The sequence below is a fragment of the Pseudomonas sp. B20 genome (assembly GCF_020515755.1).
GTDB classification, from domain to species: Bacteria; Pseudomonadota; Gammaproteobacteria; order Pseudomonadales; family Pseudomonadaceae; genus Aquipseudomonas; species Aquipseudomonas syringae.
The window spans coordinates 115343-173013 of record NZ_JAHPJG010000004.1 but is presented as its reverse complement, the minus strand read 5'-3'; the positions used below and the strand labels follow the sequence as shown (position 1 = coordinate 173013).

Below are 57671 nucleotides of genomic sequence, written 5' to 3'. Positions count from 1 at the left end.
GGCGAATACGTCCGGTATTTCATTGATCAGCAGGGCCGCGACACCGATTACGCCGATATTCCGGCCATCGCCCAGGGCCAACTGGCCTGGGAGGACGCGGCGCGCGCCGCCGAGCCGCACCTGCTGATACTCGACACGCACCTGTTGAGCAACATGCTCTGGAGCCGCACGCTGTTCGGCGACTGCCCTGCGTGGATCGAACAGCAACTGCTGAGCCGCGCCTATGACCTGCACCTGTTGCTGTCGCCCGAGGGCGTTGACTGGATCAGCGACGGCCAGCGCTGCCAGCCGCAGCTGGGTGAACGCCAGGCCTTTTTCGACGCCAGCCGGGAATGGCTGGACCACCACCGGCAGGCTTACCGGGTAGTGGGCGGTAACTGGGAGCAGCGCCGCGAACAGGCGCTGAGCGCTGTCTCGCAGTTGCTGGGCGACTCAGCGGATCTGGTGCTTGTGTAACAGCCGATAAAACGTCGGTCGCGAAATACCCAGCACTCTGGCCGCCACACTCAGATTGTCACTGTGGCGCGTCAACACATCGCACAACGCCTGGCGCTCGGCCCGGGACTTGTAATCCTCCAGCGTGCCCATGTTGCCGATACTGTCCTCTTCGCCCAGCAGGCCCAGATTTGCCGCTTCTATCTGCCTGCCTTCGGCCAGCACCAGCCCGCGCCGAACGCGACCGGCCAGCTCGCGCACATTGCCCGGCCAATCGTGCTTGCCCAGCGCCACCAGCGCATCCTGACTGAAACTGCGCGCCCGCCTGCCGGTTTCCTGACTGTACACATGGGCGAAATGGTTAGCCAGCAAGGCCAGATCGCCATGGCGCTCGCGCAGCGGCGCTACGCCGACCTGCAGCACATTGAGCTGGTAATACAGATCCTCGCGAAAGCGCTTTTTGCGTACCGCCGTTTCAAGATCCTCGCGAGTGGCGGCCAGCACCCGCACATCCATTGCAATCGGTTCGCCGCCGTCCGCGCGCTCGATCTGCCGGTCTTCGAGAAAGCGCAGCAGGCTCGCCTGGGTATCCAGCGGGAGCTCACCGACCTCGTCGAGCAACAGCGTGCCGCCGTCTGCGGCTTCAAGCAATCCGCCCCTACGCTCCTGAGCATCGTCAAGCCCGCCGTCCTCATGACCGAACAGCACGGTGTGGATCGACTGCCCGTCAGGCGCTGCGCAATCAACCACGATAAAGGGTTTGTCGCGTCGCAAGGACTGAGCATGCAGGCTGCGGGCGATCAGTTCCTTGCCCGTGCCCCGCTCGCCCCTGATCAGTACCGGCGAATCGGTGGGCGCCAGTTTGCTCAGCAGCCTGCGCAATTCACGGACAGGCCGACTGTCGCCGAGCAACTCGGGTTCCGCGCTGAACGGCGATGGCGAGCCCTGCACTGGCGGGCGTCCGGCAATAAACGCTCTATCGAGCGAGGCATACAGCCGACCGGCATCGAAAGGCAGCGTATGAAAGTCGAAAAACCAGCGGCAGACAAAATCGCCGATTTTCTCGCGGCGCAAATCACTGGCTGACAGTACTGCAATCCAGCGCACCGGGCTGTTAACGAACAGCGCCTCGAGCCTGGGCAAGTGTTCAAAATGATCGGACGTCAGGTGAATCAGGCCTACATCACAATCAGAAATGATTGCCGAACCCGATGGGCTTTCCTGCACCGTCCAGCCGGCTTCGATCAGAACAGGGATCAATGGATGACAGTCGTCACCGCCGTCGAGCATTAACAGACGTCGTGTTGGGGCCGATCCATGCATGAAGATTCCTTGGCGCCCGGCGTATGGAGGGATTTTTAAAAGCTTTTTATAAACAGTCTGTTGGCGAGCCCAATCATCACCCTAGCAAATATTTGACGCAGCGTTGTACCGTTTGGGTCTAACGCTCATAACCTGAAGTCATTAACGCGCCGCCTGCCCGACCCTTTTTGCCCGGGACATCCATGCGCGCGCCCGTCGAAAATAATTCGCAACTATTTTCAGTGAACAGTGTGACTCATGACCCCTTGTCGTTCATCAACACAAGTAACCAGCCGGACGGTTAGCCCGCCGCCGTGACTGAATTGATATGGGCACTTGAGGAAACGACCATGAACGCCCCACTGCGCTTCAACGATGCACTTCTGATCGCTGGACACGCTTTTGAACCCTTCCAGTGTGTTGCCTGGGCACCACAGGACGGTAACGGCGAACTGAGCCTGACGGTGATCGACCGCACCAGCAACCGTATCGGTCGCAAGCAGATCCCGAGCAGCACCTACTCCGACAAGCGCCAGCTGGCCAGCGCTCTGGAACAGGCCCGTGCAGAAATCAGCAACGAAGGCTACGACCTTGAGCCGTGGACCATGCCGGCTTGATGGCTGACTGAGCGGGCTCCCCGCTTGGCGTAATGGAAAACCTGTGGGATCGCCGCACTCGCCGCGCCCACAGCAATGTGTTCTCAGTGCCATGCTCTGCGCGCGCCAACCCCGCAGAGCATCGGCGAGAGAGCAGGGCCTGACGGATTCCCTACCCTCAGACCCGCTTCAACTCATCGATGTGCCGGTACTCAGCCCCCAGACTCGATGCCAGTTCCCGCGCCCTTCCCAGGCGGATCGGGCCTTTCTCGATATCGATCAGCAAACTGGCGCAGTCGAACGCAGGCAGTGCCGGTAACGACTTGATCCGACCATCGGTCAGCACCAAAACCCGCTGCTGTTCGGCCGGATAGCGTTTTTGCCGTTGCGCCAGCCATTCAGCCGCCTGTTGCAGCGCTTCCGGCAACGGCGTACCACCACCAGCCCCCAATGCATCCAGCCAGGGTGTCAACGCCGATGAGGCTTTCAGCCCCTGATGTTGCCAGCGTGGCGCAGTGCCGCTGGCGGTCAGCAAGGCCAGCCGAGCCCGGCGTCGATAGGCATCGTCGAACATCTGCGACAGTAGGCCCTTGGCCTGACTCAACGCCTGATGGCGGCGGGTAGACGCCGAGGCATCGACAATCACCAGCAATAACTCGCTGGGCCGGCTGCTACGCGGCTGGCGAACCAGATCCTTGTGGCTCTTCGGCTGACCGCGCAAAAAGGTCGGCAACCATTGCACCGGGCCATCAGCTCCAACACGTACAGCGCCCTGCCTGCCGCTGGCCAGTCGACCGGGACGGGGAATGGCATCCGCCCCCTGTGTGGTGCGGGGACGGATGCCTAGGGCTTTTTTGGCCAGCTCGGCACTTCGCGGCGTGATCCGGTCGTAACTGCCTGGGCAGGCAACTCACCCCAACTGCCCTGCCCGCTTTCAGGCTCGGCCTGTTTGCTGGACGATCCTGGTGGCGGTGGTGGCGCCTCGGAATTTTGCGGCGGCGGTGAGGGCTCGCGACGCCGGTGGCGCAAGGCAAATTCGGCAACCGCTTCGATGTCCTGCTCTTCGATATGCCCGGCACCCCGCCACGCCGCATGCGCGCGCGCAGCCCGCAGCCAGACCAGATCGGCGCGCATGCCGTCGACACCCGCGGCAAAGCAGCGCTCGGTGATCATTGCCAGAGACTGGTCATCCAGTTCGATGCCCGCCAACAACTGACGTGCCTGCTCACAACGCAGCTTCAAAGCATCCTGCTGCGTTTGCCAGTGCTGGCAGAAGCCCTGAGGATCGCTGTCGAAATCCAGACGGCGACGGATGATCTGACTGCGCTCGGCAGGCAGCGTATGGCCGCTCAGGGCCACGTTGAGGCCAAAGCGATCCAGCAACTGCGGGCGCAATTCGCCTTCTTCGGGGTTCATGGTGCCTATCAGTACGAAACGCGCAGCATGACGATGGGAGATACCGTCGCGCTCGACCAGGTTGACGCCGCTGGCCGCGACGTCCAGCAGCAGGTCGACCAGATGGTCGGCAAGCAGGTTGACCTCATCGACATACAGCACGCCACCGTCGGCCTTGGCCAGCACGCCTGGAGAGAAGCGCGCGCGGCCCTCGCTCAGCGCGGCGTCAAGGTCCAGCGTGCCGACCAGACGCTCTTCGGTAGCGCCCAGCGGCAAGGTGACGAACTGACCGCTGGCCAGCACATCGGCCAAACCGCGGGCCAGCGTCGACTTGGCCATGCCTCTTGGTCCTTCGATCAACACGCCGCCGATGCGCGGATCGATGGCAGTCAGGCATAACGCCAGTTTCAGGTCATCGGCACCCACCACAGCGGCCAGTGGAAAATGCGGAGTTTCGCTCATCGTTGAATCAGACACGGTCATCAGTTCTCTTCTATGTCCAGGAGCAGGTCTTCCAGCGCCTGCTGATACTCGCCAGGCTCCTGCCAGAGGCCGCGCTGCTGGGCTTCGAGCATGCGCTCGGTCATGTCGCGCAGCGCATCGGGATTGTGCTGGGCGATGAAATCGCGAGTCGCCGGGTCCAGCAGATAGGCGTCGGCGAGCAGCGCGTACTGGTGATCATCGATCAGCTCGGTGGTTGCATCGAACGCGAACAGGAAATCCACGGTCGCGGCCATTTCGAAAGCACCTTTGTAACCATGGCGCTTGGCCCCTTCGATCCATTTCGGATTCGCTGCGCGCGAGCGTATCACCCGGTTCAGCTCTTCCTTGAGGGTGCGGATCTTAGGCAAATCGGGCTGGCTGTGATCGCCATGGTAACTGGCGGTCTTCTGCCCGCTGAGGGTTTCAGAAGCGGCGAGCATGCCGCCCTGAAACTGGTAGTAGTCATTTGAGTCGAGCAGGTCGTGCTCGCGATTGTCCTGATTCTGTAGCACCGCCTGCACCTGAGAAAGCCGTTGGGCAAAGCGCTGCCGCGCGGGCGTACCTTCATCGGCAGCGCCATAGGCGTAACCGCCCCAATTCAGGTAAACCTCGGCAAGGTCGTCGCGGCTCTGCCACAGTCGGCCATCGATAGCGCCCTGTACGCCAGCGCCATAGGCACCGGGTTTGGCACCGAATATCCGCCAGCCGGCCTGACGCGCCGCCTCGTCTTCATTCAGGCCTTCTGCGATGAAGCCTTGCCGTTCTTCACGGACCCTGGCCGCCAGCGGGTTCATGTCGTCGGGCTCGTCAAGCGCCGCGACGGCCTGCACCGCAGCGTCGAACAGCTTGATGAGGTTGGCGAAGGCATCGCGGAAGAAACCGGAGACCCGCAGTGTCACGTCCACTCGCGGGCGGTCGAGCAGGCTGATCGGCAGAATCTCGAAGTCGTCGACCCGCTGACTGCCCGTCGCCCACACCGGACGCACGCCCATCAGCGCCATGGCCTGGGCGATGTCGTCACCGCCGGTGCGCATGGTCGCCGTGCCCCATACCGACAGGCCCAGCTGGCGCAGGTGATCGCCATGGTCCTGGAGGTGTCGTTCCAGCAGCAGATTGGCGGACTGGAAGCCGATTCGCCAGGCCGTGGTGGTCGGCAGGTTGCGCACGTCCACGGTAAAAAAGTTGCGGCCAGTGGGCAGCACATCCAGGCGCCCCCGGCTCGGCGCGCCGCTGGGGCCTGCCGGCACGAAACGACCACTCAGGGCGTCAAGCATGCCCTGCATTTCGCCGGGGCCGCAGGCATCCAGACGCGGCGCGACGACGTCACGCAGGCTGTCGAGAATCTGGGCCAGATCATCGTGCGCCGGCAAGTCGGTCAACGCTTCGCCCTGCGTGACGCGTTCGATAAGGATGGCGGCGTAAAGCTCCAGCCGCTCGCGAGCATCGCCGGCACTGCGCCAGGGATCGCTGCTCAGGGCCTGCAATGCAGCGGGCCGCGGGCCGGTCCAGGGTTCGGCCAGCTCGCAGTTCAGCGGGTCGAAGTCCAGCTCGAACGCCTTGCTCAGCGCGCGCAACAGACTGGACTGCGCGCCACGCCCGTCACCGCGCGGAATACGCAGCAGGGCCAGCAAGGTGTCGATGCGCAGGCGACCTTGCGGCGATTGACCGAAGATATGCAGGCCATCGCGAATCTGCGATTCCTTCAGGTCACACAGGTAAGTGTCCAGACGTGGCAGCCAGAGCGCCGCGTCGGCATCGCTGTCGAGGTTCTCGCCCAGCGCCAGTTCGCGGTCGATATGGGTTTCACGGACCAGTTCGAGAATGTCACGCTGCAGCTCTCGCGCGCGGCGCGGATCGAGCATTTGCGCTTCGTAGAATTCGTCGGCGAGCAGCTCCAGATTGCGCAACGGGCCGTAGGTCTCCGCGCGGGTCAGCGGCGGCATCAAGTGATCGATGATGACCGCCTGAGTGCGCCGCTTGGCCTGTGCGCCCTCGCCCGGATCGTTGACGATGAACGGATAGATGTTCGGCATGGCGCCCAGCACCGCGTCCGGCCAGCAGGTTCGCGACAGCCCCACGCCCTTGCCGGGCAGCCACTCGAGGTTGCCGTGCTTGCCGACATGCACCACCGCATGCGCGCCGTAGGCTTTGCGCAGCCAGAAGTAGAACGCCAGATAGCCATGGGGTGGAACCAGGTCCGGGTCGTGATACACCGCGCTCGGGTCGACCTGATAACCCCGCGCCGGTTGAATGCCGATGAAGGTGAGGCCAAAGCGCAGTCCGGCGATCATCATCCGGCCGCTGCGAAACATCGGATCGGCGTCCGGCGTGCCCCAACGGGCGTTCACCGCATCGCGATTTTCCTGCGGCAGTTCGTTGAACGCTGCCAGGTATTCCTCCAGCGCCATGCTCTGCTGACACGGGCGCTGGTCGATACTGTCCAGATCATTGGTCACGCCGCCCAGCAGTTGCTGGATCAGTTCGGTGCCAGTGTCCGGCAACGGCGCCAGCGGATAGCCCTCGGCCTGCATGGCGCGCAGGATATTCAGCGCCGCAGCAGGCGTATCGAGCCCCACACCATTGCCGATCCTACCGTCGCGAGTCGGGTAGTTGGCGAGGATCAGCGCCACGCGCTTTTCGCCATTGGGCAGGCGCGCAAGCTCGATCCAGCGCCGCGCCAGTTGCGCGACGAAATCCATCCGGTCCGGCTGGGCGCGGTAGCAGACCACGTCTGACTGGCTGCGCTCACTGCGCCAGGCCAGGTCCTTGAAGCTGATCGGCCGACTGATGATGCGTCCGTCCAGCTCCGGCAAGGCAATGTGCATCGCCAGATCTCGAGCGCCAAGGCCCTGTTCGCTGGCCTGCCAGGCAGGCTCGTTGTCCTGCGCGCAGATGGCCTGAATGACCGGTACGTTGCGCCGGAACGGACGCAGATGCGGCGCCTCCGGACTCGACTGGGCAAAACCGGTGGTATTGAGGATCAGCTCGGTTTCAGCCTCATCCAGCCAGTCCTCCACCTGAGTAAAACAGCCGGGTTCCTTGAGGCTGGCCACGGCAATGGGCAGCGGGTTGATGCCTTGCGCCTGCAAGCGCACACAGAACTCGTCGATGAAACCGGTATTGGCGGCCTGCAGGTGCGAGCGATAGAACAGCAGCGCCACCACTGGCTGCTCGGCAAGCCAGTCTGCCTGCCAATCGGCAAGCTGCGCGCTTGCCAACCGCGGATGGTAGATGGCTGTGCGCGGCAACGGCGCGGGCTCGGCCCAGGAATAATCGCGGTCCAGCCAACGACTGGCCATGCAGTTGTACAACTGCAGCGCGTTCTGCAGGCCGCCCTGACGCAGAAACTGCCAGAGTCGGTCGCGCTCTACGGCAGGCACAGTGCTCAGATCACTCAGCTCTGGATCGGGGCGGTCATCACCCGGCACCAGAATGACCTGAACGCCGCGTGCCGCGAGCTCCATCAGCCGCTCGACGCCGTAGCGCCAGTAGCCAATACCGCCGTGCAAAGAAATCAGAATGACCTTTGCGTGACGCAGCACTTCATCGACGTAAAGGTCGACAGAGGCGTGATTCTGGACCTGCATCGGGTTGGCCAGACGCAGGCTGGGGTAGTCTTCGGGGAGCTGCCGGGCGGCCTCGGCCAGCAGCGCCAGGCTGGAGTCGCCACTGCAGAGAATCACCAGCTCGGCCGGGGTCTGGCCCAGATCGGCAATATTGTCGTCAGGTACGAAACCGCCGGGCTGGGTTCTCAGTAAATGCATGGGTCAGCCGACAATCGCAGCATTGAGTTGAGCTTGCAGGGCTGCGGCATCCAGCTCCTGACCAATCAGCACCAGGTGCGTGGCACGCTCTTCATCGGTACGCCATGCGCGGTCGAAGTGCTTGTCGAAACGAGTGCCGACACCTTGAATCAGCAGGCGCATCGGCTTGCCGGGAATGGCCGCGAAGCCCTTCACACGCAGAATGCCGTGCTGCACCACCAGCTGATTCAGCGCATCGAGCAGGACTTTCTCATCGGCTTGCGGCAGTTTCAGGGAAATCGAATCGAACGCGTCGTGATCGTGGTCATCATGATCGTCATCGTCGTGGTGATCATGGTGGGTCTTGCGAGCGTCGATATGCAGCTCGGACTCGGCACCGACACCCAGCAGCACGCTGATCGGCAGACGACCACTGCTGGCTTCGATCACCTTGACCGCAGGCGGCAGCTCCTCGGCGACTTCGGCACGCACCGTCGCCAGACCTTCGGCGTCGATCATGTCGGCCTTGTTGAGGATCACCAGATCGGCGCTGGCCAGTTGATCGGCAAACAGTTCGTGCAGGGGCGACTCGTGGTCCAGGTTGGGATCGAGTTTGCGCTGCGCATCGACCTGATCAGGGAAGGCAGCAAAGGTGCCGGCCAGTACCGCCGGGCTGTCGACCACCGTGATCACCGCATCGACCGTGCAGGCGTTGCGGATTTCCGGCCACTGAAAAGCCTGGACCAGCGGCTTGGGCAGCGCCAGACCCGAGGTTTCGATCAGGATATGGTCCAGATCACCACGGCGCGCGACCAGTTCGCGCATGACCGGGAAGAACTCTTCCTGCACGGTGCAGCACAGGCAACCGTTGGCCAGTTCGTACACCCGGCCGTTGGCTTCTTCTTCGGTGCAGCCGATCGTGCACTGCTTGAGGATTTCTCCGTCGATGCCCAGCTCGCCGAACTCATTGACGATGACCGCAATGCGCCGCCCTTCGGCGTTGTCGAGCATGTGCCGCAACAGGGTGGTCTTGCCCGAGCCGAGGAAGCCAGTGACGATGGTGACGGGAAGCTTGGCCAGTGTTTTCATCAGGTGCCCTTTGGCAATGCGGCGGGCAAACAGGACGAGAGCCGCATGCATGACACGCAGATCGGATCGCCACCGGATCACCCCGCCCGGTTGTAGTGAGAATTCTCCAGGGCCGCAGCACGTGTGGCCCGTTCGAGGCAGGTCTCCTGGCTCACGGCGGCGTGCAGCAGGCAATGAACAACGTGCCGACACGCATTCATCGCGCCTTCCCGCCGCAGCAGTGGCTGTGCAATGAACATGACCGTTTACAGTTGCGGGGGCAGCTGCGGCATGTACCGCATTCCCGTCTTAGCTCCACTGGGTGATGTTTTACCCGGGGAGAACCTCGAATCAGCAAGGCTACGCAGTGACTGCAGAGAGGTCAATCGTTCAGATTGACGCTGCCCCGCCGCCCATGCTCTCCTGTGCGCCTTGTTTCGGGTGCCCCTCACGGGGTGAAACGGGAAACCGGTGCGCTCGCGTTGTCGAGCAAGTCCGGTGCTGCCCCCGCAACGGTAAGCGAGAGTAGGTCTGATCCACTGTGCTGCTGGCATGGGAAGGTGACCTTGCAGGCTTTGACGCACTGACGTCCTGGCCCCTCGCGAGCCCGGAGACCGGCCCGATATGCTTGCAATGACAAACCCGCGGTGGGCGGGCGCAGTTGAAACCTCCGGCGTCTGCCGGCAGGTTCTTTTGCGCGTGGCCCACTTGCCGATTACCAACAAGAGGGAACGCCATGTCGACCATCAGCAGCCACGCCGCCGCGCCCGGCTCCACACGCACTCAACGCCTGACAGCCGCCATCAGCGCTGCGCTTCTCGGCGCCTGCCTGGTGTATTTCGCCGGTTTCTCGCACATCGCGGCCGTGCACAACGCGGCACACGATACCCGTCACAGCGCTGCCTTTCCTTGCCATTGAGGGCCACACAATGTTCAAGCGAATTGCCTACACCGCAGGTTTCACCGGCCTGCTCGCCGCCCTGTTGCTGACCCTGCTGCAAAGCCTGTGGGTGGTGCCGCTGATCCAGCAGGCCGAGACCTACGAAAACGCACCTGCCGAGCAACTCCATCAGCACGCGGACGGCGCGATGACTGAACACAGCCACGCCCATGAAGAAGCGGCCTGGGAGCCCGAAAACGGCTGGCAGCGTGTGCTGTCCACCACCGGCGGTAACCTGGTGGTCGCGGTGGGCTTCGCCCTGATGCTTGCCGGGCTTTACACCCTGCGGGCGCCGGGTCGCACCGTGCAAGGCGCATGGTGGGGGCTGGCCGGTTTTGCCGTGTTCGTGCTGGCCCCGACCCTTGGGCTGCCACCCGAACTGCCAGGCACAGCCGCCGCCGAGCTGAGTCAGCGGCAACTGTGGTGGCTCGGCGCTGCCGCGTCGACTGCCGCCGGGCTGGCCTTGCTGGTGTTCGGTCAGAACTGGCTGCTCAAAGCACTGGGTGTGGCGATTCTGCTGGTCCCGCATGTGCTTGGCGCGCCACAGCCGCTGGTCCATGAAAGCCTGGCTCCCGAGGCTCTGGAATCGCAGTTCATGATTGCCTCGCTGCTGACCAACGCGCTGTTCTGGGTTGCGCTGGGATTGATCAGCACCTGGCTGTTCCGCAGAAACGACGTGCACACCGACAATGTCGACCTGCATCAGGCCTGATCCAGCGACCCTTCAACCCGGCGCACCTCTGGTTGCCGGGCTGGGCTGTCGGCGCGGCTGCTCGGCTGCGCTGTTGCGCGATCTGCTCGAGCAGAGCCTGCAGGCACTTGAGCTGGACATCGGTCGGGTGACCGCGCTGGCGTCCATCGACCTGAAAGAAACCGAGCCCGGCCTGCTTGAGCTGGCCGGGCAACTGGCTGTGCCACTGGTGTGCTTCAACGCCGCGCAACTGGTGGCGTGGGAACTGCACCTCACGCACCGTTCTGCGCAGGTGTTCCAGAACACGGGCTGTCATGGCGTCGCCGAGGGCTCGGCCCTGGCACTGGCGGCACAACTGGGAGACGGTACGGCCACCCTGCTGATCGAACGGCAGAAAAGCGCGCAGGCCACATTTGCCTTGGCAATCAGCCCTGCGCACGGCGGATAATCTCCCCGCGCTCATTCACCCCGGAGAATTCATTGACTGTCTATTTCATCGGTGCAGGCCCTGGCGATCCGGAGCTGATCACCGTCAAGGGCCAACGCCTGATTCGCAGCTGCCCGGTCATTATCTACGCAGGCTCGCTGGTGCCCCTCGCCGTGCTGGAAGGTCATCAGGCCGTGCAGGTGACCAACAGCGCCGAACTGCATCTGGAGCAGATCATCGAGCTGATCAAGCATGCACACGCACAGGGCCAGGATGTGGCGCGCGTACATTCCGGAGACCCGAGCCTGTATGGCGCTATCGGTGAGCAGATCCGTTACCTGCGCGAACTCGACATTCCGTTCGAAATCATTCCGGGGGTGACCGCGACCGCTGCCTGCGCCGCGTTGCTGGGCGTCGAGCTGACCCTGCCGGACGTTTCGCAGAGCGTGATTCTGACCCGCTATGCCGACAAGACCTCAATGCCCAGCGGCGAGGAACTGGCCAGTCTGGCCAGCCATCGGGCAACCATGGCGATTCATCTGGGGGTGAACAACCTGCAACGGATCGTCGAGAAGCTCATGCCACATTACGGCACCGACTGCCCGATTGCCGTGGTGCACCGCGCCAGCTGGCCGGATCAGGACTGGGCCGTTGGCACGCTGGCGGATATTGAGGAAAAGGTACAAGCCAAGGGCTTTCGCCGTACGGCGTTGATTCTGGTCGGACGCGTGCTTGCCGATGACACTTTCAGCGAGTCCTCGCTGTACCGCGCCGGGCATGCCCACTTGTTCAGGCCAAAGTAGTCAGTACCGCCATGATGTTCGCAGTAACGAGCGGCGACGCATGGCGTGATGAACAGCGTGCCAACGCTGGGCTGGCACGCTGATCGGTATTGCCCTCCTCAGGCAGCCGCCTCATACAGCTTCGGCGCGGCCACTTCGCCGCTTTCCAGGCTCTTGCGCAGAATATCGGCCTGCACGGCAGCCGCTTTCATGGCGCTTTCCTTGATGTAGCCATAGCCACGAATGCGTTCCGGCAGGCGTGCCAGACTCAAGGCGGTATGGCGATTCTGCGTCTGAAGGTGCTGCAGGATCAGTTCGACATCGCTGACATAGCGGTCAATCAGCGCCCTCTCCTGCTGACGTTCAAGACTGCGACCGAACGGATCGAGCGCCGTGCCACGGAGGAATTTGAATTTTGCCAGCACATCGAACGCGCGCAGCATCCACGGGCCAAAACTACGTTTGCGCGGCAGGCCAGTGTGCGGATCGCGCTTGGCCAGCCACGACGGTGCCAAATGAAACTCCAGCCGGTAGTCGCCTTCGAACTGCGCTTGCAACTGGCGGGTGAAATCGCCGTTGCTGTACAGCCGCGCCACTTCGTACTCGTCCTTGTAGGCCAGCAACTTGAAGTAATTGAACGCCACGGCCTCGGTCAGCGTCGGCTGCTGACCGGGAAACGTCCGCGATTCGCTGTCGCGTACGCGCTGTACCAACGCCAGATAGCGCTTGGCGTAGGCCGCGTTCTGGTACTGCTTCAACGCGTCGACATTGCTCTGGATACGCTGATCAAGGTCCATCGGTTGCGGCTCGCTGACCTTGTCTTGTGGGTTGACGAAAGCCTCCACAGCGGCGGGATCATGCGCGGTACGACGCCCCCAGAGAAACGCCTGCTGATTCAGGTTGACCGCTACACCGTTGAGTTCGATGGCCTTCTCGATGGCCGCCGAGGTCAATGGAATCAGGCCCAGCTGGAACGCATAGCCGAGCATGAACAGGTTGCTGGCGATGCTGTCGCCCATCAGTCGGGTGGCCAGTGATGTGGCTTCGACAAAATGGGTCTTCGCCGCGCCGACTGCCTCGATGATGGTCTGCTTCATGGCTTCGGCCGGAAACACGGCATCCGGATTGCGCGTGAACTCGGCGGTCGGTGTTTGCTGGCTGTTGACCACCGCATGGGAAATCTTGCTATCGAGCTTGGCGATCGCGTCCGGGCCGGCAGCCACCAGCAAGTCACAGCCGAGCAGCAGGTGCGCTTCACCGGCGGCGATACGCACGGCAAACAGATCCTCCTGGCGCGCGGCAATGCGGATATGGCTGACCACCGGACCGAATTTCTGTGCCAGACCAGCCTGATCGAGCACGCTGCAGCCCTTGCCTTCCAGATTCGCGGCATAGCCCAGCATCGCGCCGACGGTGGTCACCCCTGTGCCGCCGACACCCGGCAAGAGAATATTGAACGGCCTGTCGAGCGACGGCAGAACCGGTTCCGGCAGACGTGCGAATGCTTCGACCTGCTTGGGCAACGCAGGCTTGCGCAGTTTGCCGCCGTGCACGGTGACGAAGCTCGGGCAGAAACCCTCGACGCAGCTGAAATCCTTGTTGCACGCGCTCTGATCGATTTCGCGCTTGCGCCCCTGCGCCGTTTCCTTGGGCAGCACAGACAGGCACCCGGATTTGACCCCGCAATCGCCGCAGCCCTCGCACACCGCCGGGTTGATCAACGCGCGCTTTTCCAGATCGGGCATGGTGCCGCGTTTGCGACGGCGGCGCTTTTCAGTGGCGCAGGTCTGGTCGTAGATGATGACCGACACGCCTTTGAACTCGCGCAACTCGCGCTGCACGCTGTCCAGATCACGCCGATGATGAAAGGTGGTAATCGGCGCGAAGTCCTCACGACTCGGGTACTTGTCCGGTTCGTCGGAAACCAGCGCGATGCGCAGCACGCCTTCGTTGAACACCTGACGGCTCAGTTGATCGACGCGCAGCACGCCGTCGATCGGCTGGCCACCGGTCATGGCCACCGCATCGTTGTAGAGAATCTTGTAAGTAATGTTGACCTTGGAGGCCACCGCCGCACGCAGCGCCAGGTGCCCAGAGTGAAAGTAGGTACCGTCGCCCAGGTTCTGGAAAACGTGCGGGGTTTCGGTGAACGGCGCCTGACCGATCCAGGTCACGCCCTCGCCGCCCATTTGGGTGAAGGTATCGGTTTCGCGGTCCATCCAGATGGTCATGTAATGGCAGCCGATCCCGGCCAGGGCGCGACTGCCCTCCGGCACCTTTGTCGAAGTGTTATGCGGGCAGCCGGAGCAGAAATGCGGGGTGCGCTGGGTAGTGAACAGCGGCGCCTGCAGCGCTTGCTCCTTGTCGCTGAGAAACTGCAGGCGCGCTTCGATTTGCGGGCTGCTGTAGAACGGCGCGAGGCGTTTGGCGATCACCCTGGCAATCATCGCCGGGGTCAGCTCGCTGAGGTTTGGCAGCAGTGAGCGGCCCTGCTCATCGAACTCGCCGACCACCACTGGCCGGCGCTCCACAGGCCAGTTGTAGAGCTGACCGGTCAACTGGTCTTCAATGACACTGCGTTTTTCCTCGACCACCAGAATCTCGTCCAGCCCTTCGGCAAAATCGTGAACCGACACCGGCTCCAGCGGCCAGCTCATGCCGACCTTGAGCACGCGAATCCCGACCTTCTCGCACAGCTCCTGATCGATACCCAGCTCTTCGAGGGCCTGGCGCACGTCCAGATAGGACTTGCCGGTGGTGATGATGCCCAGCCGCGGTTGCGCAGAATCGATCACCACCTTGTTCAACTGGTTGGCACGGGCGAAGGCCCTGGCGGCGTAGATCTTGTAGGTGTTGAGTCGCGCCTCCTGGGCCAGCGGCGGGTCCGGCCAGCGGATGTGCAAACCGCCTTCGGGTATATCGAAGTCGTCAGGGATACGGGTTTTGATCCGCAATGGATCGACCTCGACCACCGCGGAAGAGTCGACGTTCTCGGCAATGGTCTTCATCGCCACCCAGCAACCGCTGTAGCGCGACAGCTCCCAGCCAATGATGCCGTAGTCGAGAATCTCCTGAACATTACTGGGGTTGAGCACGGGGATCATCGAGGCGATGAACGCATGCTCACTCTGGTGAGCGATGGTCGATGATTTGCAGCCGTGGTCGTCGCCCGCCAGGATCAGCACACCACCATTGGCCGCAACACCGGCTGAGTTGCCGTGCTTGAAGACATCACCGCAGCGGTCCACACCCGGTCCCTTGCCGTACCAGAGAGCGAACACGCCATCGTACTTGCCATGCGGGAACAGGTTGACCTGTTGACTGCCCCAGACCGCCGTGGCGGCCAGTTCTTCGTTGATGCCCGGCTGAAAATGGATGGCGTTTTGTTGCAGGTAGTCCTTGGCGTCCCAAAGGCTCTTGTCCAGATTGCCCAGCGGCGAACCGCGGTAGCCAGAGATAAACCCGGCAGTGTTCAGGCCCTGCGCCTCATCGCGCTGCTTTTGCAGCATCGGCAGGCGAGTCAGGGCCTGCGTGCCGGTCAGGTACAGATTGCCGGTGGCAAGCCGGTATTTATCATCCAGACGAATATCAGCCAGGGACATGCGAATACCTCTCTTGTTCTTATAAGGTCAGGTCTTGTACGCCGGGACGGTCCTGCCCGGCAGCCTTGCAATTAGACTGCCAGCAGCAAAGAGGCTTTTTCTTTCTAAATGCGCGCAAATCTGCTGATATTCAGCATGCTTTTTTCGGCCAGAACAAAAAACAAGGTCAATTCATGCAGCCAAAATTGAGCCCCATCGATCGCAAGATTCTTCGCCTGCTGCAACATGACGCCAGCCTGTCGGCCGCGGAAATCGCCGAACGGGTCGAGCTGTCGCAATCGCCCTGCTGGAGGCGTATTCACCGGCTTCAGGAAGACGGGGTGATCGAACGCACGGTCGCCCTGCTCAGTACCCAGAAGCTGGGGCTGAGCATGACGGTGTTCGTCGAGGTCAAGCTGTCAGGCCATGGCCGCCGCTATCTGGCCGAGTTCGAGGAGGCAATCATCGGCCACCCGGAGGTGCTGGAGTGCTACACGATGGCCGGGGGGATGGACTTCATGCTCAAGGTGGTGGCTCAGGACATCGCCAGCTACGAACGCTTTCTACGCGATCATTTGCTGCAATTGCCCCACGTCCACGAGGCCCATTCGAACATCGCCATGAGCACGGTGAAGCGCACCACGGAGCTGCCGCTGGACTAGACGATATCGGGGAGAATCGAGAAAAGAAAATCCGCCGAGCGAGCGCTGGCGGATTATCGGTATCAATGAGGGCAATAAAAACATTTGACTTGCAAATGATAATGATTATTATTGCATCAGCGGGTCGCGAGCCCCGCTGGATAACCCGGAAGTCTTAGGTCGGCTTCCTGATTATCTCCTCATCAGGCTAATCACGGTTTTTGACCCGGCTTATCGCCGGGTCTTTTTTTGGTTCTTTCTTTATGGTTTCGCTGCTTCAGGCTAATGAAGTCTGGGTGTTGCGCGGTGTGTTGCAATGCCGTGGATCATAGCAAAGGCGCCTCGATCAAGGCCATGCTTTTAAGGCGAAAACGCCTGGATGCGGCAGATAAAACGTAAATGCTGGGACTTTTCACTTGAGAATGATTCTCGTATTCACTAGTCTACGCTTGTCACGGACGCTACCCGACATCGCAAGGAAGATTCCCATGGACGACCAGCGAGCGATACATCATGAGTAATCAGCTCTCGTCTCTACTGCACCTCCCCGCCCGCCTGCCCGAGCCGCAACCCACGCTGCAGGCGATCGAACTCGGCCACCGACTGGGCAAGCTCTCGCGCCGGACCCGGCAGATATTCCTGCTCAGCCGACTCGACGGCCAGGCCTACGCCGACATTGCAGCCTTCATGAGCGTCGACATCGCGCGGGTAGAGCGTGCGATGCTTCGCGCGCTGGGCAAGGCGCATGCGCCTGGCGCTGCAGACACCACAAGCCCTGCCATTCAGGCCACCCTTCAGGATCGCGCCAGCCGCTGGTATGTGCACTTGCAGAGCCCTGCGGCAACCGCCAGCGAACGCATCGAATTTCGCCACTGGCTGGACGCCGATGCCGCGCACCTTTCAGCCTTTCAGAACAGCGAGCGTTTGTGGCGTCAGTTGCAGGCACCCGCCTCGTTGCTCGGCGCATCCGGCTGGCATCGACGCAAGCGCCGCGTGTATCTGGTCTGGTGCCTGCTGACCGCCTTCATCTGCAGCCTGATGGTCACCGCCGAGGCCATGTCCTGACGCGCAGATGACCGTTGCAGTGAAGTTTACGTCGCAGGACGCGATGTCGATCGGTGTACAGTAGCGGCCTGAAAAGGCATCTACGCAGCAGGCACCTATCTTGACTCTCACCATCGGTTCAGATTTCGACAGCGGCAACATTCAGGTTCTCGACGCAAGCGACCCGGCGCATATCCGGCTGGCGATTCGGCCCGACACGAAAAGCGCGCATTTCCAGTGGTTTCATTTCAAGGCAGACGGCTTGAACGTTGGCCAGACCTATGGCTTCAGCCTGACCAATGCCAGCGAATCCACCTTCAACCGTGCCTGGACCGGCTACAACGCCGTGGCGTCTTACGACCATCAGAACTGGTTTCGGGTAGCGTCGGATTTCGACGGCAAGGCGCTGAATTTCAGCCTGGCCGCGGAGCAGTCGCAGGTCTGGTTTGCGTACTTCGAACCCTACAGCCGTGAACGCCATGACTGGCTGATCGAACAGGCGCAGGAAAAAGCCGGTGCACAGTTGCTGGCTGTCGGCAAAAGCGTCGAGGGCCGGGATATTCAGCTGCTGCGCAAGGGTGACGGTGCCGAGGGCAAACGCAAGATCTGGATGATTGCCCAGCAGCACCCTGGCGAACACATGGCCGAATGGTTCATGGAAGGCGTGATCGAACGCTTCCAGCAAAAGGATGACGCCGTGCTGCAGCAACTGCTGGCAGAGGCGGATGTGTATCTGGTCCCCAACGTCAACCCGGATGGGGCCTTTCATGGCCACTTGCGCACCAACGCCAACGGCAAGGACCTCAATCGTGCCTGGCAGGACAGCACCGAAGCGCTAAGCCCGGAAGTGTCCTTCATCAGGCAGCAGATGGAAAAATACGGCGTGGACATGTTCCTCGACGTGCACGGTGACGAGGAAATCCCCTACGTATTCACCGCCGCCTGCGAAGGCAATCCGGGGTATACCGCACAGCAACGCCAGCTTGAAGAGCGCTTTCGCAGCCGCCTGTGCGAGGTCAGCGACAACTTCCAGACGGTTCATGGCTACCCGCGCGGCGCACCCGGTCAGGCCAACATGAACCTGGCCGCCAATGCCGTGGGCGAACGCTACAAGTGCCTGTCACTGACCCTGGAAATGCCGTTCAAGGATCACGACAACGCGCCAGATCCGGTCACCGGCTGGTCAGGCAAGCGCTCTGCGCAACTGGCCGGCGAAATACTGACCGTGCTGTCCGAGATGGTAAAAGAGCTGCGCTAAGAGCTCCTGCCTGTCGGCAAGCCAAGATGCCCACCTAAGCGTGGGCATTTTTATTCGCGCGGGCGGCACGGCGCACGATCAGACTGGCCAGCGCGATCAGCGCCAGGGTGATCACCACTGCCCCGTAGACATTGCTGGTCATCACCAGGCCCGCCGAGTGGGCGAAGTATCCGGCGACCAGTGCCGGTATGCAGAAGGCCAGGTAGCTGAGCACCAGAAAAGCCGACATCAGCCCGCCCCGCTCGTGGGCATGCGCCAGGGGCATGAGCATGCGCAGTGCGCCCAGAAAGCTCGATCCGAACCCCACACCTGCGACCACTGCGCCGACGAAAAACAGCCACAGCAAACCGAGGTTGATCGAAAGCAGTATCACCGCGACGCCCAGTGGCAAAAAACTCGCACCTACCCACAAGCCGAGCACCGGCTCGCGCTGACGCAGCGTCAGAATCGCCGCCGCGCCGCTGAGGGTCAGCGCCGCAACCGCCAGGCCGCCATTGAGCGGTGAAGTGGAGCCGGTCGCCGCCACCAGCAAGGACGGGCTCAACGACAGAAAGAAGCCACCCAGTGCCCACGCGGCGATGTCCACCGGTAGAACCAGCCACAGCATGCGCCGTGCCTGTTGCGGTACATGCAACGAGGGCTTGAGGGATTGCCAGACGCCGGGCTGGCGACTGACGGTTTCCTCGACGCGTCCCAGGTACAGGGCCTGACTCAGGAATGCGGCCAGCAGCAAGCAGTAACCCAGCATCAGCGGCAACGGCGCGAACTGCGCCAGCAGTGCCGTACCCAGAGCGCCAACGGCCATGCCGAGCATCGGCGAAATACTGTTGATCAACGGCCCTTTGACCGAATCATTGTCCAGCAAGGCTGCGCCCAGTGCGCTGGCAGCCAGCCCCGTCGCAAAACCCTGCAGCAGGCGCGCGGCCACCAGCCAACTGACATCACTGGCCAGAATGAACAGCAGCATCGAGACGCTTTGCAGCAGCAACGCGCCGAAAATCACCGGGCGCCGCCCCAGGTAGTCAGACAGCGACCCGCCCATCAGCAAGGCAGCCAGCAGGCTGAATGCATACACTGCAAAAATCAGGGTAAGCACGCCCTCCGAGAATCCCCATGCCTCCTGGTACAGGTGATAGAGCGGCGTGGGCGTGCTGGACGCGGCAAAAAAGCATAACGTGGTAAACGCCAGAAACCCGAGATGGTTTCGTGCCCGACCGTCAGACTTCACGTCTGGCGACGTCGAATCGTTTGAAGAAAGGGACATGGATACGCTCTCCGCCAATGCAACCTGTTAAAGCCATAAATTAGCTTTTGCGGAGTGTGCGACGTGATAGCGCTTAAAGCAAATACTTTGTGTTAAGGTCCGCCGTATGGCTATTAAAGAAGCAATTCGCACCGGAGGCCGCAGTGCCCGGGTGCAGGAATCCATCCATCGCGCGGTCCGCGACTTGTTGCAGGAGCACGATCGCTCAGCACTCAGCGTGCCGATGATCGCGACCCGCGCAGGCGTTACGCCGTCGACCATTTATCGCCGCTGGGGTGATCTGACCACGTTGCTGGCGGACGCTGCCCTGGAGCGCCTGCGCCCTGACGTGCCGATCGATCAGGGCAGTCTGCATCAGGACCTGCTGACCTGGAGTGAAATGTATCTGGACGAAATGTCCTCGGCACCTGGCCGGGCACTGATGCGCGATGTGGCCGCCAGCACGTCCGGCTGTGTGGGCAAGTGTGCGGCAATGGTTCGCGAGCAGCTGCAGGTCATGATCGATCGCGCCATGGCTCGCGGCGAGGTTTCCCCCAGTGCCGACGACATGATCGATGCAGTCATTGCGCCGATGATTTACCGGATTCTGTATGCCGAATCGGCGCCGACGCCCGAACGCGTGCGTCAATGGGTCGACCGCTGCCTGAGCTGAGCCGCTTTGCAGGGAGTCAGAGGCGGCAACTCCCGTTATCATGCGCGCCTCGTCCGACACCAATGACCGAACCTATTCATGCACACCCTCGCAGATCTACGCGCCGGCAAGCTGGCAGGCATCAAACGGCTTGACCTCTCCTGTGGCCTGAGCGAATTCCCGGTCGAAATCTTCGACCTGGCCGACACACTGGAAGTCTTGAATCTCAGCGGCAACAGGCTGACCTCGCTGCCCGACGACCTGTGTAGCCTGACCCGCCTGCGCGTGCTGTTCGTATCAGACAACGCCTTTACGCACCTGCCGGAAAGCATTGGCCAATGCCAGCAGTTGCAGATTGTCGGCCTCAAGGCCAATCGCATAGAGCAAGTCAGCGCCGCGGCACTGCCGCCGCGCCTGCGCTGGCTGATCCTCACCGACAACCGCATCGAGTCGCTGCCCGACGAACTGGGCTGCCGCCCGGACCTGCAAAAGCTGATGCTCGCCGGCAACCGCTTGCGCACCCTGCCCGCGACCCTCGCGCAGTGTCACAAGCTGGAGCTGATCCGCATTGCGGCCAATCGTCTGACCGAGTTGCCGGACTGGCTGCTGAGCCTGCCTGCCCTGGCATGGCTCGCCTTCGCCGACAACCCTCTGTGCGCCGAACGTCCCAGCGCGCCGATCCGGGAAATCCCCTGGCAACATCTCAGCCTTCATCAACGCCTGGGCGAAGGTGCGTCGGGGATCATTCAACAGGCGGTCTGGCACGACGCCGGCGAGGAGCGCATGGCAGCGGTCAAGCTGTACAAGGGCGCGGTCACCAGCGATGGATCGCCGCTCAATGAAATGGCGGCCTGCATTGCCGCAGGCCGCCACGCACAGCTAATCGAGGTGCTTGGACAGATCAGCGGGCATCCCGAGCAGCAGCGCGGCCTGGTCATGGCGCTGATAGCCCCCGATTTCGGCAATCTCGCCGGTCCGCCGAGCCTGGAATCCTGTAGCCGCGATGTCTACGCCAACGACACGCGCTTTTCCCTGCCGGTGCTGCTGCGCCTCGCTGAAGGCATCGCATCGGTCACCGCGCACCTGCACGCCCGCGGGATCACGCATGGCGACCTTTATGGTCACAACATTCTTGTGCAGAAGGATGGCAATTGCCTGCTGAGCGACTTCGGCGCGGCGTCCTTTCACCCGTCAGCCGGGCTGGGTGAGGCGCTGGAGCGCATCGAAACGCGGGCATTCGGTATCTTGCTGGGGGAATTGCTGGAGCGTTGCGAGGCAGATCCGCAGGATCAGAATGTCCTGGCGGGTCTACAGGCGCTGCAGGCAAGCTGCGTTCAGCCTGATTGCCAGCAACGACCGTCGCTGGCAGAGATTCTTCTACAGATCAAAACATGGAGCGCGTAAAGCGCTCCATTGCGCAGTGATCAGCCTGCCAGGCCCACGTAAACGTTCTGCACGTCATCATGGTTGTCGATGGCTTCGAGAAACGCTTCGACTTCGGCCATCTGCTCATCGGTCAGGCCGTCCACGGTGCTTTTCGGGCGATAGCCCAGTTGCGCGGACTGAACGGTGAAACCGAATTCCGGAAGCGCCTTGCAGACCGCGTCCATGTCAGTGGATTCGGTCAGGAACAGCGTCGCGCCCTCTTCACCGGGCTCGAAATCCTGGGCGCCGGCCTCGATTGCCGCCAGCTCCGGGTCAGCATCTGCTGCTGCAGGAACAGCCTCGATCATGCCCTGATACAAAAAGTCCCACGAAACCGAACCCGCAGCGCCCAACTGGCCCTTGCGGAACAGCACGCGAATTTCCGAGACCGTCCGATTGATGTTGTCGGTCAGGCACTCGACGATTACCGGCACGCGGTGTGGCGCAAAACCTTCGTAGGTCAGACGCTCGAAGTTGACGCTCTCACCCAGCAGGCCTGCGCCTTTCTTGATGGCACGCTCCAGGGTCTCGCGCGGCATCGAGGCCTTCTTGGCCTGCTCGACCACCAGCCGCAGACGCGAATTCATGTCCGGGTCTGCGCCAGCACGGGCCGCGATCATGATCTCCTTGGACAGCTTGCCAAACGTACGTCCCTTGGCATTGGCTGCCGCTTCTTTATGCTTGACCTTCCACTGTGCGCCCATGTCTGCTCTCTTGATTCGCTAGGCACCTCGCCGTCTGCGCCTGCATAACTGACAGAACGCGACGCTGGCAAGGCGCTGAAAAAGGGTCACCGGCAAATACCCTGTCCGGCGCGGCGCATTTTATACGCGATCACGGCAGATGAAACCCCCGACAGGCAGATTGCCCTCATGAACTCGCCAGGATTGCTGCCAATCCGGCCAACGGCAATCACCGTCTTTCCATCAACGCTTGTAGGCTCTTTCCGAAAAACCTTGCAGTAATGCTTTTGTAACCCCGTATTCCGTAACCTTCGCGGCCCCGTTTTTGAAGCTAGAGAGCCCCGCGGATGCGCAAGGACCTGCAAGTGCCCTTCATGCTGGCGATCACCGACTGCCAGCCGGATCTGCATATCATCAGCTTCGCCGGCCATGAAGCCCTCAATGAAACGTATCGCTTCGACATCTGGATGATCGGCAGCGACCCACAACTGGATGTGCGCAGCCTGCTGCATCGTGAAGCGTTTCTAAGCTTCGGCGAATCCGGCAGCGGCAGGCATGGTCGTATCGACCATGTGGCGCAGCTCCACAGCGGGGCTCGCGTGAGTCTCTACCACCTGATTCTGGTGCCTGATCTGCAACGGCTGGTGCAACATCGACAACGCCGCACCTATCAGGACCTTGCGATTCCTCAACTGATCGTGCAGTTGCTTGAAGCGCACAGTATCGGCGCGAACGCATACCGATTCGAACACGTGAATGGTCTTTATCCTGCCAGGCCGCTGCATATCCAGTACGACGAAAGCGATCTGCACCTGTTGCAGCGCCTGTGCGAGGAAGAAGGCATGCATTTTCGTTTTGAGCATCGCCAGAGCGGCCATCGGCTGGTGTTCTCGGACGACCCTGCGAGCTTTCCGGCGCAGCCATTGCCGGTGCGCTTCAAGCACCCGCAAGCGTCAGGCGCGTTGCGAGAGACACTGTTGCACCTGGCCGAGCGACTGGGGTTTCCGCGCGTTTCAAGACAACCCGCCGACCACCCGCAACCTGCGCGCGCACCCGAGCACCCTCTGACTGTAGCGGCCAATCATGCCTTTCAACCGCCAGGCTTTCGTGGAGCAATCAGCCCCCAGGAGGCGCTGAGCCGGCAGCGTGGCAGTCGCAGGCTGGAGCGCCTGCGCTGCGAACGGCGCGATGTCAGAGGACGAAGCACCGACACCGCCTTGCAGTGCGGTGAAGTCATCCAGGTGCTCGATCATCCGGAACCCTTGCTCAACGACCAATGGTTAGTGGCCGAAGTGATTCACGCGGGCAGGCAGTTACAGGTGCTGAAAGGTGCCGCTGCCCATGATGCGCTGGCAATCCTGCGCATCCTCGTCGAAGCGAAGCGTTCGTCACCCGAGGCTGAACAGTTGCAAGGCAACGGTTACTGCAACAGCTTCAGGGTCATTCCGTGGGCGACGCCGTTTCGCCCGTCGAACAACCACCCGAGACCCGCGGTCACTGGTGAGCATTTCGCCACCTTGCAGCGCAACGACATGCGGCCGGACCCACCCGGATACCGTTCCATCCGCTTCGACTGGCACGTGCAAAGCCTGGAAGACCAACCCGCACAACGCTGGCCGATAGCCGAGGTCGCCTGCCCGGAGGTTCATCGGCTAGCGCCGGGCGCACGAGTGCGGGTCCGCTTTCTCGATAACCATCCCGAACGGCCGGTAATTTGCGCAGTACTGTCACCGGGTCAGGAGCTGGACGGGATGACTGCACAACCGGCTGGATATATTCGAGTGGCGAGCGGCGAGCACTTGCACGTCAATGCCCACGACGGATTGCTGGTACGCGGGCAAGCCGCGACGCTGCACGTTGACGCGCAGCGTATCCTGATCGTGGGCCACAAGGATCAGCAGTCCTTGAAATCGGGCTGGCGCTTGTCGATAAAGGCGCGCATGCCCTCCTTCTGATCCTGGCTGGCGAAGGCGGCGTGAAAGACCCGGCGTTCGAAGCGGATGCCTTCGGCCAGGCTGACCTCGAATGCGCGGTTGACGCTCTCCTTGACCATCATCGCCACTGGCAGGGATTTACTGGCGATGACCGATGCCACTGCAAGCGCTTCCGGCAGCAACTGATCGAGCGGCAGCACGCGGGCCACCAGACCGGCGCGCTCGGCCTCTTGAGCATCGATCAACCGGCCAGTCAGGCACATTTCCATGGCCTTGGCTTTGCCCACCGCGCGGGTCAGGCGCTGCGTACCGCCCATGCCCGGCAACACGCCGAGATTGATCTCGGGCTGTCCAAACCTGGCGTTTTCGGCGGCCAGAATGAAATCGCACATCAATGCCAGTTCACAGCCCCCACCCAAGGCGAAACCGGCTACCGCAGCCACCAGAGGTTTGCGTCGGGCGGCGACCCGGTCGCTTTCACGAAACAGGTCATCGAGGTAGATCTGCGGGTAGGACAGGTCGACCATTTCCTTGATATCCGCGCCGGCGGCAAAGGCTTTTTCCGAACCGGTCAGCACGATGCAGCCGATCGCACTGTCCGCCTCGAACTGGTCGAGGGCATGGTTCAATTCGTTGATCAGGCGCGCATTCAAGGCGTTCAACGCCTTGGGCCGGTTCAGTCTGATCAGACCTACACCATCTATAACTTCTATGAGAAGTGTCTCGTAAAGCATTGATAAATATCCTTTTTATTTGATTATGAAATCAACAGCTTTTCATAGAATCAACATTCGATTATTAGATCAAGCCGTTGATTAATAACGTTTAATCCAAAATCTCGACAGCTATTGCGGTAGCTTCACCGCCGCCGATGCAGATTGCCGCAATACCACGCTTGAGTTGTCGATGCTGCAAGGCCGCCAGCAGCGTCACGAGGATCCGCGCACCCGAGGCACCGATCGGATGGCCGAGCGCGCAGGCACCGCCATTGACATTGACCTTATCGTGCGGGATGTCCAGCTCGCGCATTGCCACCAGTGGCACCACGGCAAACGCCTCATTGATCTCGAACAGATCGACGTCGTCCAGCGTCCAGCCTGTCTTGCCCAAAAGGCGCTGAATGGCGCCTATCGGCGCTGTTGGAAACAGGCCCGGCTGATCGGCGAACGCAGCATGCGCATGTAACACCGCCAGAGGCTTCAGGCCACGCCGCCGAGCCTCGGACTGACGCATCAACAGCAGCGCTGCTGCGCCATCGGAGATAGAACTGGAGTTGGCCGCGGTGACCGTGCCGCCCTCGCGAAAAGCGGGTTTGAGCGTGGGTATCTTGTCCGGACGCGCCTTGGGTGGCTGCTCATCGTGAGTGATTTGCCTCGACTCTTTGCCCACGGCGACCTGCACTGGCACGATCTCGGCGTCGAAATGGCCTTCGGCAATGGCCTGTTGCGCGCGAGCCAGTGACGCCAGCGCAAACGCATCCTGTGCCTCGCGACTGAAACCGTTGAGCCCGGCGCAGTCCTCGGCGAAGGTGCCCATCAACCGGCCTGGCTCATAGGCATCCTCGAGGCCGTCGAGAAACATGTGATCGAGCACCTTGCCGTGCCCCATGCGATAACCGCTGCGCGCGCGGTCCAGCAGGTAAGGCGCATTGGACATGCTCTCCATGCCGCCAGCCACCACCACTGCAGTACTGTCTGCCAGCAACAGGTCATGGGCCATGATTGCGGTCTGCATGCCGGAACCGCACATCTTGTTGACCGTACTGCACAGCGTTGCATGGCTCAGCCCGGCACCCAGCGCCGCCTGCCGAGCGGGTGCCTGACCGAGACCTGCCGGCAGTACACAACCAAACAGTACGTGCTCCACGTCTGCAGACTCGATACCTGCGCGCTCGACAGCGGCACGGATGGCGATCGATCCCAGCGCGGTGGCACTGAGGCTCTGCAGGTCGCCCTGAAAACCGCCCATGGGCGTGCGCACGGCACTGACAATGACCACGGGGTCTTGATGAGGGGGTGTCCTTTCGATGGACATGGCTATCTCCAGTCTTGTTTTTATAGATACGGTTTTCTATAGGTACGGGGGAATCATCAACCTGCTGCCTTGCAGACGCAATGGTTGAGGCAGGCAGATTAGCCGCTATCCCGGCATCGTGCCTGGCGCGCCGAATCTCTCATCACTGGCGAGGTCTGAAGATCACTGAACCTGACGCTGGAGCACACGAATGTCGCTACGCCTGATCCGCGCCCTGCTCTCGGGGCTGCTCATCCTCGGCTTGAGCGCCTGTGCGCTGATTCCCCATCGAGACCCGCTGACGATCAGCGTCGTGGGTATCGAACCCATCCCCGGCCAAGGTCTGGAACTGCGCATGGCGGTGACGTTGCGGGTGCAGAATCCAAACGAAACCGAGATCAACTACAACGGCGTCGCGCTGGACCTCGACGTGAACGACAGGCTGCTGGCCTCCGGGGTCAGCAACCAGAAAGGCACTGTAGGACGCTTCTCCGAAGCGGTGCTGGTGGTTCCGGTCAGCGTGTCGGCATTCGCTGCCTTGCGCCAGGCACTGGGGCTCAGTCAAAGCCAGCGTCTGGACAATCTGCCCTACACGCTTCGCGGCAAGCTGGCTGGCGGCCTGTTCGGCACGATGCGCTTCAGTGACAGCGGCACGCTGGATTTGCGCCAGGCAGAGGGAGATCCCTGGTAACAAGTCATTACGGGTGGTAATGCCTTTCGGGTTTGGCAGGGTAAACGGGACGATACAGGTGGCATGCTTTCTGCTGCCTGACTGCAGAGCATGCTCTGCACCTCCCCACCCTCAAGGAAGATTTGCCAATGACCCCGCAGAACCCGTCAGCACGTTTTTTCCCGACTTTTCTGGCCCTTGTGACGCTGATGCTCAGCCTGTGCATGGCACCGGCATGGGCTGCAGAAAAAAGCGCCAAGCGTGGAATTGCCTACGACATCGCCCTGCCCGCCGACCTGAGTGCGTTATCTGCTGGCGTGAGCTGGTGGTACAACTGGAGCCCCAGACCCCATGACCGTCTGGCGTCGTACGATTATGCGTCGATGTACGGCGTGGATTTCATCCCGATGGTGTGGAACGGCAACGTTGACGACGGGCAGTTAAAGCAATACCTGCTGGCTCACTCAGCCATCCGCTATTTGCTGGTGATCAATGAGCCGAATCTGCTCGATCAGGCCAACATGACACCCGAAGCGGCGGCCAGCTTCTGGCCGAGGCTGGAACAGATCGCCGCCCAGACCGGTGTAAAGCTGGTGGGGCCAGGGATGAACTGGGGAACCATGCCAGGCTACGGCGACCCGGTTGTGTGGCTCGATGCCTTCTATACGGCCTATCGGTCGATGAATCAGAATCGGGACCCGCGCATCGATTACCTGGCTTTTCACTGGTACGACTATGGCTTGCCGGGGATGCTCGACCGTCTGTCGAAGTACGGAAAACCCTTCTGGGTCACCGAGTTCGCCAATTGGCACGCCCCGGATGACGGAGCGCAGATTGATTCAGTCGACAAGCAGAAACGCCAGATGGCGGAAATGGTCGCTACACTCGAGCAGCGCCAGGACGTGTTCAGATACGCCTGGTTCACGGGCCGGATGAACCCTGACCCGCACTTTTCAAGCTTGCTGGACGCTGAAGGCAAGCTGACCGAACTGGGCCAGTATTACCTGTCGCTGCCACACAGCGAGTAACCCCGCGCGGCTCGGTCAACACATCTTCGCAGCCTCTCAGCGAGGCTGCGCCGATCTCGGTCAGACCGCTGATGATGTGCTGGGTGTAGGGAAATGACTGATCGGGCTCCAGAATTCTTGTCGAGATCAACAGCCCTTCCCTGACCAGCGTGTCGACCGTTGCGACACACACGTGAATCGCCGGGGCGCTTGAATACGCGCGCACCAGCTCCCTGTAGATCTGGCCGAAGGTCAGTTTTTGCGGTTTGCTGAAGCACAGGCGACCGACGATGCTCAACACCGCGAGGTCTAACCGCTGTTTTCCCTCACTCACCACTATTGCCTTTAACGTAATAAAAACTGACGCGCCGCCGGCTGATTATTCCTATCACCCTTGCACCCTCTGCACACGGCAATGGTCGATCGGTAATGCACACTTTCACGTCCAGTTTCAATGGAATAAAAATTAAAGACGTCGTTGACTAATGTGCACTTCAAGTGCCTGGAAATTTCTTTAAGCGTTCATTAATTCACGCTTACACCCCGATACTTACTCTTATGGAGCCGGCCTTTGAAACGCGCAGGAACCACGAGAATGCAAAGCTTACCAGCCCGCTAAACCTAACGACAATTAGGTTTATTAAAAAACAATAAAAAACTAAAATAGTGGATTTTTTTGGTTTTTAATGGCTGCAGTACGGCAAACTTACCGATTTTATTCTTTAAATACTGTCTAAATCCTTCGACCTCATCTGACAAAATCAGATGATGGCCAGGTGGCATCATTTATTAAAATCTCCATTACTCATACTTTAGCGACCTGTGAACTGTTTACTGTCGCGCTGGACTGAGTGTTCAGCCGAGCCCTGTGCCATCACAACAGCCGTCCGTTTTTATCCTGCAAACCATCAATCGAGATTCAATCGATGACTAGATCAATGCTGTCTGTTTTCAGTGCAGTACTTCTGTGCGCGCAAAGTGCCTTAACTTTCGCCGCGGACTCAACTTCCAGCACACCTGCCACCGGGTCCGATCAACAGATCCGGACGCAGGTGGAAGCCAAGCGCGACCAGTTGTCAGGCGCCGACAAGATCAACCCGGCCCAACAGCAGAGTTCGTCGTCCCTGCTCGACGCGCCGGTGGACACCGACGACGCCCCTGCCCAGGCACAACGACCATGAACAACCTCAATCAACCGATCACATCGACCGGAAGGACACTTGCCTTGTCAGCCTTCAAACAGACGCTGGGCCTGAGTCTGCTGACGTTCAGCGTCATGCAGGCCAACCTGGCACTCGCCGCCGTGACCCCGGCGACCGGCAACGAAGTCGAGGCGCGCGTCAGCTCGATTCTCGACAACATGAGCCAGTCGGAAAAGATCAACTTCACCCGCGTCAACGACGGTCACATGATCCCGTCCCTGCTCAAGTGGGGCATCAAGGGCACCGTGGCGTATGACTCGTCCATGGGCGTGCACGTCAACAACGCCACATTCGGCGCTCAATACCCGTCGCAGTCTGCGCTGGCAGCGACCTGGAGCATCAACCGGGCCAAGGAATTCGGCCTGGCCATCGCTTATGAAACGCGCATTTCCGGCGGTCAGCAGATGCTCTCGCCAGGCGCGAACCTGTACCGGACACCCTACAACGGCCGCTCGGCAGAATACGTCAGCGGTGAAGACCCGTTCCTCGGCGCCGTGCTGGCACCCGCTATCGTCAACGGCATCCAGGCTCAGGGTATCCAGGCCAGCGGCAAGCACTACCTGGCCAACGAACAGGAAGCCAATCGTCAGGCAATCGACGTCAAGGTCGATGAGCGCACCCTGCGCGAGCTGTACCTGCCAGGCTTCGAGTCGATGGTGAAGAACGCCAATGTCGCTTCGATCATGTGCGGCTTCAACAAAGTCAACGGCGACTACGCCTGCGAAAACCATCACCTGATCACCGAAGTGCTCAAGGGCGAATGGGGCTATCAGGGCATGGTCATCAGTGACTTCAACGCCATTCATGATGCCTTCAAGGGCGCGTGGGCCGGTACGGACATCGACATGCCCTCCGGCCTGCAGTTTACCGAAGCCAATCTCCTGCCCTACCTGTGGAGCGGGCAGCTGACCCAGAACGTGATCGACGACAAGGTCAAACGCAACCTGCGTGGCATCGTCAGCTACGACCTGCAGAACAACCTCAACACTGCCAAGACCCTTGAGCATCCGGAATACGGCATGCGTGCTGCGCTGAATACCGCGCGCGAATCCATCGTCCTGCTGCGCAACGAGAACACCGCTGCCGGCAAACCGCTGCTGCCGCTGGAGCGCTCAGCGAAAATCGCCGTGATCGGTAACTGGGCGCACGACGTACCGGCATCGCCTTTCGGCACGGCCAATTCACCGCCCAACAGCTACGTGACCGAGCTGAGCGGTTTGCAGCAACTGGCATCCAGCAGCAGCGATGTCACGTATTTGTCAGAGATGAGCCTGAATCCGGCGAGCTCGGTGTGGTATCAGCCAGCAACCGGCGACAACGGGATCAGCAACGCCGGGGTAAAAGCCGAATACTTCTCCAACACCAGCTTTTCCGGTGACCCGGTGCTGACACGTGTGGAACCCGGCGTGAACCTGAACTGGACCACCGGCAGCAACGTAACCAACGCAGGCAGCACTGCGGTATCTGGCTTCAGCCCGACAGCCGGCGCCTTCTCGGCACGTTTCACCACCACCATCAAGCCCACCATCTCGGGTGCTCAGGCGTTCAAGGTGCGTGCGGACGGCCCCTACAAACTCTGGGTCAACGATGAGCTCATCGTGCAGAGCGACGGCGTGCCTTACTCGGGCGACGTGGTGAATGCGCTGACAACGTCGGGTAAAACTGCGGCATTGTCGGCCGGCAAGACCTATACCGTGAAACTGGAATACCAGCGCGTACAGGGCAATTTCATTCCGGCACTGGGCGGCCTGACCGGCGTACAGATGAGCTGGGCTGCGTTGCGTCCGCCGAAGGACCTGTCGAAATACGATGCGGTGGTGGTTGCGGCCGGCACCACGTCTGAAAACGAAGGCGAAGGTTCCGACCACGGCTTCGATCTGCCAGACCAACAGGCTGAACTGATCAGCTTCGTCGCCAAGGCCAACCCTAATACCATCGTGGTCATGCACGGCGGTGGCGTGGCCAACATGCAGCCATGGGCGAACAAGGTCGGCGCTGCACTGCAAGCCTGGTTCCCGGGCCAGCAAGGCGGTCAGGCACTGGCCGAGATTCTCTACGGCAAGGTCAACCCGTCGGGCAAGTTGCCGGTCACGATCGACAAGAACATCGAGGATAACCCGAGCTATGCCTCTTATCCGGACCCGGCGGCCTACCGCGGCAGCAACCCGCTGACCGAAATGACCTACAGCGAAGGCCTGTACATGGGTTATCGCGGCTATGACAAGAAACACGCCAAGCCGCTTTATCCATTCGGCTATGGCCTGTCTTACACCACGTTCAGCTACAGCGACCTGAAGCTGTCGACCAACGTGCTGACCCCAGGCTCGACGATCGACGTGAAATTCACGGTGACCAATACCGGTGACAAGGCAGGCTTCGAGGTGGCGCAGCTGTATGTGCAGCCGGTCAAACCTGCTGTGGACCGTCCGGAGAAAGAGCTCAAGGGCTTCACCAAGGTGTACCTGCAGCCGGGCGAGAGCAAGACCGTCAGTGTACCGATAGACTCACGCTCGCTGGCTTACTACGTCGACAAGACGGCAAGCTGGGACGTCGATGCCGGGAAATTCAAGATCCTCGTCGGTGCGGATTCGGAGAACCTCACGCTCAACAGGACGCTGATCACCCTGTACCCGGAAAAACTGACCACGCGTGACAGCAACCCGCTGCCATTGCCACTGCGCAAGGCAGTCCAGGTCAGCGCAGCACAGACCTACTGATGCACCCCGTCAAGGCTCATGGATGAGCCTTGATATCCCTTCCCAATCGCTGCACGTAGATATCGAAAACCGCCATGACATCCACGTCCTGAGGGCTTCGCAGCCACTGAATCTGCAAGCCGTCCATGACCGAGAAGATCTCCTGGGCCAGGGCTTTGACATTGATATCGCCGCGCACTTCCCCCGCCTCTATCAACGCCTGCAAATGCCCGCGTGCGTGTTCGTGGGTAAGTTGGAATCGCTCAAGGTGCCAGGCCCACGCCGGGTGCGCCTTCGACAGGCTCTCGGTATTCATCAGCAGTGCGGCCTGACATTCCTCGGCATTCTCGATACTGAAACTCATGCTCAGCTTGAGAAACTTCAGAAACCCTTCAAGCGTCGGCTCGGTGACCAGATCCTGAAAGCGCGAGGTGACCCGCTGGTCCCTGCGTTCCAGCAAGGCGGCGAGCAGTGCTTCCTTGTTGGGGAAATGGTGCAGCAACCCCACCGTGGTGATACCGGCAAGCAGTGCGACCTCGCGCATCGACGCGCTCGAATAGCCGTCTCTGGCAAAAACAACGGTCGCGGCGTCCAGCAAGGCCTTTCTGCGCATGTCTCCCTTGGGCGCGCGGCGACGCTTGGGTGAGGCCGTTTCTGCGGATTCATTCCCTGATTCTTCGATGACCATAAAAACCTGATAACACCTTGATTCAATGTACCCCGACGCTCATGACCGGGGCCCTGCTGGTAAAAAACCGTTTCGCCGTCAGCGACGCCGTGGTGATGGAGATCAGCGCGATAAGCGCATTGCCGGTAAACATGCCGGGCAAGGCACCGCTGCTGCCGAACCAGTGGGTCCCGGCGAAGACGAACGGCACTGTACCCGCCGTTGCCCTGAGCCAGGCAAACACCGCGACCCACCACGACCTGTTCATGGTCAGGAATACCGCGATGGCGACGAAATCCAGACCAATCAGAACCCAGAGACCGCCGCCCCACAGGCAAAAGGCCATGAACACGGCGCGTGCTTCGTCCCCCAATTGGTAGAGGTCGGCAATCATGCCACCGCAGAGCAGCAGCACCAGCCACACCGCCAGCCCATAGCAGACCACCAGCCGCCGGGTAAAAATGACCGCAGAACGCACGCGATCATCGCGGCTCGCACCAATGTTCTGACCCAGCACCGGGGCAAGCGCGCCAGGCAGGGCAAAAAAAGCGCAGTACGAAAACTGTATGACCCGATCCAGCACCGTCATCGCGGCCAGAGCGGAAGTGCCAAATGCCGATAGCGACGCGACAAGATAAGCCAAACCGACCGGCGTCGCCAGATTTGCCGCCATCGCCGGGAGCGCCAGCCTGAAAGTATGCCGCGCATGCAGACGCAACAGTTTCAGATGGCGGGTGAACACCAGTCCTATTCGGCTGCGCACCCAATACAGCCCGATGGACGCGGAAACTGCTGCGGATACGGCAAACGCGATCCCCGCACCGTCGAGCCCCAGGCCGAGCCCGAAGATGAAAAACGGGTCCGCCACTGCCAGCGTGGCGGCAGCGGACAGCACGACGCCCATCGCCCGGCGGTTGTCACCAATGGTTCTGAGCATCTGCGCCGACATCTGCATGACCGCCTGCAACGCGGTAAAAGGCAGGGTCAGCCAGATAAAACTGCGCGCCGCCTCGTAAGTGGCCGCCTCGGCACCCAGCCATCGCATGATCGGCACGATGAACGTCAACTGCGCGGCGGCGGCCAGACCGCTGACCGTGATCACCATGAGCATCAGGCTGCCGGTGAGCCTGGGTATTGATCTGGCCGCCCGATGGCCGATGCGCGCGGAAAGTACCGAGGCTCCGGCGATGATCAGGCCGGTTGCCAGCGCGCCGTTGAAAAACATCAGGACCTTGGCAATGCCGACAGCCGCCAGAAGCACGGGGTCATGCAGCATCGATACGTAGACCAGCGTGAGAATGTCGACCAGAAAGACGGCGAACAGGCTCAAGGCGCTGGCACTGGCGGTGACGACGATATGGCGCGCTACGCTGCCCTGGGTGAATCTTGCACTGGCTTGGGCCATCAACGTTCTCAAAAGGCCTGACGGGTCAGAAAGGCAAGACACCCTAACACCGAAGCGTCAAGAGCGATCAGCGCCGGAGTGTCGGGTCGCTGTCGGGCTGTGCTGCTACCTGCTCGCTGCCACCAGACGATTCACTTCACTGCGGACCATGTTGGCGTATTCCGGCGGACTCATGGTATCCAGCTCGGAACGAACCCACTCAGACCACTTGCCCTTGCGCTTGGCACGCTCGCCCATCAGGCGTGCTGCCTCGCCCTTGGCCTTGCCCAGATTGCTCTGCCACAGTTCGAACAGACGGGATTTTTCGTCTTCGAGAGCGGTACGCTCAGGGAGCGGCCGATTGGCCAGATTGAAACTCATCACAGTCACCTACGGCTAAAAACGGCTGCATCTTACACCCGTAAGGGGCATTGCTTGCAGAGTCTTGCGTCGGGTCATTCAAGCAATTGCAACTTTTCAGGATGCGCGAGACTCCATTGAACACTGTTGCCACCACTTGAAAGGAATACACCCATGGCTCGTAAGACCCCTGCTCAACAAGCTGCCGATCAAATCAAGGATCAGGCATTCAGTGACCTGCAGGCACTGATCGAAGAATCCGACAAACTGCTCAAGGAAAGTGCTGCACTGGTGGGCGAAGAAGCAGAGACATTGCGTGCGCAGTTGAGCGTCAAACTCAAGCAGGCACTGGATTCGATGGCCAGCGTTCGCGACCGCACCAAGCCGGTTGTCGAAGCGACCGAAACCTACATCGGTGGTCATCCATGGCAGACCGTGGCTATTTCTGCGGGCTTTGGCCTGGTAGTTGGCCTGCTGCTGGGCCGTCGTTGATCGACTGATGAACGGCATCGCGGGCCAGGTTGCTGGCCCGCGGTGCTGATGCAGTGAAGTGTGATGAGGCAGATGTAAACCTGGCGAACGCCCTTAGCGGGTGTGCTGTACCACCGACGGCTCGGCAAAACGGTGCGACTTGGTCACCTTCGCCTGTAACGTCACGCGCTCTTCCTCAGCCTTGGCCTGGCTTTCATAAGGCCCTATCAATACCTGCTGTTTCCCGTCCACGTCCACGATGATCGGGGCATAACTGCGCTCGAGCAACCAGGCGCTGGAATCGCTGACCGCCTCCCGCGAGTTCATCTGAATGAACCACTGCGGCGTAGAGACCGGAGCAGTCGCTGCCGTCCCCTGGACTTTATCCCTGGCGGGCCCGCCTCCATCGCATCCGGCCAGAGCCAGTACCGCTATCATCATTACCGTCTTGCGCACGTAGGTCTGCTCCTCGTCTGAAGTGGCGCGAGTCTAACATTGCCGCGCGGCCCGTTGATCGCCTGTGTCGAGGTGTCGCATGGCCGCTGGAATGACGTGAAGTACCCGCAATACGGGGCTATCGCCCCATCAGTCAGTTTCGGCCACCATCGCCGATCATGTAATCAGATATTTCGTTGCATATAAACGCGACACGAGGGTGTCAAACGACTGCGACCATGTTGATCGGTGGCTTGCCGCCATCGATGCATTAGTACAGGAGTTCATCATGTGCGACGACCGAAATCCCCTGCATTGCTTCATTCCGCCTTACATGCTCGAACGTATGGCGCAGTCCCCCAAGAATCTGGTCAGCGCCCGGGCCATTGCCAACCTGACGAGCAGCTCGGCGTTTCTCGCTTCCCGCCTCTCTGCGCGCACCATGCCATCCATGCACGCGATCAAATCGCCTGACGGACGAAAGCACCGTGTTATTCATGATGCCAAGGGCACTGACGATCTCCCCGGCGCCGTAGTGCGCAAGGAAGGCCAGGCAGCGACGGGCGACAAGGCAACCGATGAAGCCTACGATGGCTCAGGCGACGTCTATGACTTCTATGCGCAACTGTTCGAACGCAACTCGCTGGACGACAGTGGCATGTCGCTGGTCTCGACCGTGCACGTCGCCGAAGTGGATTTCAACGGCGAGCATGTACCGCTGAGCAATGCCTATTGGAATGGCAGCCAGATGGCTTACGGCGATGGTGATGACCTGGTCTTCAAGCGCTTTACCGGGAGCCTTGAAGTGATTGGTCATGAACTGACCCACGGCGTGCAGAGCTTCACCTCGAACCTGGACTACCGCGGGCAATCCGGGGCCTTGAACGAGCACTTTGCCGACGTATTCGGCATGCTGGTGCGCCAGTGGAAACAAGGCACCAGCGCTGCCGAGTCGGATTGGGTGGTGGGCAAGGAGTTACTGGTGCCCGCGCCGACGCGACGAGGCATTCGCGATATGGAAAAACCCGGCACCGCGTATTCCAACGATCCGGATCTGGGTGATGATCCGCAACCGGCGACGATGGCCGACCTGTATACCGGTGCCAAGGATCGCGGCGGCGTGCACATCAACTCCGGCATTCCGAACCGGGCATTCGTGCTGGTGGCCAAGGCGCTGGGCGGAAATGCCTGGGAAGTGGCGGGCAGAATCTGGTATGAAACGATGCTGGAGCTGGCCTCGGACAGTCAATTCATTGATTGTGCCAAGGCCAGCATAAAAGTAGCCTCGGACCCACGTTTTGGCCCCAAAGCCAAGAAAGCCGTGCAGGCGGCCTGGAAAGAGGTCGGTCTCAAGGTATAGCCAAAGCATAACCACCAAAAGGTGCTTGAAATGAAGGTCTGTCTAGTGCAATCCGGCGGTTTTGCAGGTGCAGTCAAACGCTGTGAAGTCGATACAGCCACCCTTGAGCAGCCCGAAGCCGAGCAATTGCAGAGGCTGGTGAGCGACAGCGGCCTGAATCAGTCCAGCAGTGCCTTCAACGATGAAGCGCGGGACCTGAATCAGTACGAAATCACCATCGAGGATGACGCCAAGGCAATCTGCCTGACGTTCGACGAACACAACGTGCCTGCGTCTGCCCGTCAGTTGCTCGGCTTTCTCAAGCAACGCGTCAAACCCGGCAAGCTCTGAGACAGGCCTTTGCCAAAGGACTCTGGCCGCAACGATGCCCTTTCGTCGACAGATAGAAGGCATCGCTGCTGCCGCGTTCGCCACCATTCTCCGCGCATGGAATAATGGCGCAGTGACATGTGAACCACCCGACACCCTGGCGGTCAATGCTTTGTACCAGTCCGCTAGCGCTGACCGTACAAAAAAAAACGCTTCACACTGCCATTAACGAGGTATCTTTTCGTGCTGCGCGTTCTTACCTCCTTACCTCCGCATCAATGGCGTCGATGAGCACTGTGCATTCTATCGAACACTCTTCCGGACTGATCATCTGCGAGCACTGCGACTCGCTCTACGAAGCCCATCCTCTGCAGCCCGGCGAGGCGGCATTCTGCCTTCGCTGCGAAGCACTGCTCGGTCGCGGCCATCGGGTGACCATAGAACAGCTACTGGCATTGACCATCGCTGCAGCGATGCTGTTCGTATTCGCCAATCTGTTCCCGGTCATCAGCATCAATATGAAGGGCCTCTCCAACGAAGTGACGCTCTGGCAATCAGTTGAAGCCCTTGCTCAAGGGCGGATCACGATCATTGCACTGGTGGCCGGTCTTTCGATCATTTTTGCGCCCCTCTTGCAGATCGTTCTGCTGTTCTGGGTGCTGGTACACGCGCACAAGGGCATCGTGGCGCCCGGCTTCAGAACCTGCATGCGCGCGCTGGAGCACTTGCGCCCATGGAGCATGCTCGAAGTGTGTATGCTCGGCATTCTGGTGGCGATCATCAAACTGTCCGGGATGCTCGACGTACACCCCGGCGTCGGGCTCTGGGCCATGGCAATGCTCATGGTGCTAATCCTGCTGATCGCCAACAAGGATATCCGCCGGTTGTGGGACGAACTGGGAGTGCAGCCGCAATGAACGGCATCCCCTTCGCCCATGAACACAAGCTGTGCCTGTGCCACACCTGCGGTTATGCCTGCCAGGAGGACGCTACGCGGTGTCCGCGCTGTGATTCGCCGGTGCACAAACGCAAACCCAACAGCATCAGCCGTACCTGGGCCTATCTGATTGCCGCCCTGATTTTCTATATCCCGGCCAACGTGCTGCCGGTGATGTACACCAACCTGCTGGGCAACCGCAGCGAAAGCACCATCATGAGCGGCGTCATCGAGTTCTTCGAAAGCGGCTCGTGGGACATCGCCATTCTGATTTTCGTCGCCAGTGTTCTGGTCCCATGCATCAAGTTTCTGGTGCTGGGCATGCTGCTGATCACCTGCCAGCGGCGTAGCACCTGGGCGATGCGTGAGCGCGCGCGCCTGTACCGCTTCATTGAACTGATCGGCTACTGGTCGATGCTCGATGTGCTGGTTGTAGCCCTTGTGGCGTCTCTTGTTCAGTTTCGCGAGCTCAGCACTATCGAGCCGCGAATCGGTATTCTGTTTTTTGGCTTGGTAGTGGTGATGACGATGTTCGCCGCCATGAGTTTCGATCCCCGGCTTATCTGGGACGCAGAGGTTGAAGATGTCTGACAGTACCCTCCCCCCGCCAGCTTCAGTGCCACGCCCTGAAGTCAAACGTCGTCGCCTGCGTGTCTCGCTGATCTGGCTGGTGCCGATCGTTGCCGCGATCATTGGCATATCCATGGCCTTGCATGACTGGATGAACATCGGTCCCAGAATCACTGTCAGCTTTCTGACAGCCGAAGGTCTGGAAGCCAACAAGACCCAGGTCAAATACAAGAACGTGGTCATCGGCATGGTCACGGATATCAGCCTCAGTGACGACCGCACGCATGTGCTGGCCACCATCGAGCTGAACACCAGCGCTGCTCCGTTCACACGGGTCGACAGCCAGTTCTGGGTCGTGCGCCCGCGCATCGGCGCACATGGGGTTTCGGGTGTAGACACGCTGCTTTCGGGTGCCTTCATCGGCGCCGACGCCGGCAGCGCCGAGGAAACCAAGAGCAGCTTCACCGGCCTGGAAACGCCGCCGCCGGTGACCTTCGGTGAAAAAGGCAAGCGCTTCACCCTGCACACCGACGATCTGGGCTCACTGGACATCGGTTCACCGATCTACTTCCGACGCATTCAGGTCGGTCAGGTGGTGGCTTACGATCTTTCCAAGGACGGCCGCGGCGTCGACATCCAGATTTTCATCAATGCTCCGAACGATCAGTACATCACCACTGACACACGCTTCTGGAACGCCAGCGGTGTCGACATCACCGTCGGCGCGTCAGGGGTCAAGGTCAATACGCAGTCGCTGACCTCGATCATTTCCGGCGGGATCGCGTTTCGTGAGCCGAACTGGAGCCCGGACTCGAAGCCGGCGGACGAGAACGCAGAATTCAAGATATTCGATGACCAGACCACGGCGATGGCACCTCCCGACGGCGAGCCACGCTACATCCGCATGCGCTTCAATCAATCGCTTCGCGGCCTGACGGTCAATGCGGCGGTGGACTTCCTCGGGGTCAATATCGGCAAGGTGGTATCGGTCGATCTGGATTACGATCCGGCCACCAAGACCTTCCCCGGCATCGTTGGCGCAGTGATCTATCCCAAGCGCCTGGGGGCGGCCGAGTCCAAGCTCAAGGAACTCGGCGGTTCGGGTGATGAAGAAGAACAGTCTGCCCGGGTATTGGGTGCCTTCGTGGCCAATGGTCTTCGCGCTCAGGTGCGTAACGGCAACCTGCTGACCGGCCAGCTGTACATCGCCATGGAGTTCGATCCAAAGGCGCCAAAGGTCGCGTTCAACGCCAAGGCCCGACCGCTGGAGATTCCGACCGTGCCGGGCAGCTTCGACAAGCTGCAGGAGCAACTGCAGGCATTCGTCGAGAAACTCAGCAACTTGCCGATCGACCAGTTGGCGGGCAACCTCAACGGCACCCTCAGCGAATTGCAGAAAACCCTCAAGCAGGTCAACAGCAGCGTGTTGCCGCAGATGCGTGGCACCTTGCAGCAGGCCGAGAAAACCCTGGGAACTGCCAACGACTCGTTTGCCGAAGATTCACCCGCGCGTCAGCAACTGGGCCAGGCCATGGATGAAGTGCAACGTACCGCGCGTTCGGTGCGGGTCCTCACCGACTTCCTCAGCCGCCATCCGGAATCGCTGATTCGTGGCCGCACGGGCGACGCAGCGCCACGTTCGTTCAACGCCCCGTCCTCGTCCCGAGCCATTGATCCGGAGCCAAAACAATGACCTTGCGCCTGAAACTGATGGTACTTGCCGCAGCGGTGGGCCTGGGTGCCTGCACATCGACCCAGACCCACTACTACACGCTGATCGCGCCGATGAGCGCGACCAGCACGGCCGCCGGCAAACCCATGCCGTTCCAGTTCGAGATGCTGCCGGTGATCATGCCGGTACAGGTCGACCAGCCGCCGCTGGTGGTTCGCCAGGGTAACGGCAGCCTGGCCATTCTGGACACCGAACGCTGGGGATCACCACTGGGCGACGAGTTTCACGATGCGCTGACCCCGCAGCTGGAGCACCGCTTCGGCAGCCGCGACATGGCCGGTTTGCCGAAAAACAGTGATCAGCCGACGCTGTCGATCCGCACCGACGTGCGGCGTTTCGAGTCGATGCCCGGCAACTACGCCCTCATTGATGTGGTGTGGACACTCGGGCTTCGCGATGCTGGCGCCACCGCGGGCAGTAAACGGCGGAGCCTGACCTGCAGCAGCGTGATCCGCGAGCAGGCAGGTGAAGGCATGGAAAATCTCATCATTGCCCACCAGAAAGCAGTTGCCCGGCTGGCAGACAAGATCGCTGCAACGGCCACGAACTGGATAGCACAGCCCTCCTCGCACTGCCTGTAAACCTTGCGGGAGGTCTACGCAAAAGACCTCCCGATTTCGTCCCCTTCAGCCTGAAACCCTTGTGCCAGCCGCATGGACGCCGCTGCTCAAAGCGTTCAATTCGGTACAAAAATGTATCTCCCTACCGGATTCCTACGTACACTCCGCCATCTGTCTGGTACGTTAGTACCTGATTGGACCGAACACTCAACTCCTCGCCCTTGCAGGGATGTCTGATCAGTCGACGCCAGAAACGCTTGTTAACCCTGACTGTAGCGGTGCACAGTTTATCGAGGACAAACGGATGACAGGGATCGGACCACGGCTTAAAAAGGAACGTTTGCGCCTCAAGCTTTCGCAAAGTGCACTGGGCGCGATAGGTGGCGTGGAAACCAATGCCCAGGGCAACTACGAAAATGGCGTCCGCTTTCCCCGTGCAGATTATCTGTCCAGCATTTCGAATGCCGGAGTGGATGTTGCCTATGTGGTCACCGGCCTCAGTGCTACGCGTAATGTCCCCGCTGTCATAACGTCGGACAGCCACAGCTTTGGACCGCTCAACCGCGTCGTCGAACGCTTGCACGGCAACCTGCACGACGTGACCCAGAACCTTTACCTGTTCACCCGTTTGGTGGAATCCTGCTCAAGACCGGACTTTCAGGAACACATTGAACTGGAAAGCATCAAGAAAGAGGCCGAAGAGATTACACTCGCCACCGTGCGTTTGATCTACAAGACCTCACGTCTTACATGATCATTGGGTCGACCACTTGAAAGGCAGACCCCGCCTGTTTCACTGCATTCTTTACTCTGCACTGCGAGCTGACTGACGCGGATGACAAAGGCGTTCGACTGCACTGACTAAACCGTCCTGACAATCTTGAATACCCCACCGGTGAAAACCAACAGCCTCGCAACGCCCCCCACAGCACAAACGATCCTGATCTAAAGATCAGATGACGTGAGCAGATATAGCCTGTAATGCCGCTTGAGATTAAAAGCAATATGACTTCATTGTTCAAAATTTGAGCGTTGAATCCGCCGCTTCAGGTCAACTGTTTCGCATTCTGATTGATGGCAATAAGCCGCTCGTTGTTCAAGAAAAGCGAACGACAATGAACCTTGATTCCGGCCGCCTATTCAAGACAGTCAATCTACAACTAATACACCGTCACACCTCCCACCAGTAAAATACGCGCCTTTTATAAGAGCGTGCGACACGGTAGTTGTCGTACAACCCACGCAAACTGAAACAGTGAGCGCAGCACTGCGCGTACACGACCATGAGAATGTGATTTGAATTAATAAAATTAACTTACGTGGAGGCTCTAAAAAAAAACGAAATATTTTTTATTTGAAAACAACACCTTACACCTTCAATGTTAATTTTTGATGACATAAGGGGTTGCAGGCGAAGTCCGTATCGTCTAATTTTTTTTCAACCTGATTAATGAACAGCCGCCAACTTTTTTGCTGAAACACCTAGCAGCCTATTCGGCACGGTTATTGTGATTCGCCCTTCAAGGCATCGAATCCGAGTTAGCAAAGTAGCGACCGACCTGCGGCATTCGCTACGTTGAAATGGAGTTCCCATGAGCACTAACACCAGCCACTTTTTAAATTTTTATTTACCGACAAGAATCATATTCCAGGCCAATGCCTTGTGCACGGTTCGGCAGCGACTTGCATCGGCTGACAAAAAGAAAGCCTTGCTTATCATGACCCAAGGCAGCCACCAGCGCGTGCCCGTCATCAACGAGTTGCTCAATCAAACAGGTGAACCCGAGCTGATACCTTATGTGCTGGATCGCTCATTCAAAGCATCGACTGAAGAGCTCCAGACAGTCAAAGCGTTCCTGAAGCAGGATAACTACGACGCCATCGTTTCTATCGGCGGGGGCAATGTTCTCGACTTTGCCAAGGTCGTCGCTATTTGTCTGGACGAACACGTCGATATCACCACCGTCGTGGGCAGTACCTTTGAAAAGGTTACTGGCCGACTTTTTCATATTGCCATTCCTACGACATTTGGCACAGGCTCGGAAGTCACCAAAGGCGCCATCATTCATGACGTTGAACGTGGTATCAAAGATGGCGTGCGCGGCGATGCCCTCTTTCCGGACGAAGCACTGATCGACCCTGAGCTGGGCAAGACGTTGCCTGATAACGTTCTGAGAGAAACAGTGTTTGACAGTTTTACCCATGCCTTCGAAGCCACTCAGGCAGTCAAGCGCAACCGGTTGATGGAGAGCATCGCTCATGAAGCGCTGATCACGATCAACAGAAGCGTTGCCCGTTATGCCGCACATCACTTTGATAATGAGTTTTACCATGACATTGCCTATGGGGCATTACTGGGCGGGCTCTGTGTAGCCCATGTCGGAACGTGCCTGCCTCATCGCTTCGAGCAGGCTTTTGCCCCCCTCTACACGCTGTCTCATGGCGCAGGTCTCGCCGCGTTCTATCCCAAATGGGTGGCGCTCCTGGACGAACATAACGTTGCTCAGCGCCTGCCGCAGTCGGTTAACCAGTTCGACTCGCTTAGTGATTATGTCAACCACCTCTTGCGCGACCTGCGACTTGACCAGTTACAGGATACGTTAAAAGAAACTTCCCTATCGGCGGCGAGCGTGGCATCCCGAATAACGGGGAATACTGCGAACGATCCACTGGTCCATCAACTGGGCAGCGCAATGACAACACAACTTCTGCAACAGATCACAGGACATTAATCATGCATTATTCTCTGATATGTACAGAAAAGGGCAAGCAGCACTATGCTCCCGAGTTATCGGAACCCGTGCCGTGTGACTTTCTGCGCTTGGAAGTTAACTATGCGACCATTTGTGGCTCTGATTACATGGTCTTGCAAGGCACTCATCCATATAAAAAATACCCCGCGATTTTGGGACACGAGTTGGTTGGCAAGGTGGTTCAAAACAGTGAGAACTCTCGTTTTCAGTGTGGCGAACTGGTCACTGCGCTGTCCTACGGCTCATGCGGACGCTGCGATTACTGTCAAAAGCGATTGACCAATCATTGTATTGAGAAGATCACCTATAACACCGCAGGCAGTAGTGGTGCATTTAGTCGGCATATGGACGTGCATGAAAGCTCACTGGTTGCAGTCCCTGAGGACGCGGCGCCACATGACTTCGTGCTCGCCGAACCGCTGAGCATCGTGTTACATGCCCTGCAAAAGGTGAGTGTTCAGGCATTTGATAACGTTCTGGTCATCGGTGCCGGTGCCATGGGGCTGCTCAGCGCTATTGTTTGCCGAGAAGTACATGACGTTTCGAACGTGACATTGCTTGAGACCCATCCGTCTCGCGGGGCGTTTGCCAAGTCGTTGGGTTTTCTCAACGCAGCGCAGTTCGGAGATATTCCGCAGAACAGCGTAGACCTGATTATCGTTGCGGGCGGCAATGCTCTGGATTTCGACCAGGCGTTATCACGCTTGAACATCGGCGGAACGTTAGTGCTAATTTCCTACTTCGACACCCCCAGTCAGTTGGATATGAATACGATTGTCCGCAAGGAGATCAGGCTGGCAGGATCATTTCTTAGCACCCTTGATGATCTGAACAGTGCCGTTGAAATGATCAAACACTCACAGCAGGCGGCGTCGTTGCTAAGCAAGGTAGTTGTTGAACATATTTCCTTCGCGCAGCTAAAGGATTTCATGCAGCGTACAGACACCATCGGAAAAACCATCGTTGCGTCACCAGGAGTCATCTCATGACACTTAAAGCCGTCGTCATTGGAGCCACTGGCTGGACGGGTGCTGAAATCATTCGCCTGCTCGACATGCATCCACAAGTAGAAGATATCTATGCAGTCTCTCGTGAGCCTGATATTTCGCTGGAGTCCATACACCCTAACCTGACCGGCATCAATAAAAAAACGCTGCAGTTAAATCAATTGAACGACGTAGAGGCTGATTGTGCCTTCATTTCCTTACCGTCCGGCGCGGCGCATGACGTGGCCTTGCAATTGAGCAAAACCAGGACGCGAATCATCGACCTGGGTGCAGATTTTCGGTTTTCGGCGCCACGACAGTTTGAAACGATCTACGGCAAACCTCATGGTGCACCCGCTTTGCAACCGCAGTTTACCTACGGGTATGTGGAAGAATATAAAGACCGGATAAGCGACAGTCGCTATGTCGCCAACCCTGGCTGCTATGTCAATGCTGCGCTCTGTGGTCTCGTGCCTTTGATCAAAGCCAATATGGTCGATACGCGAAGCATTTTCATCAGCGCCGTCAATGGCACATCAGGCGCCGGCAATAGCGGAATGAAAGAGCTTTTACATTACAACATGTTTGCCAACATGCTGGCGTATTCACTCAATGGGCATCGTCATACCGCCGAGATCAAGAATATCATTCATGCGACCACCGGTGCGGACGCTGAAGTTTCCATGGTCACGTCGCACGGTAATTTCACCCGCGGCATATTCATGGTTCAGGCGATGAAACTGGCACCCGGTATCTCATTGGACCGCCAGAAAATTCTGGATTATCTGCACACCTATTATCAAGACAACCCTTTTATCTTCGTCACCGGTCAACACCAGCAATCAAAAGGCATTGAAAAAAATTACGGCCTCTACCCGCAGCTGTCAAAGGTTATAGGCTCTAACGCCTGCCACCTGTCAGTGGACATTGTTCCTGAAACCCGAGAACTCCGAATTGTCAGTGTCATTGATAACCTGGTGAAAGGGGCTGCGGGAACCGCCATTCAAAACATGAACATCATGATGGGCTTTGATCAAACAACAGGATTGAGCAGCTATGGCCTCTAAACTTGACGTACTCATTGTCGACCCTATTCACAGCCACTTGAAGGCGTATCTGAACAGCCATCATAACGTGACTGTCAAATCCCCTATTAGCAGAAAGGAGCTGCTTGAATGCATCGAGGATGTTGACCTTTTGGTGCTTCGCAGTGGTGCTCAGGTGGACCGCGAACTGCTGGAGCGTGGTAAACGGCTATCAACGATCGTTCGTGCGGGTACAGGCACCGATAATATCGATCTCAATGCCGTTCAGCAGAGAGGCATCGACTTTTATAACACACCCAGTACCAACGCAAGGTCGGTGGCCGAGTTGAGCTTCGGGCTCATGCATTGTCTTTACCGTCATATAAAAAGAGCAAGCGTGGAGATAGAGAAAAACCTCTGGAACAAGAAAGCTTTTCAGGGATTTGAATTATCGGACAAGACACTGGGCCTGGTGGGCTTTGGCAGCATTGGTCAAAACATTGCAAGCATTGCCAAAGGCTATGGAATGAGCGTGCACTGCAAGGCGCAATATTATTCGCAAGAGCGCGCTTCGGCACTACAGCTTCACTCCATTTTCCTGCATGAAGAGCTTGATACGCTTCTCTCGGCCAGTGATATCGTTGTTGTTTGCTGTCCTTACGGGGAGCAGACCAAAAATCTGATTGCCCGCCATAACCTGCCGCGCCTCAAAAGCTCTTCCATTCTGATCAATGTGGCGCGCGGAGGCGTTGTCTGCGAAGAGGACCTTTACCACACCTTGGCGAGTCGACAACTCTATGCCGCCGCCAGTGACGTGTTTGTAAACGAGCGTCAGCCTTCCCCCCTGTTCACGCTCGATAACTTCGTCGGAACACCTCATATCGGCGCCATGACTCACGAATCGCAGAAAAAGATAGCGGAACTGATCATCGATTATCTGGAAGAAAAAAAGCTGACTCATTACCCACCGAGCGCCGATCTCGCGACCTATGCGGTCGGCCATATTTAAGTGCACAACAACCACTGTTAAAAAGGATGTCGATCATGAGTATTCAAGCGAAATTACTGGCTAACGAAAAAACCCAGTTCATGGAAGCCCATAATGGGCTCAGTGCCAAAATTGTCGAGCAAACCGGTTTCGAAGCCATCTGGGCATCAGGGTTATCAATGAGCGCCTCCATGGGGCTTTCTGACCGTAACGAGGCGTCCTGGTCGCAAGTATTGAATGTGCTGGAGCAAATGTCAGATAACGTTGATATTCCCATTTTGGTGGACGGCGACTCCGGATTCGGTAACTACATCAATGTGATTCGTTTCGTGAAGAAGCTTAAACAGATTGGTGTCCACGCCGTGTGTATTGAAGACAAGCTTTTTCCGAAAACCAACTCCTTTATTGGTGAACATCAAGACCTGGCACCCATACACGAGTTCAGTAACAAGATAAAAGCAGCGAAAGATACAGGGGGAAGCGCATTCACAGTCGTCGCGCGCGTGGAAGCGCTCATCTCCGGAAAGTCGATGGAGGAAGCGCTTGAGCGAGCACACGCCTACAGAGAAGCCGGCGCCGATGCGATACTCATCCACTCCAAGAAAAAAGAGGCGCATGAGGTCTTTGAGTTCGCGACACGTTGGGCAGGCAAATCTCCCATTTTTGCGGTACCCACCAAATACTACCGAACTGATTACAGCGAGTTCGTTCGTCACGGCGTCAACAACCTGATCTGGGCAAACCACCTCATACGCAGTTCCATACGTAGCATGAAAGAGACGGCGCAGAAGATTTATCAGGAAAAATCCCTGGTCAATATAGAAAATACGGTGTCGTCGCTTGAGGAGCTGTTCTCACTGACCAACGAACGATACATGGACGAGCTGGAAAGTCTTTATAACAAAACCACGCGCTGAGTGCGGATCAAACAGTCCTTTCAGTTTATCCACTCTTGCGTTGTTGTTATAACCGTACAACGTTGTATAACGCCTCTCTACCCGGCTGTCGCACAGGACACGCCTATTGGAGTTCCATATGATTAATATCGCTATTATCGGTGGTGGGCCCAATGGTATGTATTTTCTGAATGGAATTTACAGCCTGCTCAAGAATCGTAATGATCAACCGGTCAGCATCTCGCTGTTCGACAAATATGGAAACTTTGGTTCGGGGTGGGCACACTCACCGAATCAAGCCAAAACCAGCATGTTGAATCGTATAGTGGGCCAACTGTCATTCGCTCCGGACGGTACCAATACCGAACACACGCTGCTGCCTGCCTGCCCGCGGATTACCTTCAGCGACTGGCTGCAGAGAAAATACAGAGAAACACATGATCAGCGTTACAAAAAATCAGCGGACGAATTCCCGACGCGTGAGCTATATGGCGAATCGTTGTGTGAGATTTTCCGCGAGCTGGTTTCTGACCTGCAGGATGCCGGCGTAGAGGTCAAGCTTCTTACCGAGAATGTAGTGAGCGTCACCAAGACCGGCGAGAGACGTTATCAGGTGGTGACCGAAAAAAACACGATACCAGACGCTTTCGATCTGGTAATGCTTGCCACAGGGCACCAGGAATCCCACGATAACTTTACGCTCGCACCGGTCCTCAAGAAACATATTGAGTATCATAATTTTGCTTATCCTCTGTTCGACGTTCCGGAATGGAAAAGCAAGCGTATCGGCGTTATTGGCATGGGCCTTACCGCAATCGATACCCTTCTTTACTACACCGAAAACAAGGGCGGCACGTTTTACAGAGAAGACGGGCAATTACGTTATCGTCCATCGGGCAATGAGCCCAAACGCCTGTTTGCACTCAGCCGTTCGGGCTACTTCACCTACAGCCGGCCGCATAATCTCAAGGAAGTAGACCTCGCCAAATACGAACATACGGGCTATTTCTATACGCGTGCGCTGGTGGATGCGTTGCGTGATCGGCTGGGATCTCCAGCGCATACCGAAAGCTCCCGGGACAATCATCGCCATCAACTGGATTTCGATGTGCACGTGTTTCCTGTGCTCATGCTGGAACTTCAGCTGTGTTACTACCGAATATTGTTCGGACCGGAATTGTTGCGCGTCATGGTGGAGAAAAGCGTTCCCTTGGTTGATGCCTTCATTGCCGGACACAATCAGCATAACAGGCAAAAAGAAACAGCGATTGCCTGGCTTACCCGAGCAGTAGAAAACATTGCCCATGAAGCCGTCTTTAAAGTCAGTCGTTTTCTGCACGAGGGTACCGCATCAACCATAGAAGGTATTCCGATCGAAACGCTGGTGAATAGATATATTGAGGTGCTGTACGGCCAGCAGCCCAGTTCCGAACTGTCTACCTTCGAGGCCGCACAACAGGCACTGGCCCGTCCAAGCCCCTGGGGGCACAGCAGCGCACCCGAGGCACACCTGTTCAATTGGGACTTTATCGTCGATCCCATAACGCATATGGATTTCCCGACGTCGACACCGTGGCGTGAAAGGCTGCTCAGTTTCATGACATGGGACCGACTGCAGTCCGAGCAAGGCAACCTCGATAATCCTTACAAGGGTGCCTGCGACGATGTATTTCGCGATTTGCGTCAGACGGTGGTATACGCCGTGGATTTCGGCGGTATCACACCCGCCTCTTACAATCGAATGTTGAAGGATTTTTATGCCGTCCATAACCGGGCAGCCAATGGCAACTGTATTGAACTGATGGAGAAAATCGAAGCGCTCATTACGGCTGACATTATCGACGTTACCTACGCCAAGGCCAATATTCAAATTGATAATGACGTGGTGTGGCTTCATAGCCTGAGCGACCCGGGAGCGTTCACCACGCTCGATGTCATGATTGACGCCAAACTACATAATTTTGATATCAAGAAAGCTAAAAACCCTCTTTTCGCCAATCTGGTAGAGCAAGGGATTGCGTCTTATTGGGTTCACAAGGATTGCCACGGCGTTGAGGTAGCCTTGTCGGGGTTCAATATCACCCGGGAGTTTCAGTTTATTAATTCGCACGGCAAGAAGGAACGGGTTTTTTGCGTGGGCCAGCCGTCCGAAGGCATCATGTTTTTTCAAAATGGCTCTATCAGACCCAATGTCAATCACCACGTCGCCAATGACATTCTCTCGTGCCTGAATGCAGTCAACCGAGAGTTGCTGGATCTTGCGATCAGCGCGTCAACGAATAAAAAGCCGTCGCTGACTTTGCCCTGAGGGCTGACCAAGGCGATCAGAAAGACCGAACGCCTTGGTATTCGCCTCTCCACGGACCGCTAATTTTTAACCTTTTTTAGTGCGAGACTTAATATGTACATGTATCCCTTCTCCGAATATAAGGCTGATGTGCCCAAGGTCATCTCCGGGCAGGGCGTCTGGCTTTTCGATGAACAAGGCAACGGCTACATCGACGCCTCTTCGGGTCCAATGACTGTCAACCTGGGGCATTGTCACCCTACTATTATCAACGCGATGCAACGTCAGGTCGAACGCCTTCATTTTGCCTATCGGCTACACTTTCGCAGTGATGAGGCCGAACAGCTGGCAGCTCGCCTGGTCGAGTTATCGGACGATAACAAAGGTTACGCCTTCTTTCTAAACGGTGGCTCCGAAGCATCCGAAGCCGCTTATCGTATTGCTTTGGACCACTATCGCTATCAAGGGAAAGACCAAAAAAATGTGGCGCTGGGTCGACGTATTACTAATCACGGCAATACCATCCAGTCGCTGGAGTACGGTGATGACAGAGCGCGAAAGGTCAATCTGCTCGGCAGCGCCATTGACCCGAGTATCAGTGAAGTAAAACTTCCTCCCTGTTATTGCCTTCACTGCCCCATGGGCAAAGCGCCGCAGAACTGCCAGCTGGAATGCGTAACCGAATCACTGGACATTATTGATCGCTTCGGCGCTGATCGCATTGCCTGCATCTTCATAGAACCGGTTACCGCTTCTTCCGGCGGCGCGCTGGTTCCTCATGAACGCTACATGCGCGAACTGAAAGCCGGCCTTGTGGAGCGCGATATCCTTCTGATTGCCGATGAGATCGTCACGGGGCTCGGACGCACCGGTGAATGGTTCAACATGAAAACCTGGGACACGGAGGCTGATATCACTATTGTCGGCAAGGGACTGGGTGCAGGGTTTACGCCAATATCAGGTTTGCTGGTTTCGCGGAGCATTGGGAAACAACTTGCCAGCCACAATCCGCCCCATTTCATTGGGCATACCTACTCTGGAAATCCGTTATCCACGGGCATCGCACTGTCCGTGCTGAACACGGTCGAGCACGAGGTAGGATTGCAGGCGATCAGACACAAAGGTCGTTACCTCAGGGAAACACTTGTAGAACGGCTGAGCAATCTTCCCTGCATTGCCGACATTCGTGGCCAAGGGCTTCTTTGGGCGGTGGAGACAACCCTGAACAGAAGTCTGGCGCAGAAATTCATCCATTGTGGCCATGAGCATGGAATCAATCTGTATGCCTGTCGTTCATCGGGAAAGGATGGGCAGGCACTGACGTTCCTGTTTACTCCACCGTTCATCATTACCGAAGGCGAAATTGATGAATTGGTTGACCGATTCAGAAAAGTATTCGACCACGCCCTATGAGTACACAACCTGCTCTCCTCTACAGTGCTGGCATCAATATCAACCCGGGTGTGCACGAGCACCCCAGGATTGATGAAGATGTTTCCTCGCTGATACCGCTGCTCTCGAATGAACGGCGGATCATCATTCTGAATCACCAGGGGGACTTCAAAAAAGGTACAGCGCAACAGACACCGTGGCTCGCAACGCTGCTGGCCCGGAGACTGGGCCGGCCAGTGGCTTATCTGGAAGATTGCGTAGGCCAGAAATCACTCGAATATGCACGCCGCATGGCACCAGGCTCGATAGCCCTGTTCAGCAACACTCGTCTTTACCCGCAAGAACAGAACAACGACAGGGATTTTGCACGACAGTTGGCCGCACTGGGAAGCAGCCTGGTGATCGGAGGCTTTTGCAAATTACACCGCAAAAATGCTTCCAATGATGCAATAAAAGAGTTTTTACCCTGGCAGTATTCGCACGGGGTGGAGAGCCAGCTTCGCGCTCTTCAGCACCTGTATGAAACGCTCTACAGGCGGCAACGAACTCTCTTGCTGCTGGGCGGCAATAAAGTAGAGAAAGTCGACTTTTTGGTGTCACACCAACAGCGTCTGAACGTGCATGCAATTATTGCAGGAGGCGCAGTGTTGAATAGCGTGCTCCACGCACTGGGCCTTCCGATAGGTCGCTCGATTTACTACCCACTGACGCTTCCCCACGACGTGTTGCGCAAGATTCATTTGCCGGAGCTGCTGCTGGTAGAGAGTGAGCGTGGTGCCGTTGTACCGCGTGCCCTTCAGGCCGTGAAAGCAGATGACAACATTATCGACTTCGTCATCGACGAACGTATTTTTAATGAGATTGAACGCACACCCGAAAAGTTTTCATTCTTCGCTGCGGGCCCTCTCAGTACGACGGCAAGTCAACATTCGCACCGCTGCTATCGTCGACTGGAACAAGCGGGCGTGAAGGGCTTATTCATGGGGGGCGATACACTTACCGAGGTGAAGACATTTTCCAGCCTTTCCTCGGGTGGCGGCGCCGCCTTACAGTTTTTCTCGTCATCAGGCGCTCTTCCCTCCTGCAAGGAGCACTCATGAGCAGACCTCCGGTCATCGCCGCCAGTCTGATGCGTGTCCATAGGCATTGTGCTCAGGAACTGCTCGGGACGCTGTTGATTCGTCTGGTGTATTTCATCGCTTACCCCTATATGGTCATTATTTTCGAGCAGCAGTTCTCGCTTAATCAACTTGAGTCCGGCGCCCTGCTGTTCACCGCGACCCTGTCCGCATTCTTTGCGACCCAGCTTGCCGGAAACGCTATCGATGCGGGCAACTTGAGGACGGCACTGGTGGTGTCGAGCCTGGTTCTGGCTTCAGCCATTGCCATGCTCATGACACTGAAGCTGACCGTCGTTGTAATAGGGCTCATGGGACTTACTATCTCTACCCGCACCCTGGAGATGGGTTTCAAGGTCAACCTCAGCGACCGTGCGCCGAATGAGGTTATCGAAATGGCACACAGCGCACGTTACTACTACGTCAACATAGGCGGTGCAATTGCGCCGGCACTGGTAGCGCTTGCCGGCATCCACAACCGCGATGTGCTGCTTTATGGTTGCCTGGCCTGTGCGTTCATCATTACGTTGTACGCCTGCCTGAATGTTTTTCCGGGCATAAAGAAAAAACAACGTATCGCACTGACGGCAGGGCTTCAGGTCATTTTCCAGGACAAGACTTTTCTGGCACTGTGCGCCTTCTGCGTGCTCTGTTATCTGGTGATACACAGCAACGATATCGTTCTGTTGATGCTATTGAACAGTCAGTTCCCCCCCACGCACGCCATCCAGCTCTATGCAACCCTTCAGATCATCAATACGGTGATGGTTGTGTTCATGTACTTCAGTATCAACCAGGCGCTTCAACGCCTCACTCTGAGACAGCGAATATTTCTCGCGCTGAGTCTGTTGATCGTTAGCCAGGTCATTGTGTTCTCCTGCTCTCTGGACTCTTACGCTGCCCTGCTGCCCTACGCAATCCTGCTCAAGCTGGGGGAACTGATCGTGATCTCAACCACTAATTTCACGATGGAGCTACTCACGCCCGTACGCTACAAAGGCGCTTACTTCTCTTTCTTTTATATTTACATGCTCGGCATGGCATGTGCCCCGCTGCTGGGAGGCCTGTTCGTCTATGCTGACCATGGCAACCTGTATTTTCTACTGCTGTCAGGCTTTCTGATCGGCTGCTTTTATATCTTCAATCAGGTCTGTGCGTCAGGCCGACTTGCTGACTCTGGAGCGTGTTATGACCCCCCGTCCCATTGAACAATTTCACCACTGGTGGAACGAAGTCAAAAGTACCCACGCACTTGAGCACCCAGGGGCCATGTGCGTATCAACAACGGATGAAAACGGCTTCCCCAACGCACGTTTTGTAGACTTGAAGTCAGTCGACGAAGAAGGCTTTGTTTTCTGTACTTTTCTCGACTCGCAAAAAGGCAATGAACTTCAGCGCAATCCGAAGGTGGCGCTGACGTTCTGGTGGGAGCGTCCAGGTTACCAGGTCAGAGTCAAAGGGATATCCAGTCCGGTCGCCAAGGAAAAAGCCGAGGTGTATTGGCAGTCGCGCTCCAGAAGTGCACAGCTGACGACCATCAGCTGCCAGCAGAGCCAGCCGCTTTCGTCAGAGCAAGAGATGTTGGAAAAATTCCAGAACATGAAAAAAGTAATCGGGGATAACCCCATACACAAACCCGAAAACTGGGGAGCATTTATAGTGCGCCCTGTGACGATAGAATTTCTTACGTTCAGGGAGAGTCGACTGCACCTGCGCGAATGCTATACCGAGACCCCACAGGGCTGGGAGAAAAAACTGCTGCAGCCATGAAAGTCCATGGACACGTGCGGCGTCGAACACCATGGCGCCCCAGATCAGAGTCACGGGTGGCTCCAGATACAACTACAGCTAGAGCCACACGAGGGGCAGACATTGAATGGAAGCACCCGTGGCTTGCCCCCTACCCGCCCCAATAAACCTTGAAATTCAGGACAGAACGAATAGCAATGGCAAGCCAATCACGCTCATAAAAAATTCGGTTATGAGCGATAGCGCCCTGATACCTCAGGCTGACAGGACAAGAGATCGTCAAACGTTATAGCTTTTATTCCGAGACGGAGATACTGCTCTGCCGCGTCTCTAGTCAGATCGCGCTTTAGCTTCATCCACCCACTAAGGGTTTTGCCGATCCCGTCGTCAGAGGCAAGGTGCCAGAACTGGTTGACGTCTTCAGCGGAGTAAGGATTGTGGAATGACAGTACCAGTGACATGCGACGTCCCTCAACCACTGGCTCTACACCATGGAACAATCTGCTGCCGTGGATGAATAACGAATCGCCAGTACTGACGAGGTCTGCCTTTCTGACAAACGCCTGTTGAGGCTCCCCCTTCTGAAAGGTATCAACCGTGCCTTCATGACAAAGAAAATTACCGCCCTCAAACTCGTCCGCCTCTGACATCAGAATATTCAAGACAAAAGAGGTACCGTCAGTGTGCCACATACCGACCTGTTCTTTCTGGTTGGGTGCGTGGCGCGGATAGTAGTAATTAACCTGTGAGCGTGCATTGACCAGCGGGTAAGGAACAAGGGGAACGCCGGCGATGCGCGAAACAGCCAACAGGAATGCCCGGCTATTCATCATGTCATCGATAAACTTCGAATATTGCGTGGCCCCGCGCGTGCGTTTGGTAATGATCCAGTCACGCTCTTCTGAATAACACTCCAAGGCCATGCAATCATGTCGCAAAGCCAGGACCGCTTCATCGGCCAACCATTGGCGCAGGCGAGCTATGGCGGTCATACGTTCCGGCGCAATGCCTCCAAAAAAGGAGTTTTTATACCCGAGATCAGCGAGCGTTCTGGCATCTCGAACCCAGTCACTTCCGACCTCAACGAATCGATCATCCCACATCAACGACACCGTCTCATTTACAGGCAGCCGCTTGGGTGAGGGTGTGAAGGACGTTTTCAATGCCACCCTGGCACGGCGCAGACCTTGTGCGAAAACCGGCAATGCATAGGGGCTGTCATTCACTGGATGACACTCCCTGCATCACGTCCCGGCTTTTTCAGGCGGGAAAGTTGGTAGACGACGCTGGCGTCTCCAGTCATGAACTCGTCAATCACCTCCAAGCCCTGGTATTGACGAATGGCGCGAAATTGCTCCAGGGTGTATTTCAGACAGATATTGGTGATCAAATAACCGGGGACGCCGTCCCGTGTGCCTGGCTGCAGGGTAACGGCTGCATAAAGCTCGCGCCCCAGAACAGGAAGTGTCAATAACGTTACAATATGGTCCCCCGCCGTTTGAAAATCCTGGAGTTGACTAACCAGTATCGAGAAGGCGACCATGCAGTCGTTTTGATAAAAATCATAAATATGTTTGTTATGGCCTTCGATATAAAGCTGCATTTCCGAAACGACATAGGTCGTGCTGTCGCTTAAATTCCGTATCAGCTCGCCGATGACCGTCGGGAGTTCGTTGCCCTCTTGAAAACCAAGCATAGTGATTAACGTCAGGTCTTGCTTTCTGTCGATGTCAGATCGGCAAAGGTGATGATAATTGGCCGCCACATAATGAAAATTATTCTCATTATCGAGTAATGGTGCAATAGCATTTTTCATTGAACGCTCTGAAGTCTCATTGATGTCGACTGCTGTATAGAGCAATATGCCTGACGCTTGAGTCCTTAAAGCCTTGACCAAATGAGCAGTTTTTATAGGCTCTGGACCGAGCTCCACGTAGTGCACCTTTTTCCCTTGGGCCAATGCAGACACGTGTTCACCGAACGCAGCGAGGGTATCTTTTAGAGAGCCTTGACCCTGGATTCCGCTACAAAGACCACGAGTGAAAATACCTTCATGATTGAGGTGACGCATGAGTGAGAAGATCTCTTTGCTGACTAGCTTACTTCGCAATCCCGAGGCGCGCTGCAGCTCAAGTGTCGAGTACTTCTCCTCGTTCTCGACACTCCATATGTGTGCCGACTCGAATCCCTTATGCCTACTCAACGCCCTTATTACCAACTCACTGATAGACATAACTATTTCCAGACTCCATGGAGATTAACCGCCAAACATGGCTAGCAAACCTATAGTAACGCCGATAATTTGTCGATTTGAATGATCAAAATTTATAATTAAAAGGAATTGAATTATGGCGCGCGCACTTGACGTTGATGTATTAAGAACTTTTCATGCGGTGGCGCGATTTGGCCGGTTCAAAGATGCGGCAGGTTATGTCAACCGGAGCCCTTCTGCCGTGACGACGCAAATTCAAAAGCTTGAAGAACTGGTAGGGCAACGTCTTTTCAATCGCAACAACCAACTGGTCGAACTTACGCAGTTTGGTCGACGCTTACTGGCTGATACGACCGAATTTCTGCTAAGCCACGACCGTTTACTGGCGTCCCTGTCGCCACAACTGCTCAAAGGAAAGCTGAGACTGGGGGTGCCAGACTCTTATGCCGCCGGCGTGATGACAGACCTGCTGCCGGTATTTGTAATGAGTAATCCTTCACTGCAACTGGAGGTGGAGGCACGCTCGAGCGGGGAGCTATTCAGCCTCTTCTCGCGACATTTACTGGATATCACCTTGGTGGTTTCTCCGCAACGCCTGAGCCAAGGCGAATTGATATGTACGACCTCGCCTTGCTGGGTTGCCTCTCGAGAGTTCAAATACGATCCTGATATGCCATTGCCAATCGCAGTGCAGTTACAGGGCTGCCCCTATCGTGACGCAGCCATTGATGCCCTCAGGAAGGTAGGGCTACCCCATCGTGTTCTGCTCGAAAGTGCAAGTTCTCCAGCGCTTGACGCTACCATCCGCAGTGGCTTGGCCATCGGGCTGATGGAGACTGGTATGCTGAACGACAGTCTGACCGCGAACATCGAAGGAGTGCTTTTACCCGCCCTGCCCAAACACTATATTTACCTCTTGAGCGACGCTGACAATCCGGGCGCCATGTATCTGCAAGGGCTACTCACGCGCACTTTCAAACGCTGACCTCCATGCGCCTGCGCGCGCATCTCAATGCTCACTCGGAATGTAGAAATACAAGTATCTCCGCCCCGAAAGTTGACTACACCCCACGCTTTCGGGTCGAGCCTCCTCAGATCGACCGGTAATACGACCGCCAACCCGATGTGATCTCGATCACCTGTCAGAATGATTGTCATACCGCAAACGCCTTGTCCCTGAGTTTGTCCATCACCAACGCAATAAATGCCGACACCGCCGGCGGCAGATGTTGTCGGCTGGGATAAAGCACATGCAGACCATGACTGGTGCGCTGGTACTGCGTCAGTACCGGCACCAGTCGGCCATCCCGCAGATCCGAGCGGATCAGCGTCGCAGGCAACAACGCGATACCAAGCCCGGCGAGGGTTGCCTTGCGCAGCGCCTGCGCGGTGTTGGCATTGAACCGGCTGGCAATGTGTACCTCATGCATCTTCGTGTCCGGACCGAGTAGCCGCCATGCCGTGACGCCGCCGCGATGCGCTGCACTGACACAGTAATGACTGTGCAGGCTCTGCAGGGAATCAGGCATGCCATGAACGGCAATATAAGCAGGACTGGCGACCATCGTG

At 58.0% G+C, this 57671-nt stretch carries 52 protein-coding genes, 1 pseudogene and 2 riboswitches (2 of these 55 running past the window's edge); of the genes and pseudogenes, 35 read left to right on the top strand and 18 right to left on the bottom strand.

Annotated elements, in window-relative coordinates:
• A protein-coding gene (locus LIX91_RS05855; protein WP_226488125.1) for an AAA family ATPase crosses the window boundary here: on the top strand, positions 1 to 456 show its 3' portion. The gene continues 90 nt to the left of window position 1, outside the view; 456 of the gene's 546 nt are visible here — the last part of the coding sequence; its start codon lies off the left edge, out of view; it ends in the stop codon at positions 454 to 456.
• On the opposite strand, the gene LIX91_RS05850 is transcribed toward LIX91_RS05855, so the two are convergent.
• On the bottom strand, positions 433 to 1758 hold the full coding sequence (locus tag LIX91_RS05850; RefSeq protein ID WP_226488124.1) for a sigma-54-dependent transcriptional regulator: 1326 nt from the start codon (positions 1756 to 1758) through the stop codon (positions 433 to 435). The two genes, LIX91_RS05855 and LIX91_RS05850, sit on opposite strands and share 24 nt — an antisense overlap.
• A 329-nt stretch (positions 1759 to 2087) precedes the next feature.
• On the opposite strand from LIX91_RS05850, the gene LIX91_RS05845 reads away from it, so the two are divergent.
• Positions 2088 to 2354 (top strand): hypothetical protein, encoded by a 267-nt coding sequence (locus LIX91_RS05845; RefSeq protein WP_003315350.1) that lies wholly within the window; start codon positions 2088 to 2090, stop codon positions 2352 to 2354.
• Between the two features lie 157 nt (positions 2355 to 2511).
• On the opposite strand, the gene LIX91_RS05840 is transcribed toward LIX91_RS05845, so the two are convergent.
• Genes LIX91_RS05840 through cobW form a run of 4 tightly spaced genes read right to left on the bottom strand, consistent with a single transcriptional unit; the run spans position 2512 to position 9043 of the window.
• Positions 2512 to 3123: a vWA domain-containing protein gene (locus LIX91_RS05840; protein ID WP_026175243.1), complete on the bottom strand. Its 612-nt coding sequence runs from the start codon at positions 3121 to 3123 to the stop codon at positions 2512 to 2514.
• A 53-nt stretch (positions 3124 to 3176) separates the two neighbouring features.
• Positions 3177 to 4211: an ATP-binding protein gene (locus tag LIX91_RS05835; protein WP_103688655.1), complete on the bottom strand. Its 1035-nt coding sequence runs from the start codon at positions 4209 to 4211 to the stop codon at positions 3177 to 3179.
• Complete coding sequence (cobN, locus tag LIX91_RS05830) at positions 4211 to 7975, bottom strand: cobaltochelatase subunit CobN (protein ID WP_226488123.1); 3765 nt, start codon at positions 7973 to 7975, stop codon at positions 4211 to 4213. Before cobN ends, LIX91_RS05835 begins: the two co-directional genes overlap by 1 nt.
• Positions 7976 to 7978: 3 nt before the next feature.
• On the bottom strand, positions 7979 to 9043 hold the full coding sequence (gene cobW, locus LIX91_RS05825) for a cobalamin biosynthesis protein CobW (RefSeq protein ID WP_226488200.1): 1065 nt from the start codon (positions 9041 to 9043) through the stop codon (positions 7979 to 7981).
• Positions 9044 to 9161: 118 nt separating this feature from the next.
• Positions 9162 to 9386, bottom strand: a riboswitch (cobalamin riboswitch).
• A gap of 58 nt (positions 9387 to 9444) precedes the next feature.
• Positions 9445 to 9660: riboswitch (cobalamin riboswitch) on the top strand.
• Between the two features lie 98 nt (positions 9661 to 9758).
• On the opposite strand from cobW, the gene LIX91_RS05820 reads away from it, so the two are divergent.
• From LIX91_RS05820 to cobM, 4 genes are read left to right on the top strand one after another with little or no spacing between them, the layout of a single operon-like run.
• Positions 9759 to 9941, top strand: a complete 183-nt coding sequence (locus LIX91_RS05820) for a CbtB domain-containing protein (protein WP_226488122.1) — start codon at positions 9759 to 9761, stop codon at positions 9939 to 9941.
• A 10-nt stretch (positions 9942 to 9951) separates the two neighbouring features.
• Positions 9952 to 10674 (top strand): CbtA family protein, encoded by a 723-nt coding sequence (locus tag LIX91_RS05815; protein WP_226488121.1) that lies wholly within the window; start codon positions 9952 to 9954, stop codon positions 10672 to 10674.
• Positions 10652 to 11101, top strand: coding sequence for a cobalamin biosynthesis protein (locus tag LIX91_RS05810; RefSeq protein WP_003417355.1), 450 nt, complete (start codon positions 10652 to 10654; stop codon positions 11099 to 11101). The genes LIX91_RS05815 and LIX91_RS05810 overlap by 23 nt, the downstream gene beginning before the upstream one ends.
• Positions 11102 to 11133: 32 nt before the next feature.
• Complete coding sequence (gene cobM / locus LIX91_RS05805; RefSeq protein ID WP_226488120.1) at positions 11134 to 11883, top strand: precorrin-4 C(11)-methyltransferase; 750 nt, start codon at positions 11134 to 11136, stop codon at positions 11881 to 11883.
• A gap of 98 nt (positions 11884 to 11981) precedes the next feature.
• Here cobM and LIX91_RS05800 read toward each other — a convergent pair whose 3' ends face one another.
• Positions 11982 to 15464 (bottom strand): indolepyruvate ferredoxin oxidoreductase family protein, encoded by a 3483-nt coding sequence (locus LIX91_RS05800; protein WP_226488119.1) that lies wholly within the window; start codon positions 15462 to 15464, stop codon positions 11982 to 11984.
• 173 nt (positions 15465 to 15637) lie between these two features.
• Here LIX91_RS05800 and LIX91_RS05795 point away from each other — a divergent pair, with 173 nt between their 5' ends.
• From LIX91_RS05795 to LIX91_RS05785, 3 genes are all read left to right on the top strand, one after another.
• Positions 15638 to 16105 (top strand): Lrp/AsnC family transcriptional regulator, encoded by a 468-nt coding sequence (locus LIX91_RS05795; RefSeq protein WP_002553253.1) that lies wholly within the window; start codon positions 15638 to 15640, stop codon positions 16103 to 16105.
• 492 nt (positions 16106 to 16597) lie between these two features.
• Entirely contained in the window at positions 16598 to 17149 is a 552-nt protein-coding gene (locus tag LIX91_RS05790; protein WP_100072960.1) for a DUF4880 domain-containing protein, read from the top strand.
• Between the two features lie 100 nt (positions 17150 to 17249).
• Positions 17250 to 18386: a M14-type cytosolic carboxypeptidase gene (locus tag LIX91_RS05785; protein ID WP_003417363.1), complete on the top strand. Its 1137-nt coding sequence runs from the start codon at positions 17250 to 17252 to the stop codon at positions 18384 to 18386.
• Between the two features lie 34 nt (positions 18387 to 18420).
• On the opposite strand, the gene LIX91_RS05780 is transcribed toward LIX91_RS05785, so the two are convergent.
• Positions 18421 to 19650: an MFS transporter gene (locus LIX91_RS05780; RefSeq protein ID WP_226488118.1), complete on the bottom strand. Its 1230-nt coding sequence runs from the start codon at positions 19648 to 19650 to the stop codon at positions 18421 to 18423.
• 106 nt (positions 19651 to 19756) lie between these two features.
• Between LIX91_RS05780 and LIX91_RS05775 the strand changes: the two genes are divergently transcribed.
• The gene (locus LIX91_RS05775) at positions 19757 to 20302 is read left to right on the top strand and encodes a TetR/AcrR family transcriptional regulator (RefSeq protein ID WP_226488117.1); all 546 of its coding nucleotides are present in this window, start codon (positions 19757 to 19759) and stop codon (positions 20300 to 20302) included.
• A gap of 78 nt (positions 20303 to 20380) precedes the next feature.
• Positions 20381 to 21685 carry a leucine-rich repeat-containing protein kinase family protein gene (locus LIX91_RS05770; protein WP_226488116.1) on the top strand — a complete coding sequence of 435 codons (1305 nt, stop codon included), beginning with the start codon at positions 20381 to 20383 and terminating at the stop codon, positions 21683 to 21685.
• A 20-nt stretch (positions 21686 to 21705) separates the two neighbouring features.
• Here LIX91_RS05770 and LIX91_RS05765 read toward each other — a convergent pair whose 3' ends face one another.
• On the bottom strand, positions 21706 to 22410 hold the full coding sequence (locus LIX91_RS05765; protein ID WP_003364547.1) for a YebC/PmpR family DNA-binding transcriptional regulator: 705 nt from the start codon (positions 22408 to 22410) through the stop codon (positions 21706 to 21708).
• A 326-nt stretch (positions 22411 to 22736) separates the two neighbouring features.
• Here LIX91_RS05765 and tssI point away from each other — a divergent pair, with 326 nt between their 5' ends.
• Positions 22737 to 24344 (top strand): type VI secretion system tip protein TssI/VgrG, encoded by a 1608-nt coding sequence (gene tssI, locus LIX91_RS05760; RefSeq protein ID WP_226488115.1) that lies wholly within the window; start codon positions 22737 to 22739, stop codon positions 24342 to 24344.
• Here the strand turns inward: tssI and LIX91_RS05755 are convergent.
• Together LIX91_RS05755 and LIX91_RS05750 are read right to left on the bottom strand one after the other, a co-directional pair.
• Positions 24284 to 25057 carry an enoyl-CoA hydratase gene (locus tag LIX91_RS05755; RefSeq protein ID WP_226488114.1) on the bottom strand — a complete coding sequence of 258 codons (774 nt, stop codon included), beginning with the start codon at positions 25055 to 25057 and terminating at the stop codon, positions 24284 to 24286. The genes tssI and LIX91_RS05755 overlap by 61 nt on opposite strands.
• 91 nt (positions 25058 to 25148) lie before the next feature.
• Positions 25149 to 26357, bottom strand: a complete 1209-nt coding sequence (locus tag LIX91_RS05750) for an acetyl-CoA C-acyltransferase (RefSeq protein WP_226488113.1) — start codon at positions 26355 to 26357, stop codon at positions 25149 to 25151.
• A 190-nt stretch (positions 26358 to 26547) separates the two neighbouring features.
• On the opposite strand from LIX91_RS05750, the gene LIX91_RS05745 reads away from it, so the two are divergent.
• Positions 26548 to 27027, top strand: coding sequence for an LEA type 2 family protein (locus tag LIX91_RS05745; RefSeq protein WP_003411342.1), 480 nt, complete (start codon positions 26548 to 26550; stop codon positions 27025 to 27027).
• A gap of 188 nt (positions 27028 to 27215) precedes the next feature.
• A complete protein-coding gene (locus LIX91_RS05740; RefSeq protein WP_371676313.1) occupies positions 27216 to 28034 on the top strand; it encodes a glycoside hydrolase family protein in 819 nt (272 codons plus the stop codon).
• Positions 28035 to 28071: 37 nt separating this feature from the next.
• On the opposite strand, the pseudogene LIX91_RS25615 reads toward LIX91_RS05740, so the two are convergent.
• Positions 28072 to 28368, bottom strand: a pseudogene (locus tag LIX91_RS25615) (hypothetical protein); the annotation flags it as partial.
• A gap of 583 nt (positions 28369 to 28951) precedes the next feature.
• Here LIX91_RS25615 and LIX91_RS05735 point away from each other — a divergent pair.
• Both LIX91_RS05735 and LIX91_RS05730 read left to right on the top strand, forming a co-directional pair.
• The gene (locus LIX91_RS05735; protein WP_010409284.1) at positions 28952 to 29194 is read left to right on the top strand and encodes a hypothetical protein; all 243 of its coding nucleotides are present in this window, start codon (positions 28952 to 28954) and stop codon (positions 29192 to 29194) included.
• Complete coding sequence (locus LIX91_RS05730; RefSeq protein WP_100072952.1) at positions 29191 to 31932, top strand: glycoside hydrolase family 3 protein; 2742 nt, start codon at positions 29191 to 29193, stop codon at positions 31930 to 31932. The genes LIX91_RS05735 and LIX91_RS05730 overlap by 4 nt, the downstream gene beginning before the upstream one ends.
• A 16-nt stretch (positions 31933 to 31948) precedes the next feature.
• Here LIX91_RS05730 and LIX91_RS05725 read toward each other — a convergent pair whose 3' ends face one another.
• The 3 genes from LIX91_RS05725 to LIX91_RS05715 form a co-directional block, all read right to left on the bottom strand.
• Positions 31949 to 32599, bottom strand: a complete 651-nt coding sequence (locus LIX91_RS05725) for a TetR/AcrR family transcriptional regulator (protein WP_226488112.1) — start codon at positions 32597 to 32599, stop codon at positions 31949 to 31951.
• A gap of 22 nt (positions 32600 to 32621) precedes the next feature.
• The gene (locus tag LIX91_RS05720) at positions 32622 to 33983 is read right to left on the bottom strand and encodes an MATE family efflux transporter (RefSeq protein WP_100072951.1); all 1362 of its coding nucleotides are present in this window, start codon (positions 33981 to 33983) and stop codon (positions 32622 to 32624) included.
• A 105-nt stretch (positions 33984 to 34088) separates the two neighbouring features.
• Positions 34089 to 34343, bottom strand: coding sequence for a hypothetical protein (locus LIX91_RS05715; RefSeq protein ID WP_003417383.1), 255 nt, complete (start codon positions 34341 to 34343; stop codon positions 34089 to 34091).
• A gap of 153 nt (positions 34344 to 34496) precedes the next feature.
• Between LIX91_RS05715 and LIX91_RS05710 the strand changes: the two genes are divergently transcribed.
• Positions 34497 to 34814, top strand: a complete 318-nt coding sequence (locus LIX91_RS05710) for a YqjD family protein (RefSeq protein ID WP_003400563.1) — start codon at positions 34497 to 34499, stop codon at positions 34812 to 34814.
• Between the two features lie 93 nt (positions 34815 to 34907).
• Here LIX91_RS05710 and LIX91_RS05705 read toward each other — a convergent pair whose 3' ends face one another.
• A complete protein-coding gene (locus LIX91_RS05705; RefSeq protein WP_010409294.1) occupies positions 34908 to 35249 on the bottom strand; it encodes a hypothetical protein in 342 nt (113 codons plus the stop codon).
• Between the two features lie 268 nt (positions 35250 to 35517).
• On the opposite strand from LIX91_RS05705, the gene LIX91_RS05700 reads away from it, so the two are divergent.
• From LIX91_RS05700 to pdxH, 17 genes are all read left to right on the top strand, one after another.
• Entirely contained in the window at positions 35518 to 36588 is a 1071-nt protein-coding gene (locus LIX91_RS05700) for a M4 family metallopeptidase (RefSeq protein ID WP_003417388.1), read from the top strand.
• A 30-nt stretch (positions 36589 to 36618) separates the two neighbouring features.
• On the top strand, positions 36619 to 36918 hold the full coding sequence (locus LIX91_RS05695) for a protealysin inhibitor emfourin (RefSeq protein ID WP_003342005.1): 300 nt from the start codon (positions 36619 to 36621) through the stop codon (positions 36916 to 36918).
• 266 nt (positions 36919 to 37184) lie between these two features.
• Complete coding sequence (locus tag LIX91_RS05690; RefSeq protein ID WP_003411359.1) at positions 37185 to 37814, top strand: paraquat-inducible protein A; 630 nt, start codon at positions 37185 to 37187, stop codon at positions 37812 to 37814.
• On the top strand, positions 37811 to 38425 hold the full coding sequence (locus LIX91_RS05685) for a paraquat-inducible protein A (protein WP_003315385.1): 615 nt from the start codon (positions 37811 to 37813) through the stop codon (positions 38423 to 38425). Before LIX91_RS05690 ends, LIX91_RS05685 begins: the two co-directional genes overlap by 4 nt.
• Positions 38418 to 40097 (top strand): intermembrane transport protein PqiB, encoded by a 1680-nt coding sequence (locus LIX91_RS05680; protein ID WP_100072949.1) that lies wholly within the window; start codon positions 38418 to 38420, stop codon positions 40095 to 40097. Before LIX91_RS05685 ends, LIX91_RS05680 begins: the two co-directional genes overlap by 8 nt.
• Positions 40094 to 40717 carry a membrane integrity-associated transporter subunit PqiC gene (locus LIX91_RS05675; RefSeq protein WP_226488111.1) on the top strand — a complete coding sequence of 208 codons (624 nt, stop codon included), beginning with the start codon at positions 40094 to 40096 and terminating at the stop codon, positions 40715 to 40717. The genes LIX91_RS05680 and LIX91_RS05675 overlap by 4 nt, the downstream gene beginning before the upstream one ends.
• 283 nt (positions 40718 to 41000) lie before the next feature.
• A complete protein-coding gene (locus LIX91_RS05670) occupies positions 41001 to 41450 on the top strand; it encodes a helix-turn-helix domain-containing protein (RefSeq protein ID WP_032702950.1) in 450 nt (149 codons plus the stop codon).
• 838 nt (positions 41451 to 42288) lie between these two features.
• The gene (locus LIX91_RS05665; protein ID WP_226488110.1) at positions 42289 to 43428 is read left to right on the top strand and encodes an iron-containing alcohol dehydrogenase family protein; all 1140 of its coding nucleotides are present in this window, start codon (positions 42289 to 42291) and stop codon (positions 43426 to 43428) included.
• Between the two features lie 2 nt (positions 43429 to 43430).
• Positions 43431 to 44438 (top strand): zinc-dependent alcohol dehydrogenase, encoded by a 1008-nt coding sequence (locus tag LIX91_RS05660; RefSeq protein ID WP_226488109.1) that lies wholly within the window; start codon positions 43431 to 43433, stop codon positions 44436 to 44438.
• A complete protein-coding gene (argC, locus tag LIX91_RS05655) occupies positions 44435 to 45502 on the top strand; it encodes an N-acetyl-gamma-glutamyl-phosphate reductase (protein WP_103695616.1) in 1068 nt (355 codons plus the stop codon). The genes LIX91_RS05660 and argC overlap by 4 nt, the downstream gene beginning before the upstream one ends.
• The gene (locus LIX91_RS05650; RefSeq protein ID WP_003417404.1) at positions 45492 to 46469 is read left to right on the top strand and encodes an NAD(P)-dependent oxidoreductase; all 978 of its coding nucleotides are present in this window, start codon (positions 45492 to 45494) and stop codon (positions 46467 to 46469) included. Before argC ends, LIX91_RS05650 begins: the two co-directional genes overlap by 11 nt.
• A 35-nt stretch (positions 46470 to 46504) precedes the next feature.
• Positions 46505 to 47365 carry a phosphoenolpyruvate mutase gene (gene aepX / locus LIX91_RS05645; RefSeq protein WP_003417406.1) on the top strand — a complete coding sequence of 287 codons (861 nt, stop codon included), beginning with the start codon at positions 46505 to 46507 and terminating at the stop codon, positions 47363 to 47365.
• Positions 47366 to 47483: 118 nt separating this feature from the next.
• Positions 47484 to 49652, top strand: coding sequence for an FAD/NAD(P)-binding protein (locus LIX91_RS05640; RefSeq protein ID WP_032702952.1), 2169 nt, complete (start codon positions 47484 to 47486; stop codon positions 49650 to 49652).
• A gap of 93 nt (positions 49653 to 49745) precedes the next feature.
• Positions 49746 to 51044 carry an aspartate aminotransferase family protein gene (locus tag LIX91_RS05635; RefSeq protein WP_080052568.1) on the top strand — a complete coding sequence of 433 codons (1299 nt, stop codon included), beginning with the start codon at positions 49746 to 49748 and terminating at the stop codon, positions 51042 to 51044.
• On the top strand, positions 51041 to 52123 hold the full coding sequence (pgk, locus tag LIX91_RS05630; protein ID WP_003417417.1) for a phosphoglycerate kinase: 1083 nt from the start codon (positions 51041 to 51043) through the stop codon (positions 52121 to 52123). The genes LIX91_RS05635 and pgk overlap by 4 nt, the downstream gene beginning before the upstream one ends.
• Positions 52120 to 53349 carry an MFS transporter gene (locus LIX91_RS05625; protein WP_003417420.1) on the top strand — a complete coding sequence of 410 codons (1230 nt, stop codon included), beginning with the start codon at positions 52120 to 52122 and terminating at the stop codon, positions 53347 to 53349. Before pgk ends, LIX91_RS05625 begins: the two co-directional genes overlap by 4 nt.
• Positions 53330 to 53911, top strand: a complete 582-nt coding sequence (gene pdxH / locus LIX91_RS05620; RefSeq protein ID WP_226488108.1) for a pyridoxamine 5'-phosphate oxidase — start codon at positions 53330 to 53332, stop codon at positions 53909 to 53911. Before LIX91_RS05625 ends, pdxH begins: the two co-directional genes overlap by 20 nt.
• 209 nt (positions 53912 to 54120) lie before the next feature.
• Here the strand turns inward: pdxH and LIX91_RS05615 are convergent, their stop codons facing one another.
• Positions 54121 to 55116 (bottom strand): 2OG-Fe(II) oxygenase, encoded by a 996-nt coding sequence (locus tag LIX91_RS05615; RefSeq protein ID WP_226488107.1) that lies wholly within the window; start codon positions 55114 to 55116, stop codon positions 54121 to 54123.
• Entirely contained in the window at positions 55113 to 56123 is a 1011-nt protein-coding gene (locus tag LIX91_RS05610) for a hypothetical protein (RefSeq protein ID WP_226488106.1), read from the bottom strand. Before LIX91_RS05610 ends, LIX91_RS05615 begins: the two co-directional genes overlap by 4 nt.
• Before the next feature lie 115 nt (positions 56124 to 56238).
• Between LIX91_RS05610 and LIX91_RS05605 the strand changes: the two genes are divergently transcribed.
• Entirely contained in the window at positions 56239 to 57087 is an 849-nt protein-coding gene (locus LIX91_RS05605) for a LysR substrate-binding domain-containing protein (RefSeq protein WP_226488105.1), read from the top strand.
• Between the two features lie 169 nt (positions 57088 to 57256).
• Here the strand turns inward: LIX91_RS05605 and LIX91_RS05600 are convergent, their stop codons facing one another.
• Positions 57257 to 57671, bottom strand: partial view of a LysR family transcriptional regulator gene (locus tag LIX91_RS05600; protein WP_226488104.1) — the 3' portion only. The gene runs 494 nt beyond the window's last position; 415 of the gene's 909 nt are visible here — the last part of the coding sequence; its start codon lies beyond the right edge, outside the window; it ends in the stop codon at positions 57257 to 57259.

Coding starts and splice junctions, on each gene's coding strand:
- LIX91_RS05850 (WP_226488124.1), bottom strand. CDS start 1,758: ATGCATGGATCGGCCCCAACACGACGTCTGTTAATGCTCGACGGCGGT.
- LIX91_RS05845 (WP_003315350.1), top strand. CDS start 2,088: ATGAACGCCCCACTGCGCTTCAACGATGCACTTCTGATCGCTGGACAC.
- LIX91_RS05835 (WP_103688655.1), bottom strand. CDS start 4,211: ATGACCGTGTCTGATTCAACGATGAGCGAAACTCCGCATTTTCCACTG.
- cobN (WP_226488123.1), bottom strand. CDS start 7,975: ATGCATTTACTGAGAACCCAGCCCGGCGGTTTCGTACCTGACGACAAT.
- cobW (WP_226488200.1), bottom strand. CDS start 9,043: ATGAAAACACTGGCCAAGCTTCCCGTCACCATCGTCACTGGCTTCCTC.
- LIX91_RS05820 (WP_226488122.1), top strand. CDS start 9,759: ATGTCGACCATCAGCAGCCACGCCGCCGCGCCCGGCTCCACACGCACT.
- LIX91_RS05815 (WP_226488121.1), top strand. CDS start 9,952: ATGTTCAAGCGAATTGCCTACACCGCAGGTTTCACCGGCCTGCTCGCC.
- LIX91_RS05810 (WP_003417355.1), top strand. CDS start 10,652: ATGTCGACCTGCATCAGGCCTGATCCAGCGACCCTTCAACCCGGCGCA.
- LIX91_RS05800 (WP_226488119.1), bottom strand. CDS start 15,464: ATGTCCCTGGCTGATATTCGTCTGGATGATAAATACCGGCTTGCCACC.
- LIX91_RS05795 (WP_002553253.1), top strand. CDS start 15,638: ATGCAGCCAAAATTGAGCCCCATCGATCGCAAGATTCTTCGCCTGCTG.
- LIX91_RS05790 (WP_100072960.1), top strand. CDS start 16,598: ATGAGTAATCAGCTCTCGTCTCTACTGCACCTCCCCGCCCGCCTGCCC.
- LIX91_RS05780 (WP_226488118.1), bottom strand. CDS start 19,650: ATGTCCCTTTCTTCAAACGATTCGACGTCGCCAGACGTGAAGTCTGAC.
- LIX91_RS05775 (WP_226488117.1), top strand. CDS start 19,757: ATGGCTATTAAAGAAGCAATTCGCACCGGAGGCCGCAGTGCCCGGGTG.
- LIX91_RS05770 (WP_226488116.1), top strand. CDS start 20,381: ATGCACACCCTCGCAGATCTACGCGCCGGCAAGCTGGCAGGCATCAAA.
- LIX91_RS05765 (WP_003364547.1), bottom strand. CDS start 22,410: ATGGGCGCACAGTGGAAGGTCAAGCATAAAGAAGCGGCAGCCAATGCC.
- tssI (WP_226488115.1), top strand. CDS start 22,737: ATGCGCAAGGACCTGCAAGTGCCCTTCATGCTGGCGATCACCGACTGC.
- LIX91_RS05755 (WP_226488114.1), bottom strand. CDS start 25,057: ATGCTTTACGAGACACTTCTCATAGAAGTTATAGATGGTGTAGGTCTG.
- LIX91_RS05750 (WP_226488113.1), bottom strand. CDS start 26,357: ATGTCCATCGAAAGGACACCCCCTCATCAAGACCCCGTGGTCATTGTC.
- LIX91_RS05745 (WP_003411342.1), top strand. CDS start 26,548: ATGTCGCTACGCCTGATCCGCGCCCTGCTCTCGGGGCTGCTCATCCTC.
- LIX91_RS05740 (WP_371676313.1), top strand. CDS start 27,216: ATGCTCAGCCTGTGCATGGCACCGGCATGGGCTGCAGAAAAAAGCGCC.
- LIX91_RS05735 (WP_010409284.1), top strand. CDS start 28,952: ATGCTGTCTGTTTTCAGTGCAGTACTTCTGTGCGCGCAAAGTGCCTTA.
- LIX91_RS05730 (WP_100072952.1), top strand. CDS start 29,191: ATGAACAACCTCAATCAACCGATCACATCGACCGGAAGGACACTTGCC.
- LIX91_RS05725 (WP_226488112.1), bottom strand. CDS start 32,599: ATGGTCATCGAAGAATCAGGGAATGAATCCGCAGAAACGGCCTCACCC.
- LIX91_RS05720 (WP_100072951.1), bottom strand. CDS start 33,983: ATGGCCCAAGCCAGTGCAAGATTCACCCAGGGCAGCGTAGCGCGCCAT.
- LIX91_RS05715 (WP_003417383.1), bottom strand. CDS start 34,343: ATGAGTTTCAATCTGGCCAATCGGCCGCTCCCTGAGCGTACCGCTCTC.
- LIX91_RS05710 (WP_003400563.1), top strand. CDS start 34,497: ATGGCTCGTAAGACCCCTGCTCAACAAGCTGCCGATCAAATCAAGGAT.
- LIX91_RS05700 (WP_003417388.1), top strand. CDS start 35,518: ATGTGCGACGACCGAAATCCCCTGCATTGCTTCATTCCGCCTTACATG.
- LIX91_RS05695 (WP_003342005.1), top strand. CDS start 36,619: ATGAAGGTCTGTCTAGTGCAATCCGGCGGTTTTGCAGGTGCAGTCAAA.
- LIX91_RS05690 (WP_003411359.1), top strand. CDS start 37,185: ATGAGCACTGTGCATTCTATCGAACACTCTTCCGGACTGATCATCTGC.
- LIX91_RS05685 (WP_003315385.1), top strand. CDS start 37,811: ATGAACGGCATCCCCTTCGCCCATGAACACAAGCTGTGCCTGTGCCAC.
- LIX91_RS05680 (WP_100072949.1), top strand. CDS start 38,418: ATGTCTGACAGTACCCTCCCCCCGCCAGCTTCAGTGCCACGCCCTGAA.
- LIX91_RS05675 (WP_226488111.1), top strand. CDS start 40,094: ATGACCTTGCGCCTGAAACTGATGGTACTTGCCGCAGCGGTGGGCCTG.
- LIX91_RS05670 (WP_032702950.1), top strand. CDS start 41,001: ATGACAGGGATCGGACCACGGCTTAAAAAGGAACGTTTGCGCCTCAAG.
- LIX91_RS05665 (WP_226488110.1), top strand. CDS start 42,289: ATGAGCACTAACACCAGCCACTTTTTAAATTTTTATTTACCGACAAGA.
- LIX91_RS05660 (WP_226488109.1), top strand. CDS start 43,431: ATGCATTATTCTCTGATATGTACAGAAAAGGGCAAGCAGCACTATGCT.
- argC (WP_103695616.1), top strand. CDS start 44,435: ATGACACTTAAAGCCGTCGTCATTGGAGCCACTGGCTGGACGGGTGCT.
- LIX91_RS05650 (WP_003417404.1), top strand. CDS start 45,492: ATGGCCTCTAAACTTGACGTACTCATTGTCGACCCTATTCACAGCCAC.
- aepX (WP_003417406.1), top strand. CDS start 46,505: ATGAGTATTCAAGCGAAATTACTGGCTAACGAAAAAACCCAGTTCATG.
- LIX91_RS05640 (WP_032702952.1), top strand. CDS start 47,484: ATGATTAATATCGCTATTATCGGTGGTGGGCCCAATGGTATGTATTTT.
- LIX91_RS05635 (WP_080052568.1), top strand. CDS start 49,746: ATGTACATGTATCCCTTCTCCGAATATAAGGCTGATGTGCCCAAGGTC.
- pgk (WP_003417417.1), top strand. CDS start 51,041: ATGAGTACACAACCTGCTCTCCTCTACAGTGCTGGCATCAATATCAAC.
- LIX91_RS05625 (WP_003417420.1), top strand. CDS start 52,120: ATGAGCAGACCTCCGGTCATCGCCGCCAGTCTGATGCGTGTCCATAGG.
- pdxH (WP_226488108.1), top strand. CDS start 53,330: ATGACCCCCCGTCCCATTGAACAATTTCACCACTGGTGGAACGAAGTC.
- LIX91_RS05610 (WP_226488106.1), bottom strand. CDS start 56,123: ATGTCTATCAGTGAGTTGGTAATAAGGGCGTTGAGTAGGCATAAGGGA.
- LIX91_RS05605 (WP_226488105.1), top strand. CDS start 56,239: ATGGCGCGCGCACTTGACGTTGATGTATTAAGAACTTTTCATGCGGTG.